This window comes from Vibrio scophthalmi LMG 19158, assembly GCF_000222585.1.
Classification (GTDB): Bacteria; Pseudomonadota; Gammaproteobacteria; order Enterobacterales; family Vibrionaceae; genus Vibrio; species Vibrio scophthalmi.
Genome location: NZ_AFWE01000223.1, coordinates 57,672 through 115,342, shown reverse-complemented (window position 1 = coordinate 115,342; position 57,671 = coordinate 57,672). Strand labels below are relative to the sequence as shown.

Here is a 57,671-nt window from a genome sequence, read left to right as displayed (position 1 = left end):
ATCACTAAATAATATCACTGCCTAAAACCCCGCCCTCTCAAATTTCACTGGCGGGGTTTTTACTCTCTACTTAGCGAAAATCATGCACGCCAACTTACCCTTATCAGAACGTTCCTTTCTTGCCTCTCTTTTTGTCGCTTTGCTCCCTCGTCAGGCTAAGCTAAACTAGCCGCTATCTATGTTCGCTTGTTTTATTCAGAGTCGATAATGTCAAAAATTAAAATCGTACTACTTGCGCTGGTGTTAATTGCCGCTGGCGTGGCTGCTTGGGTATTCATACCAACTCACACCTCTCTCGGCCCACAGGTTTCTTCAACGCCAATTGGCGAAGAGTTTAGTTTGGTCGGTTACAAAATCGTGTCTACCGATCGTAAACTCAATAAAATGAACCAATATTTTCTGATCGCCAACGGGTCAGAATTGGGTGATAACGAGCCTGTATTGACGACATCCGATCAATTCCTGCGCGTTGTTGCAGTTAAAAACAACACGTTTAAACTCAGCGTAAAAGGGCGTATTGAGCAATATCGTAATGATATCTGGGTGGAAAAAAGCGACGGCACGGCACACCATTGGTTGGCCAGCATGCAATCAGACTACGTGAAATAATCCTCACGACCTAGCGTCAGAACCACCACACCAAATATCCAATTACCCACCTTGCCTCCCCCTAAGGTAACGCAAGGTGGTATTCCTGCTCTAAACAGGTAAAATCGCGCCTCATCGTGTCGCTGATAGAAGTTTACCATGCACCAACCAGAGCAATTATTTACCCGCTTTAACGCCACTGTTGATCAGTTCGATCTACCAAGCGCGTTCACATTCCCGTTTTACTATCAGCCACATCCGCTTTGTGTGCTTGCGGCCAACGAGTTACAACAACACCTCGCGACTCAGACAGTATGGCAACATGATTTTGGTCTAACTGACGAGCAGCAACTTGCGACTGATGAGCCAACAACGGTGACGGGAAATGGCACCGGTAAAATGTTTGGCGTGTTATTAGTGCGCTCGCCTCAAGGCGAACTGGGTTATCTCAGTGCCTTCTCGGGTAAAATTGCTGAGCAAAACCTATTACCAAACTTTGTCCCTCCAGTATTTGATATGCTGGCTGAAGAGTGCTTTTTCCGCACAGAGCTGGAAGAAATCACCGCATTAAATAGCCAAGTTAAAGCACTGACGGCAAATCCATTGGTCGCAGAACTTACCCAGCAGTTAGCGCAATATAAAGCAGACTACCAAGCACAAGAAGCACAGCAGCGCCAAGCGATGATCGATGGTAGAGCAACTCGTAAGCTGCAACGCCAACAAGCTGAGCAGACGTTGGGTGGCCAAGAATTAGCCGCCGTTGTTGATGATCTTGCCAAGCAAAGTGTGGCGGAAAAAAACGTACTCAAGTACCTAAAATTAGAATGGGATGAGAAAATTAGCCTTGTAGAGGCTCAACTCTCAACATTGACTGATGCCATCACTCACGCAAAGCAGCAGCGAAAGCTCCTTTCCAATGCGCTGCAAAACAAATTGTTCGAACAATACCGCTTCCTTAATGCGCGCGGTGAAGAAAAATCGTTAAAAGCCATTTTTGCCCCAAATACTAACCCGGTACCGCCTGCGGGTGCGGGCGAATGTGCCGCTCCAAAAATGCTGCATTACGCCTATAAGCATGGCTTTATCCCATTAGCGATGGCGGAATTTTGGTGGGGCGTGTCGCCAAAGTCAGAAGTACGCCAACACGCCAAGTTCTATCCTTCTTGCCACGGTAAATGTAACCCGATCCTTGGCCACATGTTACAAGGGCTAGAAGTCGACCCAAACCCACTTGAAGATAACTGGGCCGCGGACAAAGCGTTAGAAGTCATCTATCAAGATGAAGCGATTGTGGTGGTCAACAAGCCCTCCGGTCTACTTTCCGTTCCGGGCAAAACCATCAAAGATTCCGCTTATACTCGCGTACAAGCGATGTTTAACGACAACGCAGAGGGACCATTTGTGTTGCACCGCCTCGATATGGCGACCTCCGGCTTACTGGTATTTGCCCTAACGCGCCGTGCGAATAAGAGCTTACAAAAGCAGTTTATTACTCGCGGCGTTGAGAAGCGTTATATCGCGATGGTAGAAGGGATCGTTGAGCAAACTGAAGGGGAAATTAACCTGCCAATGCGCGGCGATCCGGATGATCGTCCACGCCAATTGGTCTGTTTTGAGCACGGAAAGCCCGCCACCACCTATTGGCAATTAATAGCGTCTGAAGATGGTCGCAGTAAACTCTATATGCATCCTAAAACGGGCCGTACGCACCAACTTCGTGTCCATTGCGCCCACCATATGGGGCTAAACATGGCGATGGTCGGTGATGGTTTGTATGGCGAGAAAGATGCACGATTGCATCTGCATGCAGAGCAGCTTTCGTTTGATCACCCCTACGATCACCGTCGTATGGTCTTCAACGCCAAATGTGACTTTTAAATAGGCACGCGGCCGAAACATCTACTTGTCGGATATCAATACAAAAACGCCTAAGCTCGGCTTAGGCGTTTTAATTATCCTGACAACAGAGCGATTAGCGACGAGGGCGATCCGTCTCTTGAAGCGGACGTATCACTCGGCACGGATTACCTGCAGCGACCACATTGGCTGGAATGTCTTTTGTTACCACACTGCCAGCGCCAATCACCGAGTTGTCGCCAATCGTGATGCCCGGACAAACCACCACACTGCCGCCTAACCAAACATTATCACCAATCGTAATTGGCAAGCCAAACTCAATACCTTGCTCCACCCGCCCTTGAACATCCAAAGGATGACCAGCGGCATAAAGTTGGATATTAGGGCCAAATAAAACGTTGTCGCCAATCGTGACCTTCGCGACATCAAGCACCACGCAATTGAAGTTAGCAAAGAAGTTTTTGCCAATCTCTATATTGGTTCCGTAATCGCAACGAAATGGCGGTTCAACATACGCGCCCTGTGAGTTGGGGATCAGACGATCAATCGCGTCACGCCACTCGGCTGAATCTGGCAGCGCATTATTAAGTTGCTGTAGTGTTTTACGACACTCAATACGCTCGCTGTACAAGGTTTTGTCCCAAGCGTCGTAAGGCTCACCGGCTAACATCTTCTGTTTTTCAGTTTTCATTGTTCTTCTCTGTAGGGCAACGTATTCGCCCCTTTAGCATCCTTGCAACATGCAGAGGACTGACTATTTTCGTTTGTTATATACCACGCAGAAGTTACCGCGTTTGGTTCGACACTTAGAGCAGCGCTCACAGTCAACCTCATCGCGTTGTCCCTCTTTCCAACGTTTGATCAAATCAGGTTCAGCCAATAATGGGCGAGAAAGTGCAAAGTACCCGATGCCGGTATTTTCAGCCATCTCTTCAATGGCATGAATATCACTCAAGCCGCCAACGGTAATGATAGGTACGTTTACATCTTGGCTAATGGCATGTCCGTACTCGTGGAAGTAGCCTTCTTGCTGCAGGGTAAAACCATCAAAAGACTCACCCACTAAGCTACTCGCATTACCGTGAATGTTGCCTGAGACAATAATCGCATCAACACCAATCTGTTCGAGCTTTTTACAGATTACACGAGTCTCATCAAACGTTGCGCCACCCGCGAAAAACTCTGACGCGGTCAACTTAACCAAAATTGGGAAATCGTTACCGACAAGTGCACGACAAGCCTGATAGATTTCAATCAAAAAGCGCATACGATTTTCTAAGCTACCACCATATTGATCATCACGACGGTTATAGTACGGGCTTAAAAATTGGTTGATCAAATAGGTGTGTGCGGCATGGATCTCAACACCATCAAATCCAGAATCTTGAGCGCGTTTTGTGGCAAGAGCAAATGCTTCAACAATATAGTCAACCTCTTGCTGCGTCATCGCTTTACCGAGCGTTTGCGTGCCTCGCTCAGCGACCTCACTCGGAGCAAAGATCACTCGTTCGCCAACATTAAAGGTGGTTTTAGTGCCACCATAAGCCAACTGCATCACGATCTTGGCATCATATTGATGCACAATTGATGTCAGCTTTTGGTACTCGTCGATGAATGAGTCATTGTACATCCCCATCATGCCTGCATTGGGTTTCTCTTCTTCAACAATGTTGGCATAACCGGTCACAATCAGGCCCACTTCGCCTTCCGCTAACTCTCGGTAAACGTCGTACAACTTTTCGGTCATATGACCATCTTCAGTCGCCAAATTTTCCCATGTTGCACTACGGACAAAACGGTTTTTTAGTGTCATGCCGCCAATGCGGGATGGTGAAAACAAAATGCTCAAATCTTTTCCTCAATCAAATTCTATTTCCTTTCTTCCCCTTGCTCTCGATACCGATTCAGCTCGAAGCGCATAGTGAGAAATAAAGGAATTGGTTGCTTCATCGACACAACCAAAAAGAACAGCCCTACAAATTGCAGGGCTGTTCTTCATTAGTGACTATCACCAATATGAGTGGCATGGTAACGACTTCGACAGGTAAAAACCTTAATCTGGATTAAGGAATCTCACGCTTCAAGCTTGCAGCTAAGGAAAGTTACTTATCCAAACCTTGTTTTGGCTAAAAAGACTTTTATCAGTAATACTGACCTAGTCATCACGGCGCTAAACTATTTATCTAGTGACTATCTCAAAGTGTGACCGCCCGCATAACACCCTTAGTTCGAAACCCTTTATCTTGTTTGTAGAGGCAATAAGCCTTAAGAAAAAATAGAGGATTTTATGATTGTTTGGTCGATAGCAGGTTTACTTATCTTTTTTGCTACTCAGTTTTTTACGCCAGCGAAAGCTAACCCTTTAAAACAAGCAGCGTGCGCTCTCATGTCATGTCTACTTGGACCACTGATGATTGTGGCGTTTGTGGGATCACTCACTAACACCAATATTTGCCTCAAACATTCTATTTCAGCGTAATCAGCGATAGTAAAATCCGCTGGTTATCACCTAACCAGCGCGTTTTGTTCAATATTCCCCTGACAGCCCTCTAAGTTTGCTGCCTTAATGCCCCTTTCTAAATAGCCAATCCCAACCTGACACGGCACTCCTGAGCGAATTATTTGGTTTTACCGTGATCAACATTGACTGATTCTGCGACTTTTGACGTATACTCACCACTTAAAATACTATGGTGGATACCTCATGAGCCAAGCGCCAACTAAGATTACATTCTTTGAATTTCTAACCCCGTTGATCACCTCTGGTATGAAGACTATTACCATTCGTGATGAAGCTGAAAGCCACTATGTTCCGGGCACACAAGTCGAAGTATTTACTTTAGAAACTGATCAAAAAGTGTGTGATATTAAGATTTTGTCTGTTGAGCCACTCTTGTTCGATGACATCAATGAATTCCATGCGGAACAAGAAGCCCTGCCGTTAGATGAATTAAAGCGATTAATTGGGGAGATTTATCCTGATCTCGACCAACTTTATATGATCAGCTACGAGTTGGTTTAAGACTGAACCATCAGTCATTAAATGGTGATAAAAAAGAGGCTTAAAAGCCTCTTTTTTGTTGTCTGGCGCATCCATGAACTGCGTTATTCTAAATACCCAGCAACACTTTTTAAGAAAACGTTAATACCGTTTAATGAAACCATGACCGCTGAGCCGCTTGGGCAAGTTGACGACGTTTGATATTCGCGCTAATAAAAATCGCAATAACAAAAGGCAAATACCACACCAGCGCATCCACCAATGGTTGAGTGAGAACAGGATTAGGCACTGCACCTTTGCTCAGCACTCCGCTGGTAGCAAACGTGACTAAGACGGGGCTAACAAAATACATAAAGCCAATAAACACCCCCAAAATAGCAAAGTGCACATATCGAATTAGGCCATTAAACATCGCGAGTAATAAACTAAACACCATCGCAAGCACACCACTTAAAATCAGCGCTTGAATAAGGGTAAAGACCAACTGAATATCAATAAAGTCAGCATCAGAAATCCAAGATTCTACACTAGGGACTTGACCAAATAATATGATCAGCATTTCGCTAGAGTAGCGTAGGTACCACTCATTTGAGAACAGAGTAACGTAGCCAGCAAAGATCAGTAGGCCAACCGCCAAAGATGCCAATCCACCCAGTAATTTAGACATACTATCCCTCAGTTAGTTTGCTTCGACTTCACTAAATTCATCTCTAGCACTAAGCCTTAAAATAAAACGCAATCCAAGCCTGTTACGTTAAAGTTAGAATGAACGACCCAGTTTTTATTTATTATTAACTAAAGAATGAAACATTACCGTTCGGTTTATCCCGATTTCACCAACAAACTCCTGATCATGGCTAACCAAGATCAACGCCGCTGGATAGTTCTTTAACGCCTGGCTAAGCACCCGCTTAGAGTGTAGGTCAAGATGATTGTCTGGTTCATCTAATAATAACAATGGTGAATCTGCTTGGTGCCCGACAATGGTCATTGCTAGCTTCATCTTCTCGCCACCACTCAGGCTTCCACTCAAGCGATGAACCTCATCACGCCTAAAACCAATGCCCGCTAATAACGTTCTTGCTTCACTTTGATTGAGATGAGAGCAATAGTGAACAAGGTTCTCGAGCAGTGAATGCTCAGGCAGCAATAGTGAAAAGTGTTGGTCTAAATAGAACACCGCACAGTTACAGCGCAACTCGGGCGTACTCTGCCGATTGATAAGCTGTAACAATGTCGACTTTCCACAACCATTGTGACCCATTAACCAGACCTTATCACCACTGCTTAACTGCGCATTAAGCGGATAACATTGGCTAAATGGAACGGTAAAATTGATGATATTAAGCAGCGGTTTAGCTGTTAATAGTGGCGCTTTTAATCGCATCTTGATCACCTGCTGTTCTTGTTGCTGAGCTTGCAACGCATCTAGCCTTTGATTCAAACGATCACTTTGCCCTCGCTGACTGGTAGCACGACTCGCCGCACTGGCTTGCGCACTATTTCTCATCGCATTGAGCAGTATTTTAGGCTGTCCACCTTGTTTGCGAACTTTATTGCCTTGGGCGGCTCGTTTATCCGCTTTTTCTTGACTTTTTTGCTGCTCAAGCTTGGTTCGCCGTAACTGCGTTTTAACCACATTCATTTGACGATCCAATGCCTGCTGGTGGGCCGTTTTCTGGATTAAATAATCATCGTAATGACCACCATATTGCCGAAGTTCCCCGCCGTTTAACGCCCAAATAGTCGACATTTCACGCAACAAAATACGATCGTGACTGATCAACAAGATCGCACCTTGCCACGAGCGCATTTTTTCCACTAACCACTGCTTCGCCTGATAATCAAGATGGTTAGAAGGTTCATCGAGCACCAGTAATTCAGAATCACTCTCAAACAGTTGCCACAACTGTAACCGTGCCAGTTGTCCCCCTGAAAGATGACGAAGCGCCAGATCAAAATCTAACGGTAAACCCAATTGCCCAAGCAATTCTTCAAGTTGCTGTTTCAAATCCCAGCGCTCAGCAACGTCGTCAAACAAATGTACTGCACAATCCCCCTGCTCTATACGATCAAGTGCGGCTAACACCTTATCCACCTTCAGCATTTGAGCGATGGTTTGATCGGATTCGAGCCACTGTGACGTCAACTGTGAATAGTAACTAAGCGTGGTATTAATCGTGACCGCCCCCGACGTTGGCTGTCGCTGACCAGTCAATAATTCAACCAACAAGGATTTTCCGCAGCCATTACGGCCGACTAATCCCGTTCGCCGATTACTGAGAGAGCAACTGATTGATGAGAAAAGAATGCCGCCATCAGAAAATTGATAACAGACGTTACTTGCTTGAATTAGATTCTCGCGGCTTGAATGATGAGATGTATTTGGCATATCGCCTCCTAATATTTAGGGGCAAATAGACGCAGCGGTGCAACTCCAAGCCATCGCGAACACACCGCCTAAAGGCGATGTCGAACCAAGCAAAAGAGTTCAAAAGGTAAAGACGAAGCTACGCCCACTAACCCTGTAGTCCAAGAATATATTGAGCCTAAATAGGCTGATGATTTGGATGACAGGTATTAGCAATCCATCGTGGCGTAAACTCCTACAGAAATGATGGCGAGATTTTATCCATACATGATATTTTGGACAATCTATTCGTGATAATAATCGCTTAAATGTGATGAGAGCCAAACACAACGACCATGACGACGCCAACTTTATATATTTTTTCTGGCCTACCTGGCAGTGGTAAATCCACCTTAGCCCAAGCTTTAGCCAAGCAGACTGGCGCGATTTATTTACGAATTGATACTGTTGAGCAAGCGCTGCGAGATTTATGTCAATTGAAAGTCGAGGGAGAGGGTTATCGACTGAGCTACCGTATTGCCAGCGATAACCTAAAACTAGGTTTAAACGTTATCGCCGACTGTTGTAATCCCATTCAACTGACTCGAGATGAGTGGCAGTCGGTCGCGAATCGGGCTGGCGCAGACTATATCAATATTGAAATCGCCTGCTCTCATCGTGAAGAGCATCAACAGCGTATTGAAACGCGCCTCAATCCAATCGCCAATCTCATTTTACCCACATGGCAACAAGTGGTTGAGCGTCATTACGAGTCATGGAGCAACACGGCAGAATCCAGCAACGTGGTTCGCATCGATACCGCAGGTCAATCGATTGAAGCCTCTTCTGCTGCGCTTTTTCATCAACTTAAACTCACTCAGTAACCGCATTAAGGGTATTTATACCGAGGCAATACCACCCCAACGTTTCATCGCCTCTTTACCTGCTTCTATTCCAAGTTGGTAGCCATGCTCTAAAGAGGCGGTTTCTCGACTCAAACGTTGCAACTTGAACTCTTCTGGTGGACAAATTGAAATAATCTCCACGCCTTGCGGTGGATTGGCAATCAGTTCCAATGCTTGATTGTAACGCTGATAACGAGTCAACATCGGTTCAACCAATGCTGGAGTTTGACGCAGCATGCGTTTAATCAACAGCGAAAATCGGTCTTTAGTTTTACGGTAGCTTTCCGGGCGACTACGTAGCACCATAATCTGCTTGGCTCCACGACGAATGGCTTCTGCAACTGGAATGGCATCCGCAACTCCGCCATCCACGTAGCGCCTCCCCTCCAGTTCAACACCGTGGCGATATAAAATCGGCAAAGCACTTGAGGCTTTCATCGTTTCAACCAAGCTGTCTACATGAGGAGTCAAATACTCTGCCTGGCCGGTATCTTGCCGTGTTACGACCATGAAAAAAGGACGCTTATCCGCTTGTAGGACGGCGGTATCGATACCGAGCTCTTTTAGGGTTATCGCCCACATCCAATCGAGATCCATCATGTCTCCACCGCGTAGAAACTGAGGAAGATTAAAGAACTCGCGGCGAAGGCTGTAATCAAGGTAAATTTTATGATTTCTTCCCGGCATCTGCGCCAAATACGCCGCTAAATTACTGGTACCGGCTGATACGCCCCAAAAACTATCAAAAGGAGAAAACTCTTGCGCCATAAAATGATCTAAAATGCCGCATGAGAATATACCTCGCATCGCGCCACCTTCTACAATGAGCGCTCTTTCTCCCACCAGCTCAATATGCCCTTTCAATTCGTCCTTACTCATACTGCGATGCCCTTCCGAGAACATTTGAATACATGTCTACTGCGATAATGACAGACAATAACAGAATTTTCCTCGGCCATTCACGATTGGTTATCACAATTAATCATCATGGTAATAATGACTCCCATCAACAAGCCTGATATTGTCTAATTCTTCATCACCTTTTGGCACAATGGAATGTTTCAACAAGTTGTCGGGATCCTCTTTCCTGTCTTCGCGTTAGTTTTGACTGGCTACTCTGTTGGGCGTTGGATTCGTCCCGATTTTGCTGCAATTAACCGCATTAATATGGATGCCTTTACTCCGGCACTGGTCTTTTCCTCTCTGGTCGCGATGCCCTTAGATACCGAGCAGATCCCACTGCTTAGTGCGGCATTAATCGCCGTACTCGTTCCCGGATTGGTGATGATCCCAATTTGTAAGATCATGAAGTTAGATTTTAAGGCATGGGCTCCTCCGCATATGTTTCGTAATAGCGGTAACTTAGCCATTCCCCTTTTTACTTACACATTTGGTGAATCGGCGCTCGCCTCAGCAGTACTGTTATTTGTTGTGTCCGCCTGCACGCATGTCAGTATCGGTTTAGCGGTACTCAGTGGGGGTAATCCATTTAAGCAAGTGATCAAGATGCCCGTCTTTCTTGCAGCAGCAAGCGCACTTGTTCTTAACCTTTGTGGCATTTCGATTTGGATGCCCTTGTATGAAGCCACTAAGCTCCTCGGTCAAGCAGCCGTGCCAGTGATGTTATTATCTCTGGGTGCACAGATGTGTAATATGCGTTTAAGCGGATTGAAAATAGGTCTGATATGTAGCATCCAGTCACTGGCCACTGGCGCGATCGCTTTTGCAATCATTTATTGGTTGATTCCACTGCCAACGATGCAATTACAAATGATGGTGTTATTTGCCATGCTGCCGCCCGCCGTAATGAATTTTCTCTTTGCTGAACGCTTTCAAATATCACCGTCAGAAGTGGCTTCTATGGTGCTGTATGGTAACTTCTTCAGCGTATTAACCTTGCCAATTTTGCTCACTTTTGCTCACTTTTGCTCTGTCACTATAGCCCCGCATTATAGAGCCGCGAGTCTACAGCGAGATTAGATATTAGGCTGTCGCGCTATATCTAGATACCGTGATTAAAACTGGTCTTCTGGATTAGTTAGTAATGACTCGCCACTATGATCAGTTGCACGACTATCTTCTGGATTACGTAGATTGCAGCTATCAAGGGATAAACAACCACAGCCAATACACCCATTAAGATCGCGTTGCAATGCTTGCAACTGCAAAATACGATGCTCAAGATCGGCATGCCATTGAGTAGCCATCGCTTCCCATTGTGCTTTAGTTGGCGCTTTGTGTTTAGGTAAAATCGCAAACGCTTGGCCGATTTCTTCCAAAGACATCCCCACTTGTTGCGCCGCTTTAATTACCGCGACACGACGAATCACGCTGCGCTCATAGCGGCGCTGATTACCCGAATTTCGCCAGCTGCTAATCAACCCTTTCTGCTCATAAAAATGCAACGCCGACACTGCAACTCCTGCCCGTTCTGCCACTTGCCCTACTGACATCGTCATACTTGCTACCACCAAATGTTTACTGTTTATCTCACTAAAGCTTAATTTAAGTTAACTTGAGGTTCGAGGACCAGCCTGCTGAGTGAGCGACGAGTTCGCAAAATCAGGATTCAAGCCCACAATTTTCGCCAAAATATCTTAACTTCCCTCGCAACCTCCGCGAATGTAAGAGTTCACTTACAAAAATAACTTCTTAAATAGCAATAAATTAACTCGCTTCAATTGAGATAATCACCTGTAATGGCATCATAGTGGCTCTATTCAAAGAGATGAGAAAGTGAATGAGCGGCAAACAAATCTTAGTCGTCGATGACAATCGTGATCTACGCGAAGCATTAAGCGATTACCTTGGGAAAGCCGGCTTTGATGTTATCGGTGCTGAAAATGGCCAAGCCATGTGGCGAGTGCTAGAAACGCATCAAACTGATCTCATCATTCTTGACATCATGATGCCCGGCGATGATGGTTTTTGCTTATGCCAACAACTTCGCCGAACCTCGAACATACCGATTATTATGCTCACCGCTGTAACTGAAGAAGCTGATCGCGTCGCTGGGCTTGAAATGGGCGCGGATGATTACATAACCAAATCCTTTAGCCCTCGTGAACTGCTAGCCCGGATCAAAACGATTCTCCGTCGCAGCATCACCAGCCAAAGCGCCAAGTTAGCACGCCGAGTACGTTTCGAAAATTGGTTACTCGATACGGTCACTCGCCAGTTGACTCACTTGCCAACACAAACCACCAAGCAACTTAGCGGCGCCGACCTTTCGTTACTCGGGTTGTTTATCTCCCATGCCGAATCGATTCTGTCACGCGATGACATTGCCCGTGAAATCTGGGGGCGAGACAGCGATCCATTTGAGCGGGGTATCGACGTGCAAATTAGCCGCCTACGTCATCACCTTGATGACAAAGATCGTTCACTGATTCTGACCGTACGTAACAAGGGTTACATGCTTACCGCTGGCGTACAGTATGAAAGTTAAAGCGTGGAGCAACTCCTTGGCAATGCGCACCAGCTTATTCTTGCTGTGCGTCATTATTTTAGCTCAGTTTTTAGCCGGATTAATTTGGTATCAACACAGCAGCGAAAAGGATCAGCAAGGCCTAACGACGACGGTCAACAGCTTAGCGCTCAGTGCTGCTTCAACCATCTCTTTTTTCCAAACATTGCCACCGGAATATCGCCATCTGGTCCTTAACCAATTGCGAAGCATGGGTGGTACACGCTTTTTTGTTTCACTCAACAACCACCAAATACCTGTCGCTCCCCTGCCTGATAGCAAACGCAAAACCATGGTGATCAACGAAGTGGAGTCGGTATTGCGCCAAGAACTGCACAATGCCCCGACAATTCAGGTCGAGTTTACTCGCCGCGACAAACTGAAAGTATTTAACAAAGAGCTGCCCATAGATGAGTTGCCCTTGCTATGGGGGCATTACTCACTCTCTTATGGCGATCTCAACCCACCGATTTTAGTGATTCAAGTCAAAGTCGATCAACACGCGTGGTTCTATTTAGCCGCGGTACTACCTGCGCCTTATATCAACTTAGAGACCAACTATTTCGAAATTCGTGAGTGGTTTACCCTGCTGCTTTCGGCGTTGGTGTTGCTGATCTGTACTTGGGTGGTCGTGCAGCGCGAAATCCGGCCCATCCGTCGTTTAGCCAAGGCCGCAACACTCATGTCAAGCCGCTTGAAAGTACCCGAATTAAAAGAGGAAGGCAGCGCAGAGCTCAAAGCGGCAGTGCATGCGTTTAATAAAATGAATCGTCGCATCGACAGCCATATGAAAGATCGTGAGATGTTGTTTGGCGCTATATCTCACGATTTAAAAACCCCCATTGCTTGTCTAAAACTTAGAGCCGAGATGCTTGATGATGAGATTGAACGGGAACGCTTTTCACGCATAGCCAACGATCTCGATTTGATGGTTAAAGGCGCATTGCAATGCATTAAAGAAACCGACATCCACGAGGATATTGAGCCGATCGATTTACGCCAATTAGTGATGCATATCGCGGCTATCATCGATCCCAATGGCGAACGAATTTTCATCCATGGCGGACCAGTGCAAGCTTATGCAGGCAAGCCTTTAGCAATTAAGCGCTGTATGCAAAACTTGATTGATAACGCCGTCAAATACGGTCATAAGGCGGAAATTACGCTTGCGGAAACGGCCGATGCCATCACCATAATGATCGAAGATCATGGCACCTCGTTAGACAGTCAATATCTCGAAGCCAATCAACTCGAGAAACTCTTCCAACCCTATTTTCGAGGTCACACCGAAAAAGAGGGTAATGGTCTTGGCCTCACTATTTCGCAAAGCATTGCCAAAGCGCATGGAGGTCATTTATCACTCAGTGTGACAGAACGTGGCGGCCTATGCGCGACGCTCGCATTTCCAAGAGATTAAGCATGAAGAAAACACTACTCACTATGATCATCACCAGCTTTTCCGCCAACAGTTTTGCTGAGGTCGAGTTTCTCCATTGGTGGACTTCAAAAGGCGAAATCAAAGCGTTAGAAGCTCTCGAAAATCAGTTACAACACCATGATATCCAATTGCGGCACTCAGCGATTCTGGGTGGCGGCGGCGACAGTGCTATGACGGTATTACAGGCTCGTGCATTGGCAGGTAACACACCCGATGTTGCACAGATCGAAGGACCAAGTATCAAAGCATGGGACGATGTGGGTATTGTGCATACCATCAACGAAACCGCGCTCAAGCATCAATGGGATAAAAACCTACATCCGCTGACCATCAGTATCAATAAATCGGCTAACGGTTATGTTGCGCTACCAATCACCCTACATCGACTAAATTGGATGTGGGTCAACCATCGCTTACTCGACCAACTTGAACTGCAAGTACCGACCACTTGGCCAGAAATGTTTCAGGCGATGGAAAAAGCCCAGCAAGCCAATTTACTCCCCTTAGCCGTTGGTGAACAAAGTTGGCAAATCGCGTCACTCTTTGAAAGCTTAGTGATCGCCTCTGGGGGAGTCGACTTTTACCATAAAGCGTTAGTCGAGCTTAAACGCGATCACATTGATAGTGAGCAAATGCGCTTAGCGCTACGCCAATTACGCAAAATTGCTAGCTTTGTTGAACCGCTACAGCCCAATCAAAACTGGGATACCGCAACACAATCCTTAATCGGCAATAAAGCGCTATTTCAATTGGGCGGCGACTGGATCTTAGGCGATCTGCTGGCTTCCGATGTTAAAGTTCCGCAGCAAATAGGTTGCTATCCAGCACCTCAATCACACGGTGCATTTTTGTATAACATGGACAGTTTTATCTTTATGGACGCTCCTGACTTTAGTCAACAACAAGCCGTTGAAGTGGCCAACGCGCTGGCAGACAAAACGTTTCAAGCGCGATTCAATCAAATTAAAGGCTCAGTTCCGGTGCGAACCGATATCGACCTTTCTGCTTTCAATCCCTGCCAGAGACAATCCGCCCAAGACTTTATCCAAGCCAGCCAGAACGGACTAGCGATACCTAGCATGAGTGACTCAATGGCGGTCAATCCCATTGCCCAACAAGCCATCAATTCAGAAATCTTCAACTACTATCGAAACCCGAATGTCACCGAAGAAGCCGTTTTGCGCCGTATTATCGCCATCGCACAAAGCACCTAGTACTTGGTCGCCGTCATCCGGCTAATGTTTACGTTATTCATACTCCGCAAAAAAGAACAGGCGACCCGTTACTGGTCGCCTGTTACCGATTCATTCGTCCGCTATCTAGCGATCCAAAGACATTCCCACATTGGCTAATTTCTGCTTAAACGATTCAACGCTCTCCGCCTGATAGGTCGGTGAACCATTGAAATAACGCGGTTTCTCTGGTGCTAGCGCATTTTTTACGGCTTTTTCCTGCTCAAGGTCATCATGGTAGATAGTGACACGATTAGGAATGTCCTGTTTGAATGTCGCCATTTCGCTCTCCTTTTCTTTGACGTTTTTATTAAGCGTAGAGAGTTGCGGCAAACTGTCAAAGTAAGGGGCGAAATTCATTCCTTCTCACCGTCAAAAAATAAGAATAAAAAAACTAAAATTCAATCACTTATGAAACCAATATCAATGTAAAATAAATGTTAGCATTTGTGAGTTCACAACATTTATGCCAGAAGTATGACTCAAGCGATAAGCACTAGTGGCCAAACGCAGGAAGAATAAACTCTTTCATGAGTCTTGTATGAGGTAACAGCAATTCAAAATTACTCGCTGTGCGCACAATCACCAAATTGAGATCATCAACAACCGCAATCATTTGCCCACCATAACCAAGCGCATAATTAACTTGATAGGTTTTACCACCACTAAAGATATGGTCAATCCACCAATAATAACCATAGCCAGAGCTATAGATTGGCGTCGCAAGATAAGGCGTAGTCATCTGGTTTATCCAACTCGGTGAGATAATCTTGTTACCTTGCCACTTTCCTTGATTATCGAGTAACAGCCCTAATTTGAGCATATCTCGCGAACGCAAAAATGCCCCACCAGCGGTATTAGAGTGGTTTCCCGCTTGCTTACTAATATAGGCATGTTCTAAACACAAACTTTGCAAAGGACTGCTCTTCATGAACTCCGCAAAATTGTCATGCTGGGTTTGCTCCGCCAAAAGTTGACCAACAATCGTCACCAAACCACCATTGTAGTTAAATCGTGCCCCTGGCTTATCGACCATTGAACGACTGAGTACAAAGCGAGCTGGGTCATTCTCAATCATTTCTTGATAACGAATATTGCCGGGTTCAGAATAAGGCGTACCCCATTCATCCCACTCAAGCCCAGCGCCCATTGAGAGAAAATCATGTAAGGTTAAACTGGCTTTTTCACCTTGCAGCAGCGATTCATATTGCGGCATCAGTTCGCTTAGTTTTTGTTGAGTATCACCCAATTTTCCTTGTTGCTGTGCGACGCCAACCATCATCGCCGTTAAGCTTTTGGTAATGGATTGAACACTATGCGGGTAAGCAGATTGCCAGCCATTCAGATACTTTTCATAGACAATCTCGCCATTTTTAGCGATCAAAAAGCTATTCGTTTTAGCAAAAGGGCCAGACTCCTTTTCGCCAAGTTGCGTTAGTTCATCAATCAAATCTCGATCAAACTTTGCGTCAGGATTTTCACTCCAGGACGAAAATTGACAGCTTTGATGCTGACCTACCGATGTAAACCACTCTGGTGAGTCATACAATTTGTCCAATAGTTGATATTGAGGCAAGGCGTGATGGCGTTTCGCTTGATAGCTTTGGCCATTTTCAGAAAATTGCGCTTGTTGATATTCTCCCTGCTGAGCATGGGTAAACTGCCCCGAGATTGAGACTCGACTGTCGTGGATTTTTATCGCTCCTTGAGTGCTTACATCAATAGCGAGGACACCCCAAGCTGAGCGCAGATAATCTTGCCCATTTTGGTGATAAATTTGTATCAGAGGTAAATTGGCTTGATCGGTTGTGTAGACCCCATGGTATTTAATTCCCTGCTCCTGCTGATCAAAGCAACCGCCAATTAAGCTCGTCACAATAACAACCAATACTGCGAAAAAAGTGCGAGACATCCTAGTCTTCCCGTTCACTGGATATTTGCTCCATTGTATTAAAAACATTACCTCGACGTAGATACCCCTAATCAATATGCGGTCAATACTGCAACTATCTTTCCTTCTATTTCGCAGCAAGAAAATAGTGAGTCTAATTTAGACAACCGCGAACAATAAACACACTATTTGTAGCCATTGTGGAGGCATATCTCCACAAACCACTTATTGTTTCTAGCAACCGATTGGGAAACAAGAGCGTTAATATTGGTTCTAAGAGCTTAGAGGCTGGAGATCGATCACATTTGACGATAAAAAACAGTCAAAGTTAGACAACATTCTGTAATACAAAATGCAATATAGTTCACTATTTAGAAAAAGAGATAACAGTATGCTAATTCAAGCGAGCATCTCTGCTCTAAAATTGGATGGTATTTTAAGTACTTAACCAAGTGATAAATCCACTTACAGAAGACACATAATAAAATCAATGACAGTGACTAATTCAAGCCCATATCCGCTCGGTGCCACTCTAACTCAACAAGGGTGTAACTTTGCGATTCATTCGCCGGACTGCCCTGACATTCAACTGGCGTTGTTTGACGATTCTGGCAGTTATACTACTCATCCATTAGAGCATGAATATGCGGGCGTGAAACACACTTACATTACCGATATTCAAGCAGGTCAAAAATACGGATACATCACAACAATCAACGGCCAATTACATTACCTCGCTGATCCCTATGCCAAAGCTCTAGAGCGTGAACTGAGTTACACCTTACCGTTTAACGCTGAAAAAAGTTTTAAGCTGGCTAAATGTGTCGTGACTAATGATAAATTTGACTGGCAAGACGTAATCAAACCCAACCGACCTCGCGATGAAATGGTGTTGTTTGAAACTCACGTAAAGGGCGTCACTAAGTGCAACCCTAACGTTTCAACTAGCCAGCAAGGTCGCTATCTTGGCTTGATCAGTGAAGCGATGTTGACCTTCTACCGTGAACAAAACATCAACACGATTCAACTAATGCCGATCACAGCCTGTATGCATGAACCTCACCTACTCTCAATGCGCAAGGTGAACTATTGGGGATACAATCCTTATCTCTTCATGGTTCCTGATCCACGTTACGCAGAATACGATGCGGTCTTTGAGCTCAAAACCACCATTCGAGAACTGCACCGTCATGGCATTGAAGTCATTCTAGATGTAGTCTACAACCACACAGCAGAAGGGGGCAGCGATGGACCAGCGTTTAACCTCAGAGCACTCGACAAGCATCACTACCTAACTCATGGCCACCATTTTGCCAACTACACTGGTTGTGGTAACACCGTCAACTTAGCGTATCAACCATCACTTAACTTAATTATGGATACCCTTCGTTACTGGGTTAACGAATTCCATATTGATGGTTTCCGTTTCGATCTCGCAGCCACTCTTGGTCGTGAAGGTGATCAATTCAATCCAAACAGTGGTTTTTTCAAAGCTGTTGCGCAAGATCCCGTCCTCAAGCAAACCAAACTCATTGCAGAGCCTTGGGATATCGGACCAAATGGTTATCAAGTCGGTAATTTCCCGCAAGGTTGGAATGAATGTAATGATCGCTTACGCGATATTAGCCGGAGCTTTTGGCGCGGTGACAATGGCTATCTAAAAGAGCTCGCGACACGCTTAATGGGATCACGAGATCTCTATAGCGCCGCCAACTGGCCTTATCGCCTCACGGTCAATTACATTACTTACCATGACGGCTTCTGCCTGCAAGATCTGGTCTCCTATAAGTCTAAACATAACGAAGCTAACGGAGAGCAAAACCGTGACGGACACGGTGACAACCGTTCGGCAAACTATGGCATTGAGGGGCCATCAGATCGTCAATCTGTGACCAGTCTGCGTGAAAAACAAAAACGCAATTTTATGGCCACACTGCTGTTCTCATTTGGTATTCCACACATTTTAACCGCTGATGTGTTGTCACATACACAAAAAGGCAATAACAACGCGTATTGCCAAGACAACGAAATCAGTTGGCTAAATTGGCAATTAGATCAGCATCAGCAGGACTTTAAACAATGGTTAGCAGAGATGGTTGCAGCACGACAATGCTACATGCTCCCCTTTATTCGCGCATTCAGTGGCGAGAGTCGTAATCACAATCGGATTTTTTGGCGCCGTCTCGATGGTAAAGATCTCTCCCATGATGATTGGAATCAGCTCACCGCGGTCGCCTTACACCTTGGAATCGACGAACATGGCGATGAACTATTTTATTGCATCAACCAAACCAACGCACCGGCGCGGTTCAGCTTGCCGAGTGAAGATCAGCAGCAGTGGAATATGATCTGTAATACTGGCGGGTTAGATTTGCATCAAACGATTGATGGTAAGCAAATCCTACTTGAACCGGTTTCAATCGCAATTTTTCATTTCTCACCTAGTTAGAATTCCGGAACCAATCAGAAAGTTCTGTACACACTGTTTATCTTCACATCAACAGGGGCGCAAAGTGACGCGCCCCCGAATTCTACTTAATAAAAGCGACGAGTTGTTGTCAAAAGTGCATTGATGTGCATACAAAATCCGTTTATTATACGACACAAATCACAATAATTTTAAACATGTTGGCAAAAATCAGTTATGGCTTTACCTAAGTTAGTTATCCACACGCTCAGGCCGTACGTTATACTATTATCACTCGGTATGATTTACTTGGCTTATCAGCAGTTCAAAACATCCGAACAAGATGCTGATATGCAGTCACTTGCTAACCTTAATACCGCCTCTAGCTTAGTTGCTACTCAAATCGAAGCCGCCTCCAGCAAGCTGTTCCTGTTAGATAACACGACATCTCTGACGCAATTCAACAACACGGCAAAACGCATTCTCAAGCACTCTCCTTTGTATGCCGATGTGATCCATGTAAACCAAGAAACTGGCCAATATCGTTCGGTGTCACTGCAATCGACCGATGCTGAGCGCAACGCAGACATTATTTGGACACCATTGGTCAAATTGTCCGCCAAATTAGCGGTTTCTTCTCTTTATGAGAAAAAGCCCGGCTATTGGGTATTTGCAGTTAAATACACTCCGGATAGTGACAATCAAATCTGGCTTGAGTTCGATCTTATGCATACTACTCAAAGTCTAAGAGGTTTACGAACGCTCAGCGATGGCTATGTGTTTGTGATTGATCGTCATACTGAACGCTTAATCTTTCATCCAGATCCAAGCCGTATTGGCTCCCCTTCTGTGAGCTATCATGGCGGCATTAGCGCCTTGATTGATTCCGGGCAACAATTTGGCCATTACGAATACTATTATCGTGACCAATTTAAAATCACCGTATTCGATACCGACAATGCCTTTAACTGGGTCTTCATCTCCGGAACAGATCGATCTGATATTCTTGCCTCTTCTTACCAGTTTGGTTTGACGGCCATCTTTATCGCTTCGTTACTGTTAATCTCAGGTTCGATTGCCTATTTGATTCGCCAGCTTAATCAGTCTTTGTCGACACTAAACCGCCAAACAGATTTAGCCCAATTCAAGCAGCAATTCCGCCATATTCTTGATCGTTTCGTCTCTCATCAAGGTGTGCAATTTTGTCTGTATGATCGCGATAACAACCAATTTAGTACTGTCGACTTTCACGGTAACAGCCGCGTGGTCATGTGTGACACCCCACTGGCACAACACTTTTCTCCGGGCGTCATCGACTACCAAAGCAAAGCGCATACTGATCCGTTGGCCAAAAAACTGATGATTCAAGCCCGTCACTACCGCTTACCTCTGTTTAGCAAAGATGAATTGATCGCGGTGGTATACATACAAGCAATGATGCCAACGTATCGCACTGTCGTACGTATGATCTGTGATTACTCAGAAGTGGCCTTAGCGAACTTATTACTACACAAGAAATTGCTTAGTAAAGATGTCATGACGCAGTTGGATAACAAGCACATCATGCGTGAAGCAATTGACCACAACATCGATAACCAGCACGTCTTTTTTGCTTTGATTGATATCGACCGCTTCAAGTTGATCAACGACAATCATGGGCACAAATGTGGCGACAAGATCATCCTCGCCACTGCAGAATTGATGCAAACCTGCTTTGCCAAGCCGAAAGCAATTAGTCATGCGCGTTATGGGGGGGATGAATTCTGCGTCTTGTTCCATGCCAATGATGAAAATGACGCCTATGACCAATGTGATTTATTTAGGCAGTTGATCGAAAAGCACGCCTATTGCTATAACGGTGAGAACATCCATTACACCATCAGTATGGGCGTCACTCGGGTACGTGACAGCCAACATATCACCGTCGGTAATGCCGACAAGGCGATTTCTCAAGCCAAAGGGCTTGGTCGAAATCAGGTGGTATTAAACACATTCTAGTGTGAATTGACTAAGGAGGCTTCGCCTCCTTTTTTATCGCGTGAGTTTGGCCTAAGAGTGCGATACAAACATAGATTATCACCGTTATTACTGCCAAAATAGACCTAACTCGTAGCGCAAAGGAGCCATGCGTGACCCAACCTAAAATATCCACTTCTCAGCTGGCCAAACAGCGCAGTATTGATGTTAAACAACTGTTCAATGACCTAAAACACGCCGGTTATATTAATCGCAGTGAAGAGAGTTGGGTGCTGACCGAACTGGGCCGTAGATTCGGCGGAGAATACCTCCAACATCCCAAGTTTGGTCAATACATTATTTGGCCCGAGAACCTGTTGATCGACGATGCACTGACGGATGGAAAACAGCTCACCGCAACGCAGATCGGTGAACGCTTTCAACTCAATGCTAAAAAAATTAATCAACTACTCAGTGAGCTGGGTTGGATCAACAAAACAGACAGTGGCTGGCATGTCACCGCATCCGGCTTAACGCACGGCGGTCAGCAACGTGTTGATAGCCAAAGCGAGCAACACTATGCCCTGTGGCACGATACCATCGTACACAATCAGCGCTTAAAACAGACGGTAATAGAATTTTTAGGCCAAGATGCGCAAGCCAATGCGACCGATAAGTCATTTTCTAATTTCCAGCAAAAATTTGCCGCCAAACATCGCACCTTAGATGGCCATTATGTTCGCTCTCGCGGTGAGTTAATCATTGATAACTGGCTCTATATGAATGGCATTGTTCACGCTTATGATCGCCCATTACCGATTGAACAAGAACAGTTGTGTGATTTTTATCTCCCGACAGGGAAGGTGTATCTGCAATATTGGGGCGATGATCAAGGGCCGACTGACGAGGTGAGTAAACAGGCAATCAAAACGCTCTACCAGCAGCACCAGTTCGCTTTAATTGAAGTTTGTGTCGATGAGATCGATAGACTCGATGAGGTGTTACCCAACCAGTTACGTGCGTTTGGTATTAGAGCTTACTAAGCAGACTTTTAGCTATAAAAACGTTTAGCAATAAAAACGCCGCTATTCAGCGGCGTTCTGTTTGTTACGGTTCTTGTCTATCAATAATGTCACAATAGACTCAGCGACGAATTGAGTAACGAGCTGCAGCCGCTTCTTCTTTCGATACCACTGTTTTACCAATCGGCGCGAGTGAAATCACCGCCAGTTTCAAATGCTGTAAAGCAAATGGAATACCGATAATGGTCACAAAACATGCGACGGCTGACAAAATATGACCAATCGCCAACCACACGCCAGCCAATAGGAACCAAATCACGTTACCGACAACACCCAACGGGCTGGTACCAATATCCATTTCATTGGTTAATTCATCACGAGAGATCGCCTCTTTACCAAATGGGAAAAACGAGAAATTCCCCATCACAAAGCAGGCTCTACCCCATGGAATACCGATAATACTGATGAATGCAAGCAGACCGAACATCCACCACATTAGCCCCATAAAGACACCACCGAATAAAAACCAAATGATGTTACCGAGTGTTCGCATATTTTTACCCTCTTTTAAAAAATGATAATAAAAAACATAGAGAGTGAACGGAATTCATCTAATGCCCAGAGCTTATGGTCTATCGCCCAGATGATCAACCAAACAGATACTACTAGTATTCATAAAATACATGAACCTAATATGAATTATAATGCCATTATCCCTTGCCACACCGCCGTTGCCCCACTAAGTGAACATAACACCAACGCGCCAATTCGAATTTTTCCTTCGGTAACGAGCCTGTTGTGGCTCGCGCTAAGCGATAGCCCAAATAAGCCGCTGGCAGCAATGGAATAGTGATCCAAAGATGATGCGTATTTAAAAAGCCAACCGGCATTTGCACACACAATGAAATAATCGAGCTGAAAACAAAGAACGCCGATAGATTGCCACGCAGCTGATTCGCTTCTTGATGTTGCAGCAACAGTGCCATTGGTGGACCGCCAATGGCGCTACTGGTACCAAAAAAGCCTGAAAAAAATCCGGCAATACCCATACGCATTGGGGTCGGTTCAATTCGCACGGGCAATAGGCTGACTAATACAGCGAACAGCACCAAGATACCCAACCATAAGGCCAGCGCATTACCAGACACCATCACAAGTAAAGCCCCACCAGCAATAGAACCAGGAACGCGACCAATCAGCGCCATTTTTAGGCCACCAATTTCAATACTTGAGCGGTATTTCAAGGCATTTAACAATGAGATGAACAATGCCACCAAGCAGATCGGCGCTGGCACATAGTCAGGAGAAACCAAAAATAACAGCGGTGATGCGACGATAGCCAAACCAAAGCCAATCGAGGTTTGCACAAATGAGCCAACAAAGATCAAAAATGCCGCAATCAGAGCCTCAGAGGTAAGCCATTCTGAGAACATGGGTAACCACAAACGATAGATAGAAAGAGAGCTGAGTATAACCCAGCTCTCTAAAATATCGGTAATATTACGCTTAATGATTATGCCGTTGCTAATCGCGTGACTGGCTTGTCATTAATGGGAATATGAAGTAGTGCCGCGATAAAGGCTAATACGACTGTCGACCACCAAATTGGCTCATAGCTACCATAGTAATCATAAATACGGCCACCCGCCCATGCACCAAGGAAGCTACCGACTTGGTGAGTAAAGAACACCAAACCGTACAGGGTTGATAGATAACGAGCACCGAAGATCTGACGCACTAGACCTGAGGTCAGCGGCACTGTGCCCAACCAACAAAAACCAATCGCGGCACCAAAAATAGCCGCCGTGTTTTCTGTGATCGGCAAAGTAACAAAACCCGCGATCACCACAGTTCGCATCAAATACAGCGCAGACATCACATAGCGCTTATTAAAGCGATCACCCATCACACCCCAGAAGTACGAACCAAAGATATTGAAAATACCGACGTATGCCAAAGCCATTGCCGCACTTGATGCTGGCAAGTGTTTATCGGCTAAGTAACTTGGTAAATGAGTGGCGATAAACATAACGTGAAAACCACACACAAAGAAACCCGCATGAATCAACCAGTAACCACGGTGATGAAATGCTTCTTTGATTGCCTGACTCAGCGTAAGATCATCCTGGCCATTTTGATTGTTCGCCACATTATTACTTTGTGCTGTTTTCATAAATAAGCTCAACGCCATGATCACAGTACATAGCACCGCGAACACCTGCATCGCTTGCTGCCAGCCAAAATCCATCAGTAACCATTGGGCACCAGGTATGACCGCAAACATACCAAATGAACCCGCCGCAGTGGTTAAACCAAACGCTTTTGCCGCATGTTCAGCGGGTACCACTTTAGCCACCGCCCCCAAAACAATCACATAGCTGGTGCAGCTTAGACCAAGGCCAACTAACGCTCCCAAAGAAACATATAACATGCTCGCTTCAGAGGTAATTGAAGTTAAATAAAGACCCAACGCATAAGAAAGTGCACCTAAAAAGATAATGCGTTTTGAACCAAATTTGTCTGCTGCCATACCAATAAATGGCTGAAAAGCACCAAACAGTAAGTTTTGCAAAGCGATAGCAAAACTAAAAAACTCTCGCCCCGTTTGAAAGTGTTCAGAAATGGGCATCATAAAAATGCCAAATGACTGACGAATACCAAGGCTAGTGATCAAAATGCCGATCCCTAGCCAAACCAATAATGGAAAGCGGAAAATACTCATAATATGTCTTAATAACTTATCGAAATGATCTGGCCATCAGTACGCGAATTGGCCAGTAAATTAATGGTGATGCGAATGGGCATCTGACTCAGGAGTGCCACTTTGTTGATGGCATCCCATGTCTACGGCTTGCTGAGCAAGCAACTCAAGTAACGGCTCGCTATGATGAACTGCAACGAGCGTCAAACCCAGCAACAGCACCATTCTGGTTAACTGAGCTTTCAGCGATTGTGAGAACATACAAAGTCCATGAGGTAAAAAATGAGCGCGGAGTTTAGTGGCCAAGGCACTAAGTTACTAATGATATTTCGTCAGCTAGTCTATGCATAATTTGCATAGACTATTGAAAATTAAAACATAGAGCGCATATAAAACCACCAACCAATGCAAGTTATCAGCAGAATGACTTTATTATGAGCCTATTAGGTCGAACCCTTCATCGAGCCATCCCGTCACACCACCAATCATTTTCTTCACCGGACGCCCAAGCTTAGCTAAGCGAATCGCGGCTTTCTCCGTACCGTTGCAGTGCGGCCCAGCACAATAGACAACGAACAGGCAATCTAGAGGGTAATCAACAAGTGCTTTCTCATTTAAACGGCTATGAGGAATATTCACCGCGCCAGCAATATGCCCTTGAGCGAATAATTCATTGCCCCGCACATCGACCAAAATAAAGTCTTGTCTTTGATTGGTAAGCGCATGATGCACATCCCAACAATCGGTTTCGAACTCTAATTGAGCACTAAAATGACGCAATGCTCTCTCGCTCTGTGCGGCAGGAACCCTTGATACGGCACTCGACATAACTTCTCCTTGTGTCTCGTCTATCGATTATCGTTTAGCTTAATTACCTGCCACCATTATTCATCTTTGAACACATCATCACCATTGGCTTTCAAGTCAAGGTTCGTTAATATCAAGCCAAGTTAATGACATGTTAAGGATGACAATCATGCGCGTGGCGATACTTTCACACCCCGACATCTCCTTCTTCGAACTGGGTTGCGCGGTTGAGATGTTTGCGCTATCTCGACCTGAATTTGAACATTGGTATGAGGCAGAGGTCATCAATCTCGTTGACCAAGCCATCACGACGACAGGTGATATCGTGATGAAAACCAAGCATGTGACTGATCTTACTGATTACGATATGTTAGTGATTCCCAGTTGGCCAACCCACACCGCTGACATTGATCCAAAAACAAAAACCGAAGTACTGCGGTTTGCGCAGCAAAATAAACGCATCATTTCATTTTGTTCTGGGGCATTTTTACTCGGTGAACTGGGTCTTCTTGATGGTAAACAAGCGACCACGCACTGGGCGTTTGAAGCGCGATTTCGTGAACGATTTCCAGAAGTTAACTACGCCAGTAATGTACTGTATGTGTTTGATGGTCAATATGGCTGCTCAGCGGGCAGCGCGGCAGGGTTAGATCTCGGTCTTGCTGTGGTAAGACAAGACTTTGGCTATACCATTGCCAACCAAGTAGCAAAACGTTTAGTGGTCTCAGCTCATCGAAATGGTGGCCAAGCGCAATTTGTCGATACGCCAATGCTACAAGTGCCCAACCAGTTTTCAGAGTCACTACAGTGGGCGAGAACCAATCTGGACCAGTTCATCAGCATTGATTTGATGGCAGAAAAAGCCAATATGTCACGCAGGACCTTTGATCGAAAATTTCGCGCCAGTATGGATTTGACGCCGCAAGAGTGGCTAATCATACAGCGCACTGAGTTAGCCAAAGGGCTACTGGAGAGTGATAACGGCAGTATTGAACAACTTGCCGTGCAATCGGGCTTCAATAATGCCGAGAGCATGCGCCATCATTTTCGCCGCGTGGTGGGCATCTCTCCCAAGCAATATCGCGCCCAGTTCAATCGCTCAGCATAAACGATCACCGACACTCAGGCCCAAGGAGAACCATCAAGTGGAACACCGGCTGATTATCAAATTTTATTTGAAACTGGTTTAAGCGAAGGCACGTTTTCTATTGGCCCATCAAAGATTATGCTTAGTACCGAAAACAGAGCGTCGGCCAGCCGTTATCGCTTTGACAGTTTGAGCAGAAAGATAAATTGAGGAGTAGTCGATGACCAAATTAACCATCGTGGCCAATATCGTCGCACATGCAGATAAAATTGAATTAGTAAAAAATGAATTACTGAAATTGATTGAGCCGACACGCAAAGAAGCAGGTTGCATCAATTACGATTTACATCAGGACAATCAAAACCCTGCGCATTTTGTCTTTTACGAAAACTGGACGTCAGAAGCACATTTACAAACGCACCTAGCCACAGAACATATCGCTCAATACGTCCAAGCGACGCAAGATGCGATTGTTAGCTTTACGCTAAACAAGATGACCCACATCGGTTAGATTATTGCGAATACAACAATCCCTGCCAATAAGCAGGGATTGATTTCAACATCAAAAAGCGTGGCTACGCCTGATTCAGCACCGTGTTTTTGAGCACTTGCATCACACCCGCTTCAATGTTGCTCGGCGCTCGGAAACGAGCTAGTTTTTTCACTTCTGGATGGGCATTTTCGACGGCATAAGAGTGGTAACTCGCCTTCAACATCTCTACATCGTTAAAGTAGTCGCCAAAGCTCATGGTTTGTTCATGAGTAAAACCAAGCGTCTTTTGCAGATGTTCTATTGCCGCGCCTTTCGAAGCCTCAGCATGCATAATATCAAGCCAAATTCGGCCACTGACTACCACTTGGTTGGTTGCGCCAAATTTTGCATTCATCGCTGGGAAGACAAATTGTTCAGTACTATCAAAATGACAAATCGCGACTTTAATAAACTCATCGTCAACGTCCAACAAGTCTTCCACATACTGACAAGCATGGTAGTACTTACTCAACTCTGCTAACGCAATCGGATCTTGGGTTTCAATATAGGCAGAATTTTTTCCACACAACACCGTATAAGCGCCTTTTATCTCACGCGCCGCGATCACGACTTCACGCGCAGTACGGGTATCTAATGGGCAACTATACAGCTCTACCCCATTATGCATTACAAAAGTGCCATTTTCCGCGATGAACATCATCTCATCTTGAATGGGTAAAAATGTTTGTTTCAAACTCGCGTATTGGCGACCGGACGCGGCGGCAAAGATGATACCTTGCTCGGTGAGTTGGCGATAAAGATCAAAAAACTGAGGATCGAGCTGAGACGATTCATCAAGCAGTGTGCCATCCATATCAGAGGCAATAAATTTGATGTTATGTGAAGACAATTCTGGAGACATTGATGCAAACTCTTGTAAAAGCGAAGCATTGAGATTGCGATATCTACCTAGAATTGTAAACCCCTAAACACGGCAAAGTTCCCCTCCGAATTTATCCGCTTTTAGCTAGTGCCCATTGCACAATCGGTTTGTGACAACAAATGGTAATCGTTCAATGACTCGACTGAAAATTGAAAGCGGATCTGCTTACACACTGTCTTCTGATCATCAACATATTCGATTCTCGCATCTGCATACGCTACACCATCAAATGCGCTGTTGATGGTTAATGTCGTGTGATAAACCGGATTATCTTCACTATGACTAAGTGGATTGAACCAATTCTCACCATACGCAATCTGCAACACCATTCCTTTGGCGCGCTGCTCGATATACTGTGGTTTAACCACCCAATGCTGATAACTAAAATAACCGATAATCAACAGTAGCAGCGTTACTACAGGCACACTTTTACTCATCGCTCCCTCTCCTTCAATCCATACGATAAACAAAACGTCGTAATGTTAAGTAAATTATTGATACAACTCTAACTTGTCGGTTGTTTCTGCGAAATAGCCCGGGTTAATCAACATAATTACGCTTAACGTGAACATCAAAAGAGAGCTGACGGGGGAGAAATTAGACCATGGTCAGCAAGGGGCTCTGACTGAATCGGCGAGCCGTCAGAAAACTCGGCACACAAACACCTGATAAAAAAATAAGGCTAGGAACAAAACCTAGCCTTATAGATCAAACGTTGAGTACATAATTGAAGCCTGACGACAATCGCAAAGCCATCAATTCATGTTTAAATCACTAGCAACTTAACGTTTCACGCATCTGCATGTGCTCTGTTTCAGACAAGTTATAGAATTTTAAAATTAGGCCTGCAGCAATACAGAATGCCAGTGGAATGTAGCCAAAAAGCACCACAACGCCAGTCACGGCCTCTTGAGTGATCCCTACTTCTGGCGCATAACCAAACCAGCCCAACACTAAACCAGTGACAATGCCTGACAATGCCATACCCAATTTTTGACAGAAGCTAAAACTTGAGTAAACCAAACCCTCGGCACGAATACCGGTTTTGTATTCGCCGTATTCAATTGTGTCTGGCAGCATTGCCCAACCCATCGCCCAAGTGTAAGCGTTGACAATACCTTTGATCGCGATGATCACGAAGTAGACTTCCACCGAGTTAATGGTGTAAAAGTTAGCCACAAACAACAGGTGAATGAATCCATACACCATGATAGCGGCCATTGCGGTCGGCTTTTTGCCAAAGCGTTTTGTCGTATGAGGAACAATAAACGTCCCCAAGAAGGTCGTTACGGTACCGACCATAATCGACGCACCAATCAAATCAGGGCGCTGCATCGCATGTTCTAAGAAATAGATATTGACTGAGAAAGAGATAAAGCCCGCGGTCAAAATCAACAAGAACACGATAGAAAGCACAATTAAAGGTCTATTCTGAGCAATAGCCGCCAATCCTTCTTTCACTGTATGGTTCGCTTTCTCACTGACCACGACATGACGCTCTTTGGTTGTCGCAAATGTAACCCAAAGCAGTACCGTAGAAAGTAGGGCTGCGAAGCCGATTGCATAGCGGTAGCCCAACAACTTGTCACCTTCACCGAAGAACTCAACCAATCCGCCAATTTGAGCAACAACAAGCCCAGAAATCACGGCGAACATGACGCGAACTGCAGTGATCTTAGTTCTTTCTTCGGGATCATTCGACATTGCAGAGGTCAGTGCTGAATACGGTATATTCACCAACGTATACGCCAAGCTAAGCATGATATAGGTAACCGCTGCATAAGCGATTTTACCATTCATGGTCATGTCGGCAGGAATCGTAAAACAAGCAAAAGCCGAGATACCTAAGACAACAGAACCAAATAGTAAGTAAGGCTTGAAACGACCATATTTAGTATTCGTTCTATCGACGATCATACCCATAACAGGATCTGATACGGCATCGATAATACGAGCAACTAAAAATATCACACCGACTGTCGCAGCATCGATAAATACGATATCGGTATAGTAGAACATCAAATAGGCCATGACGGTTTGAAATATAATATTACACGCTAAATCACCAACCCCATAACCCACTTTTTCTTTAAGTGAAACTGCCATTACACACCTCGATAAATTGAATAACCAAATGGTTCAATTGAATCTGTAATATCTTGACCTAATATATTTTCGAAAAGACTAAAGTCATAATTCACTGCGTGAGATTCATTACTCAAATTTATTACCACAATGAATTTTTCGCTTTCATTACTTCGCTCAAACATAATCACCTTGTCATGAGAAGGTAATAACGTTGTTTGACCAAACTTCAAACAGCTTGACTCTTTTCTTAATGCCAATAGGTTGCGATAGAAATTCAATATTGAGGATGAATTGCCTTGTTGTTCTGCTACGTTTATTTCACCTTTATTATTATTTACATCTAACCATGGTTGAACATGACTAAAACCAGCATATTGTTCATTAGTCCATTGCATTGGTGTTCGAGCATTATCTCGACTGGCTAACTTAACTGTTGCTAGCGCTTCGCAGTTAGTATGTCCTTTCGCGATAAGTTCGTTATATTTGTTAACCGTGTCAATATCATTGTATTTTTCGATAGTGTCGAAATAGCAATTGGTCATGCCAATTTCTTCACCTTGATATAAAAATGGCGTGCCATATTGCGTTAGGTTTAATACGGCAAGGGCTTTCGCTGATTGCTGCCAATACTCACCATCATCACCAAAAAGGGAAACTTGGCGTGGCTTATCGTGATTTGAAAGGAATACCGCGTCCCAAACACCCTGTTCTTGTAGTTGAATTCGTCTTTCGATTTGCTGCTTGTAGTAGCCAATCAAATCGCTGTGAAACACCTCAACTTCCGGTGGCACAAAGACGATACTCATTTGAAACTCACCCCTTTCAGGTAAGGTATAGCGAAGCACTTCTGCGGTATCGACTGCGTTGATCTCTCCTACAGAGAATGCCCCCCTTTGATGGATTTGCTCCATAAATGAACGGATGTATTCATGGCCAATCTTCTCGTTATTACACGGCAACGTGGCAAACACATCTTGATCAGGGAGAGCAGCGAAATCCTGTGGTTTTTCTAAGAAGGAAATAGCATCAACTCTGAAACCATCAACACCCTTATCCAACCACCACTTGATCATGGCATTAATATCATCACGCAATGCCTTATTCGACCAATTAAGATCCGGCTGTTTTTTGCTAAAAATATGCAAATAGTATTGTTTGCGCTCTTCGCTCCATTCCCATGCTGAACCACCAAAGACTGACTTCCAATTATTAGGTTCATCAACCCAATGAAAATAATCTGAATATGGGTTATCACGGGACTTCTTAGATTCAATAAACCAATTATGCTCATCAGAGCAATGATTTATAACTAAATCCATAACCAATTTAATATCACGACGATGACATTCTGCAAGGAGTTGGTCAAAATCCTCCATGGTGCCAAAGTCTTTCAATATGCTTTGATAGTTACTAATATCGTAACCATTATCATCGCAAGGTGATTCATAAATAGGACTTAACCAGATGGTATTGATGCCAAGTTCTAATAAATAGTCTAACTTACAAATAATTCCTTGTAAGTCACCTATTCCATCAGAATTAGAATCATTAAAACTACGAGGGTAGATTTGATAAACAACAGATTGTTTAACCCACGGATGCATACACGAACTCCAAATAAATATTTAAAGAACGAGCGATAATCTTAGATTTGCCTCAAGGATGAGTGATAATCGAATGACTTGTCTCGATTTAGACGTATAGGATTAGCGATTTTTCCATTTTTGAATGTTAACTAAATCACACCAATGTTACTGAGTAAATAATTAGTAAGGAACTTGATCTTACATCACAAATATTGCGCATAAGATTAACCAACGACATGATCACGCTTATTAAACCTGAACCTTGACTATTTCCTATGCAGTAAAAATAGAAAGATCGACAGTAAGTAATAAGTTGATATCTATTTTCTCCCCGCATGACAAAATCGCATCTGTATTGATGTTAGCCATAGGGTTACAAACATTCGCTCTGAGCACCCTGAATGCAGAACCATCGTCGCTAAGGCTCATTCTTCAACTTCTCTGCATTTATCAACGATTACGCTAACTTTCACTGCATGTTTTTACTTGATTGTGCAATTCAAAGTGATCCTTTGTGAATTTTGGTGACACTTCAGATGTCGTTTTGAACAAAATTTGCTAGATATTTCATCCATTCATCAGCTTTGTATTACATCCATGAGCGAACTAGGGTATAACGACGCCATGAAAATACCGAAACGAATACAGCCCCTAGTTGACGATGGTTTGGTCGATGAAGTGACCAGCCAGTTAATGAGCGGCAAAGAAGCCTCAGTGTACATAGTACGCTGCGGTGAGACGATCCGCTGTGCCAAGGTTTATAAGGAAGCAACTCAGCGCAGCTTTAAAAAAGCCGTGGCCTACCGAGAAGGCCGCAAAGTCCGTAATAGCCGTCGCGCTCGTGCGATGGAAAAAGGATCTGGCTTTGGTCGCGAACAGCAAGAGAAGATGTGGCAAAGTGCGGAAGTGGATGCTTTATACAAGCTGGCCGCTGCCGGTGTACGTGTCCCTGTGCCTTATGGCTGTTTTGATGGCGTCTTACTGATGGAGCTAGTCACCGATGAGGAAGGCTATGTTGCCCCACGTCTGAACGATGTCGAGCTATCCGCCGAGCAAGCACTCCGCGACCATAAAACCATGATGGGCTATGTGGTCAAAATGCTGTGTGCGGGTTTGATCCACGGTGACTTATCTGAATTTAACGTGCTGGTTGATGAACAAGGTCCGGTGATTATCGACCTACCACAAGCGGTCGATGCGGCAGCGAATAATAATGCAGAGTGGATGTTAACCCGTGATATCAACAATATTCGCGACTATTACAGCCAGTTTGCGCCAGAACTAAAAACCACCGAATATGCCAAAGAAATGTGGGCTATATTCGAGAAAGGTGATTTAACACCTGAAACTGAATTAACCGGTCAATTTACCGAAGTTGATACCGTGGCCGATCTCGCCACCATCATGCAAGAAATTGATGCCGCGCGTGATGAAGAGCGCTACCGACGCGAACGCATCAAAGAAGCCAAAGATGGCATTGATGAAAGCAAATTTAACTGGGCAGAAGACTAAATGACATTGTCGCTAGAGTAGATTTAGCGACAATTTCTCCTCACAATACGCACCTCATCACTGCAAGCACAAAAAATCGCACACTGACTAAAGTACACCGTAAACACACGTTATTTTCCTTCTTTGAACCTTCCGTTTTCATCCTACACTGCTAAGACAATATTTGCTCATTAGCCCCTCAGCATGTTATCAAATAACTCGGCGTTACCTACATCACGGCTCTGGGATCTCCCTATTTCATCTTGCTTCACGGTTTTCAGGGCGACAACAACAAGGATTGATATGACTGCCACACAATTTCTCAACGATCTCAATGCACGCTATTTGGTCATCCATCGCACCAAAGAGGACTGGTTTTGGGATACCTACATGGGGCTAAGCGACGATCACCCCGCGGCGGCCAAAGCGCAGACGCAATGGAGCCAATTTCTCAGCAGCGCTGACAACCTCAAGCAAGTAAAACAGCAACTTGAGCTCGCGCAAAACATCGAAAATGCTGATGAACGATCCACCACCACCCATGGTCTGACGGGTTGGCTAGCGGTATTTGAATCACATGCGATTGAAGAGCCTCAAACCGCACAACAACAAGCCGATTTAATCCAATTCGAAGCTGAGTTGTTTAAAGCAAAACAAGCGCACGTGATGCATTACATCAATGACAATGGCGAGCAAGTCGAAGGATCTCTACCGGTGCTTGCCGCGGCTGTACGCACCAGTAATAACGAAGCAGTACGTCAATCCGCTCATTCAGCTTTTATTGAGTTAGAACAATGGCTACTGCAAAACGGCTTTATTGATTTGGTTAAGCGTCGTAACCAATTTGCACGCGCACAAGGTTTTGCCAACTACTTCGATTATTCGGTGCGAAAAACGGAACATATGAGCAGTGATGAACTGTTTGTCATTTTGGATGATTTTGAACAGCGCACCCGCCAAAGCAACCTTGATGCCCTACAGGCACTAAGCGAACAAAAAGGCCGCCAAGCGCTGCTGGGGCATAACTTCGTCTACGCCTATTCCGGTGATGCGATGCGCGATCTCGATCCTTATGTGCCTTTCTCTCAATCGCTTCGCCGTTGGGTCGACTCGTTCGGTCGTTTGAATATTGATTACTCGGGCGCTGAACTAACGCTAGATTTACTCGACCGTAAAGGAAAGTATCAAAACGGTTTTTGCCATGGCCCTGTGCCCTCATTTTACGACCAAGGCGAATGGATTGCGGCGAAAGTTAACTTCACCAGCAATGCAAAACCAGACCAAGTTGGCAGCGGCTACAGCGGGATTAATACCTTATTCCATGAAGGAGGTCATGCAGCACACTTTGCTAATATGAAGCAAAACGCGCCTTGTTTCTCAATTGAATTCGCCCCAACCTCAATGGCGTACGCCGAAACACAATCAATGTTCTGCGATAGCTTGTTAAACGATGCAGATTGGCTAAAACGTTACGCCTTTAACCATCAAGGGGAAGTCGTACCCGACTCTGTAATTGAAGCCATGACCAAAAGCCGCCAGCCTTTTAAAGCGTATGAAGAACGCTCTATTTTGGTTGTGCCCTATTTTGAACGTGCGTTATATCAGTTAAGTGACGATGAATTAACCGCCGAGAACATTACAACACTTGCCCGCGAAACAGAGCAGCGCATTCTAGGTTTAGCATGCAGTCCTCGACCACTGTTGGCGATCCCTCATTTGTTGTCGGATGAATCCGCCTGCTCTTATCAAGGCTATTTGCTGGCACACATGGCGGTCTACCAAACTCGCGCATACTTGCTAGCAGAGTACGGTTATCTCACTGACAATCCGGCTATTGGGCCATTACTCAATCAACATTACTGGCGTCCAGGCAACAGCCTTACGCACAATGAGACCATTGAAAGCCTAACCGGCGAAGGGTTCAACGCTAAGTATCTGGCGGATGTTTGTAACTTATCCGCGGAAGAAGCTTGGCAGGTTCAGCAACAAAAAATGGCACACGCCAGTCCCCGACCTCAAGGCGTTCCAGCGGATCTCAATGCGAAAATTACCGTGATTGATGGCGCGCAAACCTTAGCCAGCAATCAACAGTCGAGTGAAATGATGTGTCAACAATTTGAGCAATACATCAAACATCATTACGGCTGCTAAGATGAGAGTAAAACCGCTTTAATGCAACACTCATGATTAAGACCGCCTTAGGGCGGTTTTTGTTTATAACGTCAGTTTTATGCAAGATTCAGCAAGGCATTACCGTAAGATAATACCCATAGATGAAATAAAGCCGCCACTAATCTGCGTTTATACAACCCATAGCAACAATGATTTAACCACTTAAATATCAATACCTTAACCAAAACTCATTACAATTAACGCCCGCATTCATCAACAATATATTGAGAAATTTTACCCATTTAGCGCATTCACTGCTTGTCGATTTTGAAACTCAGGCTTATGATGAGCGCGAATCATAGTGTGAGTTATTGTATGCGTGAGCAGTGGATTAAACGGTGTCGGATGTTGAGCGTTATGCTTAGCTTGCTGCTCGCCTGTTTTTCAGCTAGCGCAGCATTAGCCGCTGGTGACGCCAATGCGCCAATCACCAAACCGCTATTGACCCAACCGATTCAAGTTATCATTCACCACGATAGCGCCGAGCATCACGCTACCTCAAGCCCAGTTCACAAACTGCATATTGAGCATCGTGCGCCAGCTAAATCACTCTCTCCTAGTCTTGCTTCTATTTTACGCAATGGCTCATTTATCCCAGAGCGCCTGCACGAAGCAGAACCTAGCTATGAGCTTGTATTCGAATTTAGTGATACTCATGCACAAACATTGCGCTGGAGCGTTTATTTCGCGCTCGACCAATGGCATGACTGGACACTGCACCCACCTGCAACGTCACATCGTATTGCTGGCTGGAAAGAATCCAACCTCCTCTATCGGTTTATAAGCCAAGCCGACGCTTAACTTTTTCTCTCTTGCCCTTTTTTGGGTTCAATTTGTCACACCTCTTGTTTCGCGCGCACTGTTTTAGCGCCGTGGTTATGTTCGGTAAATTTCGAGCAAACTGCACAAAAAACGCTATAAGCGACTGCGATCGATGACGATTCATCTCTCATCATACTAGGTGCGACACTTTTTCACTCCTATCGGCCTTGCCGAAGAGAAAAATGTTATGCATAAAAAGAAAACTTCCCGAACTGTGCTGAACCACTACTCAGCATGGAAATACGTTGTGCTAATCACAACGGTCATCATCATGTTGTTCAGCGCCTTACCCTCTTGGTTTGGTGAAAACGCCGCCGTGATCATGAATCACAAAGCAGCACCAATTTCTGTTGTGACAGCGCAGCAACAACTGGATGCTCACAATATTGCAGTGAAGCGTATCAGCCAACAAGACAACGAAACCACGGTTGTACTTGAACACGCGAACGACCAAAACAAAGCCAAAAACATCTTGGCTGACTTTGCGCCAAAAGAAGATATCGTCACACTGGCCATGGTACCAGCCGCACCCACTTGGTTACTCGACATGGGCTTCAAGCCGATTAAACTTGGCCTAGATCTACGCGGTGGCGTGCAATTCTTACTTGATGTGGATATGAAAGAAGTCTTCCGCTCTCATGCTGAGCAAGCGCAAGATTCTATTAAAGATTACGCTCGTGAAGAACGCATTCGTGGTGTTCGCGTCGAAGCCGATCGCGATGCCGATATCAGCATAAAAGCACCGAATGAAGAGTCGGTTGCCACCCTGCGTAAATACATCAACCAACAATTCCCTCAATGGGTGGTGAAAGGTGAAGGTGATAACGGTTTGACGATGGCACTAGCGGATTCTGAAAAACAGACGCTAACCAGTCTAACCGTGCAACAGAACTTGCAAACCATGCGTAGCCGTATCGAAGAGCTTGGTATCACTGAAGCGGCAGTACAACGCCAAGGTGAACATCGTATTCGTATCGAACTACCGGGTGTACAAGATCCAGCGGCAGCGAAAAACGTTATCGGGGCGACTGCTAGTCTTGCGTTCTATGAAGTGAAGCCAGAGCGTATGGCTGGCACTGAAATGATCATGGATAAAGATGGTCGCCCAGTACATGTGACTCGTAAACCAGTCCTAACCGGTGAACACATCGTCGACGCACGTGCAGGAATGGGCGAGATGGGTATGCCGGAAGTTAACATCAGCCTCGATTCAGCGGGCGGTAAAATGATGTCTGACTTCTCAGGTAAGCACATCGGTAAACCAATGGCGACGGGTTACAGTGAATACAGCCGTGATGCCAATGGCAACGTTGAGCAATCAAACACCATTATCAGCGTTGCAACCATCCAATCTCAGCTGGGTAACCGTTTTAGAATTACCGGTGTTGGCCAGCTCAATGATGCACAAGATCTCGCGCTATTACTGCGTGCAGGTTCGCTAACCGCGCCAGTCACCATCGTTGAAGAACGCACTATCGGCCCATCTTTAGGCGCTGAAAACATCCAAAATGGTTTTGCCGCTCTTGCGCTTGGTATGGGGCTCACTCTGTTATTTATGGCAGTTTGGTACCGTAAACTGGGTTGGGTGGCAAACGGTGCTTTGCTGATCAACATGGTGATGCTACTTGGCCTCATTGCCCTCTTACCTGGTGCGGTATTAACACTACCGGGTATCGCAGGTTTGGTATTAACCATTGGTATGGCGGTAGATACCAACGTACTTATTTTTGAACGAATTAAAGAAAAACTTCGTGAAGGTCGCAGCCTTGCTCAATCCATTGATCTTGGTTTTAGCAGCGCGTTTGCCACCATCCTTGACTCCAACATCACGACGCTGATTTCAGCCGCTACGCTCTACATGATTGGTAATGGCCCAATTCAAGGCTTTGCCTTAACGCTTGGCTTAGGTTTGTTAACCAGCATGTTCACCGGCATTTTCGCGTCTCGCGCGATGATCAATTTAATTTGGGGTAAAGATTCACGTCGCGGAGTGAGAATTTAATTATGATTACCAATAAAACACTAACCAAATGGCGTCACGCTGGCAGCTTGATTTCTTGCCTGCTGATCATCGTATCGATTTTTTCTTTGGCAACTAAAGGCCTGAATTTCGGTCTCGATTTTACTGGCGGTATGATCAGCGAAGTGCGTTTAGATAACACCTTAACCGCAGCGCAAATCCAAACCAATCTTGAAGCTGCGTTACACCAGCCAGTATCGGTTGTTTCAACGGGTGATGATGGCCAGTGGATGCTGCGTTACGCCGCCACAGAAGATATTCAACAACAACCTGAAATTAGACAATTGTTGGCAAGCTTCTCAGACAATGTGGAAATGATTAACGTCAGCTTAGTTGGCCCACAAGTGGGACAAGAGCTGGCAGAACAAGGCGGCCTAGCGGTAATGATTACCTTGATGGTGATCCTCGCCTATCTAAGCTTCCGCTTTGAATGGCGCTTAGCATCGGGGGCTCTACTTGCGCTGATGCACGATGTGTTTATTCTGCTCGGTTTCTTCTCACTGACTGGAATGGAATTCAACCTTACGGTACTAGCGGCGCTGTTAGCAGTGTTGGGTTACTCACTCAATGACTCAATCATCATCTCTGACCGTATTCGTGAACTACTAAGAGCGAATGTGAAATTACCAATCGCAGAGTTAAACAACCAAGCGATCTTAAATACACTGTCACGTACCTTAATTACATCTGGTACCACGCTGATTTCGGTTGCGTCACTGTGGTTATTGGGCGGAGAGCCACTATTCGGCTTCTCTATCACCATGTTCATCGGCATTGTGGCGGGCACATGGTCAACCATGACCATCGCAACCATCATTCCTGAACTGACTCATCTAGGCCCTCAGCATTACGCGCCAGAGCCTATCTCTGAAGCGCCATAACCCCTAGGGTAAAGCGTGATAACTTAGATAGTCGTTAATCGGTATAATATAAAGTGCAATAATCAAATCAGACCCTCTGGGTCTGATTTTTTTTACTTGATGAACATCGCTGCCATGACTTTCTTCATCCACTTCCGGTGCTGAATAATCCAGCGAGCACGCGGTAACCAACTTGGCGTCGTCAAGACTGTCTTCGCTTTCGACAAACTGCGAAACCCTTCCACACCGTGATAATGCCCCATACCGGAAGCCCCTATCCCACCAAACGGCGCATCATGTGCTGAAACGTGCAATAAGGTATCATTGATACACAGACCACCGCTGTGTGTCTGGTGGCTAACCTGTTCAATTAACGTTTTATCGTTACTCATTAAATAGAGAGCTAATGGCCGCGGGCGATTTTCGATATATTCGATTGCTTGGTCAACATGGTGATAACCGATAATCGGTAAAATAGGGCCAAAAATCTCTTCCTCGGTCACCAACATATCATCACTGAGAGTGGTGATCAGATGTGGCAGCATCTCACGCTCACCGAGAGGCACATCTTCGATAGTGTAAACCTTGCCGCCTTTTAGTTTGGCATCTTCGATATAACGGATTAAACGCTCAAACTGCGCTTGATTGATGATGCGTGTCATCGCCAACTGATGATTCTGATTAAGGTATGCTTGGCGATATTGGCGAAAGTAACTTTCTATAAAGGCTTGTTGCTGATCTTCTGGCAGCAAAACATAATCTGGGGCAACACAGATCTGTCCAGCATTGAGTGATTTACCCATTAATATGGCCGACACCGCTTTATCAATATCAGCATCCGGTGCAATAATAACCGGTGATTTTCCACCCAATTCGAGTATGACTGGGGTTAGGTTTTTCGCCGCTTGCTCTGCCACCATACGGCCAACTTGAGTTGAGCCAGTAAAGAGTAAATGGTCAAAAGGCAATTGAGAAAAATACTCCGCGATCTCAACCTCTCCTTCCACCGCGCAAACATAGCCATCAAGGTGGGCGAGAATCTTACTCAATATTTGATTGGTATTCGGGGTATGCTCACTGAGTTTCACCATCACTCGATTTCCCGCAGCTAATGCAGTAACGACTGGCGCAATACTAAGGAAAATGGGGAAATTCCAAGGAACGATAACCCCCACAACACCTAGGGGTTGATAGATAACTTTAATCCGAGAAGGGGCTAATAATAAGCCCGAGCGACGTTTTGATGGTTTAGCCCACTTACGCAAATTTTTACAGGTGTAATGGATATGTTCAATCGCCGGAAGTAAATCGCAAATCGTACTATCAAATTCGCTACGGTAACCATAATCTTCATCCAGCGCACTAATCAGATCGGCTTGGTGCTCAATTAATGCCTGCTTAAGCTGCATTAAGATCTGCAAACGATGCGACAGCTCTGGGTATGACTGTGCTTGAAAATTCCCGCTTAACTCTTCAAATAACACCTGTAATTCTTCCTGAGATTTTACATGCGCTTTTTGCCAACGATTTAGATCGACGATCTTCTCCATAACCTTAATACACTCTTACGATTCATCGACTTAAGAATAGCCAGTTTTAACTCAGAAATCACGGGTGTTCGATAGCCTCCTTGTAACCCACTTCTCTGGGTAGTAAACACCCCCATACCGAATAACATCAGCAGTAACATTATCTAAAAATGTGCTAAATAGTGATTCCCCACTACAAATTATAGTGATATGTTCTCGCCATCAGCATAAGACACTAAAGACTGTGCTGTTACTACTATATTTACTTGTTAATGGAAAGTAACATGGATAATGAAATCCGATTACGTGCTCTCGAGCAAACAGACCTTCGCTTTATTCACCAGCTAAACAACAACCGTTCGATCATGTCATATTGGTTTGAAGAACCGTATGAATCGTACTACGAACTGGAAGACCTCTACCGTAAACACATTCACGACAGTAATGAACGCCGTTTTATCGCGGAAAACTCTGAGAATCAAGCCATTGGCCTTGTCGAGTTAGTTGAAATTAACTCCATTCACCGCAACGCTGAATTCCAAATCATTATTGCACCAAACTATCAAGGTTGCGGCTACGCTCGCGGTTTGATCAATAAAGCGTTGAATTACGCTTTTACCATTTTAAACCTGCACAAAGTGTATTTGCATGTGGCCGTCAACAACGAGAAGGCGATTCATCTGTATGAAAAAAGCGGCTTTGTTGAGGAAGGGCATTTAGTCAAAGAGATCTTCGTTAACGGCGAATACTGCGATATCAAGCGCATGTATATTCTTCAAGATAACTACCTAGCGAATCGCAATAAGCAATAGCACATTACTGATATCACAGATATATACGGCAATTGATGCAAAGGGCTTCTCACAGAGAAGCCCTTTTCTATTTAAGCCTGAGGGAAATTATCCAAGATATGTATGCTGTAAAACCACAAAATACAATCAGCACCACATAAATTATTGAATAGAGGAGTTAAAGTACGGCCTTCTATTTTCATGGTTCACTCCTCTTCAGTGAGCAAGTATTTCTCTTATATAAAAAATAAGGCTATTTGTTGTATCGTTATGGCTAAAAATAAACGCAAAAATTCGGCTAAAAAAGAAAAAAAACACTCCAACGTACCACCTAAAAAACAAAATCGACTCTGGCAAAACCCAATCCTAATCGCCTTGGCCATTATCATTATTGCCCCGTTTACCTCTCTGATACTGGTCGGTAAAGACAGCATGATTAACGCAAAGCTTGAACATATCTGCTCGGCACTCGCGGCAAAAACCTACCCTAACGGCAAAATCGACTACATCGACCATCAAACGCAGATCTTCGATGATTTTGAGTATGCGCTAGCTCTGGAAAACCCAAACAGAGAAGAGATGGATGGAATCAGCTATAGAGGACAATATAATTCACTCGACATCGCTTACAGCTATGGTGAACGCTTTCAAACCCGAGACGTGAAGATCAAGATTCAAGAACTGATCGATGGCACAAAACTCTCTTCGACTGTGTCATGTCATTTTAAGAGTGAACTTGGATACCTTGAAGAAAGGTTGAGATTTGATCGATTTACTTATAAATCTGTCGAATATCCGAGCGGCAACGCATGGTTTGTCTATGATGGCAGCGTCGATTACATTGAGGTTGGCGATCATGGTTACTATGTCTCAATGGATTCGAGCGTACTAAGCCGATGGGTGTTTCTCTACAAACAAGTAAAAGCGCTGTTTGTTTAATGGCCCCCACCAAACAGGATATGTAACACTTTAAAGTAGCATGGCCAAATCAATCGCTTCTTGGCATGCTGCTTACCTCGTTTGTATACAAAGTCACTGAATATTATCGTCAGGCGCGATCAAATACGCCTGAGCCTTTTTCCAGAATCAAGAGGAAGTCATGAATAATTCCAACCGCCAAGCTCATACTCTGACATTAGCAGACGTTGAATTTGACCAAAGCTCGGGAATGATTACCGAATACACGGCAAGCTACACCGAGATTATTATTCCTGAAACATTCAATCATATTCCCGTCGTCGCCATTGATGAAGAAGCGTTTAGCCGCTGTGACTTAACCCATGTCACTATCGCCGATTCAATCACTTATATCGGTGAATATGCGTTTCTCAATAATGAACTGACCAGTGTAACGTTGCCTAACGCTCTAAGCACTATTGAAGATGGTGTGTTCATGGGGAATGAGCTTGGTCAGGTCACTATTCCAAATTCCGTCACCTCGATTGGAGAGAGAGCTTTCTCTAATAATCAATTGACTGATGTGACGATTCCAAATTCGGTGATTCGCATCAATAAAGGCGCTTTTGCCGACAACCAACTCAGCGCGATTTCACTACCTGACTCGATACTAACGATTGGTCACAATGCATTTGATGGTGATCTACTGGAATCAACCCCTTTTTCTGCATCTGCTTTAGAGCAGGAGCATACCCTCACGTCAATCGACGTCGATTTTAATCCAGAGACAGGCCGAATCCTCCAATACTATTCCAGTTACACCAACATCATTATTCCAGACAATTTTGATGGTATGCGCGTAACCGAGATTGAGTATTGCGCCTTTCGCCACTGCCACTTAACACGAGTAGTGCTACCTCACTCATTAACCTTGATTGGCAACGGCGCCTTTGAACATAATGCGCTAAGTGAAATAGAGATTCCTCATCAAGTAGAATCCATCGAACGTGACGCCTTTGCCAATAATCAAATCACTCATGTCGATATTCCCAACTCCGTGAAAGAGATCGGCTATCGCGCCTTCGCTGAAAATGGCTTAACCAGCGTGATCTTACCTGAAGGCATTGTCACCATTGGTAATAGTGCCTTTATTGAAAATTCGCTGGCACATGTCACCATCCCTGACTCCGTCACCTCGATTGAGTATCGGGCTTTTGCTGAAAACGCCTTAACCAGTGTGACTCTGTCAAATAATTTAGTCACGATTGGAGAAATGGCGTTCGAAGAAAACCAGTTGATGAAAATAACAATTCCAGACTCCGTCACTCAAATTGGCGAATATGCCTTCAATGATAATGAACTTGAAAAAGTGACGCTATCTCAGTCACTCGAGAGCATTGGCGAACATGCTTTTGATGGTAACAACCTAGACGAATTGGTCGTGCCAAACTCTGTCACCAGCATTGGTCGTTTTGCCTTCTTCGATAATGAACTCACCAAGGTGACACTCTCTGACTCATTACGAGAAATCCACGACTACGCTTTTTCCGTCAATCAGATCGCCAGTATCACTTTGCCTGATTCTCTCACCTTTATTGGCGAGCGGGCCTTAGCCGAAAACGCCTTAACTCATGTATCCATTCCACCATCAGTGCAAGTTATCGCTAAAGATGCCTTTGACTTCAACCCATTAACCAGTATCGCAATACACAGCCCGACGGTTTCGATTGCCCCTAACACTTTTCCAGAACACTTACTCGATGCGACGCCATTTTCTCAGCATCAACTTACCTCGCCTCATACGTTAACCCTGAAAGACGTTAATTTTGAGGAAGAAACGGGCACTATTTTGGAGTACTTTGCCCGTTATACCGAGATTGTAATTCCGAATCAGTTTAATGATGTCGCGGTTGAGGCTATCGGCTCCGATGCCTTTCGCAGAAGCAAGTTAACTAAGGTGACCTTGCCTGATTCGCTCAAATTAATCGGCCATGCAGCCTTTACCGACAATAAGCTGCTTGAATTAGAGATCCCAGCCTCTGTGACAAGGATTGAAGAGTATGCGTTTTGGAATAATGAAGCCATCAAAGTGATCGCTTGTAACCGTGATACTCAGGTGGACTACGCGGCTTTTGCGTCAGAATCAAGCGACGAAGAAGATGACTACTATGGCTATCCTGAGGATGTCGTCTACCGTTGATGCAGCACTGACACGATAACCCAATCCGCTTATGAGTACGCGATAGATAAAGAGTGAGTTAAGATAAGTTCGCTGAGATAAAAACAAAAACGCAGAGCTCTGATTGAGACTCTGCGTTTTTACTTGTGTTCGATTTATGAGGATAGAAGGCAAACCAAAGCGATCGGTCTAATTATTCGATCTCTTTCATCGCAGACACAACCGAAGGCTCATTGATCAGGTTAAATAGTAGACTTTTCGCAGATGAACGCTGTGCATCAGAAAGAACCTTATTCGGGTTCTCTCTCGATTGAGTAAGAATATTTTTCACAAAACGGCTATTAGTACCCGACAGTTCATAAACAAAGCGCAGCGTATCAAGCAGCTCGCTCTGTGGGAAACTGTACACCGCCATTTCACAACTCAGTTTATCCATCGCCAATAAGTTGTTTACTACCGCTTTACGTTCAGAATTGAACTTCTCTTTAGCTTCATGAGCATCAATCAGCGCTTGCACCCTGTCGGCAATCGCGACAGGGACTTCCATTGTTTTTGTTTTATGAGTCATTACTGATTCTCCTGCTCTAACTGATTCTATTATAAGCTTAAGTTTACGCGCTCGCGTATGCCTCGGCATCAACTTTAACTTTTATATGCGGCAATGAATGGAGAATTAACCGCACCATATTGCTACAGCTTGCCTCATTTCAAGCCTAATGCCCACCTTTGTCAAAACGATTGGACAAAATTACAGCGGTTGAATACAGAAACAGGAGTCTCAATACCTCTATTGATGTCAATCGCTTACGCGACATCACTAGTCGATTTAATCACAAGCTTATTTTTATTATCTCGGCTGCTGCGGATCAGCTCATCACCTTGAATCATGTTTTCAGACTTAGCCAAACGATCATAAAGCAGTACATTCACCGAAGCGGCAAGATTCATACAGCCAATCGTTGGTACGTAAACGACGTGATCCGCTCTATCAGCAACCTGTTGAGGAATCGAGCCATCTTCAGGCCCAAACACATAAATCGCTTTGTCTGGATGCTGAAAATACGGCAGTGGTGTTGCCCCTTCTGCCAATTCAACACAGACAATCTTTACATCTTCCGCTAAACCATCAAGCACGCAATCAGCACCCGTCAATGGAATACTCTGAATCATACTCTTGGTATCAGTCGCAAACTTCACTGCACGATCGTAGCGTTCACCCGTATAGGTCACCGCATTCGCTTGATAACAGCCAGCCGCTCTCATTACTGCGCCGACGTTTTCAGGGCTTTTCGGGTTGATTAATCCAATGATGGTGTGAGTGTTATTCATGTTATGCGTCTCTGATCTTGCATTATCAGGCACCGTAGCCTGCGAAGGGCGGCATTCTAGCAAATGCAGGCCTAGATTCAAAAAAACATCGTTAATAGACGCGCAGCAACCCTGAGTGCAAGGAGAAGGGTTAGCGAAGAAAACAGCAGAGGTGACGAGATTAATCAGCGATCATGGCTGAATGATGTGAGCCTCTGAAGAGAGGTGGGTGATCAGGTTATTGGCAATGCTCATGATACTTGAGCACTGCCAATGTCAACTTAGGCTAGCGTTTATCCGCCAGCTTAGATCAGATAGAGCCGCGTTAGATTAGCGACGCTCACGCTTGATCATTTCAAATTCAAACTCATCAGGGTAAAGCACTAAGCCTTCGCCTTCCGCGTCAGGGAATACCACAAGAGAAAGATCATCTTGTTCTAGACCACGAGTCCAGCGGCTTTTCCATTTCGCTAAAGAGATTGGCTCTGCCGTAAAGCCTTCCCACTCATCGGTTGCCCATTGCAACGCGTGCTCTTCTGATGGCCATACTGGCACACACTCTTCATCATCCGTGTTCAGCAGCACACTGCCGTGCTCATCAATCAATAGCCAGATTTTTTTGCTTTCAACAATCGCTTTAAAAAACGCATCGAAACGTGCCATTGGGTCACGTGGTACAGTTACAGCAGATGAATCACTCATAGGTAGCCTTTTAATCATAGATACCTCGCCAGTATATCCTGCTTTTCTATTCGGATGTACTGGCTAATATAGAATTAAACGCGCGCACTGAAATAGAATCGCCAAAACAAATACAATACTTCTCACGCAGCCACGAACCAATAGCATTCTGTGGCTGATTGAAGCACGACAATACTAGGTTGATGGCACCAACGAATTTGGCTCTTCGCACTCCGATTCTTGTTCCACCTCCGGCTCAACCCTTTTGGCGTCCTCATTAGATTGATTGGTGTGAATCGCTTGGCTACGTCCATTATCTTTGGCTTGATAGAGCGCAGTATCGGCGGCTTTGACCAAATCTTGGGTTGAAGCATTCAAGTCTGGGTAGGTGGTCACCCCAATAGAGACACCTAGTTGGCCTAACGATAGGCCTTTCATATCAAGATGCAACTCTCGCACCGCTTGAACAATCGCATTGGCCAGCAACATCGATTGTTCAATATTACAATTCGGGCTAAGCACCGCAAGTTCCTCCCCGCCTAATCGGCAGGCAACGTGCTCTTCACCAATGGTACGCTTGAGCAGATTCGACACTTCTTTAAGTACATAGTCGCCCGCGTCATGACCGAAATTGTCATTGAAGCGCTTAAAATGATCCAAATCGAGCATCAGTAAGGAAAGCGGCGCTTGAGTTTGACCTGACTTCACCCACTCACTCTCTATCGCTTCTTCAAAGAAACGGCGATTGTATAGGCCCGTCAGTGGATCACTTAATGCTTGTGAACGTAACTTCTCTTGTAAACTTAAGTTGGCTAATGCAAGGCCAAGATGTTCGGCAATAGTGAAAGCAAGTTGCTTGGTTTCCTCATTAATCGGCTCAACTTGCGAATCGAAATATAAATGGAACATCCCCACGGTATTGCCATGTGCCGTTAACGGCACACACAAGGTGAGGCCACTCGTTTCACAGTGATCCATATGAGTACAAGGCAAGTTGTGATGCTCATCTTGAGACAGATGATGCTTACCTTTGCGCAGCGCCCAGCAATCTGAAGGCGCGTACACTTTATTAGCCGGCCACTCGCCCCCCCAATCAAGCTTCACTTCAAGTTGGTTACGTGACTCACGCATAATCGACACGCAGCCATTTATGTTGCCTAAGATGCGCGGAATGATGTCAGCAACGACACTCTGCGCTTCACTGATGGTATTACAAGCAGCCAGCATATTCGCCAACCGATGCAACAATTCGATTTCTTGGGTGCTTTTTCGAATCCGCTCTTCTTGCTTATCTCTTTCCTTATTCACCACATAGAAGATTTTGCGGTTGCTGTACCACAACGACGAGATCAGCACGATAAGCGAACAACCCAGCAGCGCAAATACAATCAGTTCCAGATCGATCGCCATGGCATAAAGCGTTGTCATCGGCATCGCTAGCCGCAACACATAGGTTGTGTCGTGGCCATGTTCGTCATCCATCATCTCAAGTTTCTTCGCTACATACAGCAGTTCTTGGTTGAGTGTCGGGCTATAGCGTTTAGCGATACCCGGGTCACCCGAAAGCGCGGAAATGATTTCACCACGATTGCTGTGGTCATCAAGTAATGAGACTTCATGCTCAGTCAGTTGGGAATCACCCAAGACTTTTCCAGAGCTGTGGACGATGGTAAAGCGACGGCCAAAATTCGCTTGCGGGATCTCGCTGAGGAATTGGTCAATCTCTGCCGCTTCCATGTCATACAAGTCCAATTGTGAGCGTTGCATTTCAAACGAGACATCTTCGATAAGACCAAACATATAGCCACTGACAATTTTAGTCAGCCACTCATCCAAGGTGCGATTGTAAAGATAGCCGCCAACCACCATCGAAATGGCAAGGGCGATAATGGGGAAATATTGGAACTGACTAAATGACTTCTTCATTGTTTCTCCATAAACAACGTGGGAATCGTGAAATATTTAGGCGAATGTCAGTCAATAAAAACCGTAAATTGAATAGGTTAGCCGACACAGCTCATCCATAAGTTTAGTCTTGAAATCGAATAGAATGGCTCTGGATAGCAACCAATATTTATTTATGTGCACTGGGTTCAATTCCGCACTAGCAACGCATTAAGAACAGCAAATCAATGTGATGCTTCTCGCCGAACATAACTTTCCGATATAAAAAAACCAGTCAGAAAACTGACTGGTTTTTACGTGGTGTATATTCTCGCGATGATGACGCTATTTATCACCCACTCTCGGCTACAGCCGCGTAACACTAGTGGATAAACGCGATACAGCCTTGCAGGATCATTAAGTTGACGATGTCGATAAAGAATGCGCCCACGATCGGCACCACCATAAACGCTTGTGGTGACGGGCCGTGACGGCTCACGATTGAGCCCATATTCATCACTGCTGTCGGTGTCGCTCCAAGGCCAAAGCCGCAATGCCCACTCGCAATCACCGCTGCATCGTAGTTGCTGCCCATTACACGGAATGTAACGTGATAAGCAAAGACCGCCAAAATCATTGACTGCACGCCTAAAATAATCAGGAATGGAATCGCTAGATCAAAGATATTCCATAGTTTTAGACTCATCAATGCCATCGCTAGAAATAGGGACAATGATACCGTGCCAAGAATATCAACGGTCTCTAAATCCAATTTACGAACTTTAGTCACTTCAAGAATGTTGGTGATCACCACACCAATGAACAATGCATAAACAAAATCTGGGATCATTAACCATTTGATACCAAATGAGCTTACCCACTCTTCTACATAGCCAGCCCCCGTCACACAGAACAAGATCAGGGCTAAGCTCTCAACCACCTTCTTCGCCGTGACACGATCTTCCTCATGCTCGTTGTAAGTGACCAATTCAGGAAACTCTTGGTGCGTTTGGTTGGTGTGGCCGTAATCTGACTCTAACTTGCGCTTTTCAATCAAGCGTTGAGCAACCGGGCTACCAATAATCCCCCCCATCACCAAACCAAATGTGGCTGATGCCATCGCAATCTCGAGCACATTATCTAAGCCATAAACATCTTGGAAGGTTTGCGACCATGCTGCACCTGTGCCATGACCACCGGATAACGTAATGGAACCGGCAATAAGACCCATAAGTGGATCTAAGCCCAGCATACTCGCCAAAGAAACGCCTACAGCATTTTGGATAAGAATGTAAACCGATGCGACCGCAAGGAAAAGAAAGACCTTCGCGCCACCTTTGACTAACTGAGTGTAATTCGCCGCTAAACCGACCGTAGCAAAAAACATCAACATGAATGTGTTTTGTAATGGCAAGTCAAAAACCAGATCGATACCTTGGAAATGCAGCGTGGTGATCGCACACGCGACAATCAAGCCACCTACGATGGGTTCAGGGATGTTGAATTTCTTTAAGGTCGGTAATTTTGCGTTAATAAACTGGCCTAAAAATAGCACGAAAATCGCGACTAAAAATGACTCCTGTGGACCGACAGATATAACCTGATTCATACAACCTCTTTATTCCTTTTTCTCATTCCTTGAGTTACCGCTTCATTGTGTGAGCTATAGCTCGCGAATCAGGTTGCCTGTTGATAGGTTACATTACTAGACTGCAGACCAACTCAATTCTCATTATTTAAGAATTAAATGCGAATTAAACGTTATTTATTCTCTCCTGATAAGAATAAACAAATAGAACGCCGTTCGTAACTAGTGAATATCCTGTTGAATTTAGTCAAATTCAACAAAATCATCTAATGAGAAAAGCACATCAATACCATGATTGAGTCATGAAAATAATCTGGATGGTCGGAGAGAAAATTGGGCAGTGGAAGAAGGAATGGAGAACAATAAAAAAGCCAAACAATCGTGTTTGGCTTTCGGTATAAAGCGAGATCGTTAACTATCGACGATGATGGAAACGCGAACGATCTGCACGCTGTCTGGATGCGCGTTCTTTGTGCGCTGAAGCGGCTTTAGCTTGAGAGGCTAAAATCGATTCAACTGTCAGTTCCATTGGTTCACGTGGCTCTAAACCATGTGGGAAAGTACGTGAACGCGGTGGTAAGTTGTATTCGTATTCCGATGCTTTTGGCATGCGTTTAAAGCGATATAAATAAAAGTTCTCTACACGCTCACGCGCCCACTCGGTCTTTTTCAGGTATTTAACACTGCTCGCAATACTTGGTTTCGTGTTGAAGCAGTTCATACGCATTGCCGTATCAAGAATGACCCAGCCGTAATGATCAACAAGCTGCTGCAGCATGTCTTCTAATTTAAGGCCGTGCAGTGGGTTATTCTGCTGTAGTTCGATGCGTTCTTCGTCGGTCATAAATTCATGGCTCATGAACGGCTCCTTTATTATCAATGGCGCGCTTTCAGCGCCCCACCATACCTTTCTAAGGGTATAAATTAATTCATTACAGCGAATAACCTACATCGATTTGAATTACGGTTATTCGCCATTCTAAGGCTTAGTGCGCTAGATTACGCGGCGTTAAGAACTTTTTTCTGATGTGCCATGTACTCATCAAACGTACCTTGGAAGCTCACCAATTTTTTCTCTTTCACGTCAATAATAGACGTCGCCAGTGATGAAACAAACTCACGGTCGTGACTGACAAAAATCAACGTGCCAGTATAAACCTTTAATGCGCTATTCAGTGCTTCAATCGCTTCCATATCCATGTGGTTGGTTGGCTCATCCATTACCAGTACATTGATATCTTGCATCATCAGTTTACCAAATAGTAGGCGGTTCTTCTCACCACCTGAACAGTTTTTGGCTTTTTTATTGGCATCATCCGCCGTAAACAACAGACGACCCAAAATACCACGCACCATCAAGTCATTGTGCTTCACTGTACGCCATTGCGATATCCACTCAAAAATGGTCAGATCGTTATCAAAATCTGCAGTGCTGTCTTGCGGGCAGTAACCAATCGAGGCATTTTCAGACCATTTCACTACGCCTTGTGTCTGCTCTAGTTCATTGACTAGGCAACGTAGTAAGGTGGTTTTACCCACACCGTTTTCGCCGATAACCGCTAAACGCGTGCCCGCTTCAAGCAACAAATTGCCTTTTTCAAACAACAGTTCGTCACCAAAAGCGTGGCCAAGATCTTGCAGTTCAAGCGCTAGACGGTGCAGTTTTTTACCTTCACCGAAGTCGATTGACGGGCTAACACGGCTACTTGATTTCACTTCGTCTAATTGGATCTTATCCATTTTTTTAGCACGTGAGCTTGCTTGCTTCGCTTTAGAAGCATTAGCACCAAAACGGTTTACGAAATCTTGTAGTTCGTTAATTTCTGCCGTTTTCTTTGCATTCGAAGCCAATAGTTGCTCACGAATCAAACCCGAAGCTTCAAGGAAGTACTCATAGTTACCAGGGTAAATGCGTAGCTCACCGTAATCGATATCCGCCATGTGTGTACACACAGAGTTTAGGAAGTGACGGTCGTGCGAGATGATGATCATCGTACACTTACGTTGGTTCAACTCTTCCGCCAACCAGTTGATGGTATGAATATCCAAGTTGTTGGTTGGTTCGTCGAGTAGCAAAATATCAGGGTTGGCGAACAGCGCCTGTGCCAATAGCACACGTAGTTTCCAACCCGGTGCCACTTGCTGCATCAGGCCAAAATGAAACTCTTCCTCAATACCTGCTTGTAGCAAAATATCACCCGCGCGGCTTTCTGCGGTATAACCGTCCATTTCGGCAAACTCGCTTTCAAGCTCTGCCACTTTCATGCCGTCTTCTTCACTCATCTCCGGCAATGAATAGATACGCTCACGCTCTTGCTTCACTTCCCACAGTTTACGGTCGCCCATGATCACAACATCGATAACATTGTGTTGTTCAAAAGCAAACTGATCTTGGCTCAATACGCCCAGTTTAAGCCCTGGAGTAATCGAAACATTACCTGAACTTGGTGTTAGCGCACCGCTCAAGATTTTCATGAATGTTGACTTACCACAGCCGTTCGCACCAATTAGGCCGTAACGGTTACCATTACCGAACTTAGCTGAAATGTTTTCAAACAGTGGCTCGGCACCAAATTGCATGGTGATATTATTTGTACTTATGATAGCAGTGCCCTCGAAGTAAATTTCTTTTAATAACAAGCTCTTAATTCACTTTCGAGATACTGTTAAAAAAGGTCATATTGGATGTGGCCGCTATTCTAGCTGATTCATTCATAAGGTGATATAGGTCACGTTAATATTGAGTGTAATTTTCACAAAAAAAAGCGCATAAATGGCTATTCTAGGCGGATGATAGATAGCAAAAACAGACCTTAACCAATCAAATTACCTCCAAAGCGCTTAATCTAAATACTGGTGCTGCAATATCGTTCAATACTCCATTTTTACTTCACGCTATATTGTGGGTCGTACAGAAAGGATTGCACAATGAATAGTCTTGTTTTCGCCATGGTCGTTTTTGCTTTTGTTGGTTCAACGACACCCGGCCCGGTAAACCTCCTCGCCACCAGCACAGCCATCAACCATGGCAAACGCGCCGCCGCTAGATTTGTCACCGGTGCATCCGTCGCCTACGCGATGGTGGTTTTTTTAACCGGTGGTATGATGCAAACCGTTGCCGCACTCATCCCTAAACTCACCACGGTGATGCAATTTAGCGGAAGTGTGTTTATTTTGTATTTGGCCTACAGAATTTTTACCGCTCCCGTCGCCTCACTTGAGTCATCTAAAGAAAAAAAATCGGGCTTTTGGACGGGATCGCTCACACAGATCCTTAATCCCAAAGCGTGGTTAGTTGCCATGTCTGGCGTCAGCCTTTATGTTATAGGGCAAGAGAATGAGTATTTTTCATTGCTACTATTCACCGCGGTATCGCTTGTTTTATGCCTGATCGGGGTGGGCATTTGGGCTGTGATTGGCCGTGTACTGGCCAAATATCTCAATAACGCCCAACGATTTGTATTGTTTAATCGCATAATGGCGGTGCTGTTGGCTCTCTCGGTCGGGGCAATATGGATATAATGCCGCCAAAGCCAACTTTATAAAAAGCCTATCACAATGGCTATCATTCAGGGATCGTGACGAAAGATGAAAAAAGATGACAGTGTCAGTTTTACACAAAGTACATTGTTGCCTTGGATTGAGTTAAGAACAGCCAATCAAAGCTCGGCCTGTTATCAAGCCCATTCCCATGATGAGTTCTCTTTTGGCATTATCGATAGCGGTATTGCAGACTACCACAATCGCGACAAGCACTACCGCATTAGCCAAGGCGATCTCGTCACCATTAATCCGTTTGATGTGCATTCTTGCAATCCTGAAACCAGCACTTCCGGTCACGGAGCATGGTCTTATCGGATGTTGTTTGTCGACACGATCAAAATGGGCGAAGTGCAACAAGATGTGCTGCACAATCGCACCTCAAGCTATACACGCTTTGCTCGCGATTTAGAACGAAGTGAATCATTACAGCGGCGGTTTAACTTGCTATTTGATGCTCTCGCGCAAAACGCAAGCCGTCTGCAAGCTGAAGTTTTGTTGTTTGAATTTGTCGCCGAGTGCTTTATTGAACAAGGCGAACAGATAAACTGCTCCACTCAAAGTGCTCACCATTCCTCGCAGGCTCAACCTTGTCTTGCTCATGTGCGCGACAAGTTACTTGACCAAGTCAGTCACAATCATCATTTGCAGTCATTAGCCGATACTGTCGGAATTAGCCGCTATCAATTAGTACGGGCATTTAAAAACCAGTTTGGTCTTCCTCCCCACGCTTATTTGATGGATGAGAAAATTAAGCGTGCGAAACAGATGCTTAAATCTGGCCAACCTATCTCTGATGTAGCTTTGCAGCTCGGATTTTCCGATCAAGCACACTTTCAGCGCCAATTTAAAAGAAAGCTTGCGGTCACACCGAAATTCTACCAATCGCATTTTGTAGATTAACAATTAAAATTAATTCACTTTTAAGCACTAAAGAATCGAAAACACATTAACAAAATTATTAAAGAACATTAGCTTTGTAAATTTATACTAAAACATTAAAACTCTAAAAAATATTAGTTAAAATATAAAAAGCCAGGTCGTTAGCCTGGCTTTTTATGAACACTATTTTAAATACTGGCTGAATAAAACCAAAAAACCTTCAATATCAGCATCATTCTGACCAACATCATAACTTGGGAGGCGACAATAACCACTGCTTATTATGCCGCGCCGAGCTAATATCTGTTTTTCAACTTTAATAATATACTCACAATGACTCATCCAACGCTGGATATATCTCAATAAGTCAGCATGGACTTTTTTTGCTTTTTCAGTTTCACCTTGCTGATACAAATCATATATAGCAACATATATTTCAGTAAAGGAACAACCCGGCATCACTCCTTTACCGCCAATATCCAACATGTCCAACATATACAGGCCAGCATAACCATTTAAAATTACAGTATCTGGTTTGTATTGTAGTAGCTCTCGGCAATATTCTACTGGAGGATTACATTCAATTTTAAACACCGCGTGAGGATAACGTCGACTTATGTCAGCCATCGCTTCAGGGGGTATATCCAGACCTGTCTCACCTGGAGCATATTGAACCAATACAGGAATGCTCACCACCTCTAACACAGAACAAATGTGGTAAACAATTTGTTCTGTCGTGGGTTTAAGAAAAAATGGTGGTAGTAACATCAAGCAATTACTGCCTAGTTGTTGATAGAACTTAGCCCTTTCGACTGCAATTTCAGTAGCATGATCGGTCACTGATATACAACTATAAACCTCGCTACTTGACAAAATTTGGACGAAAATTGTTGCAAGTTGTTCCTTCTCTTTCTCCGTCAACTTATAGAATTCGCTTGCGATACCAAATAAGGTAATTCCATTACATCCCGTATTTTTCAAATGTTCTATCATGCTAATGAAAGACACTATGTCCACCTTACCTTCAGAAGTAAAAGGCATAGCAGCAATCGGATTAACACCCACTAATTCGTCAGGTAAATATAATTTATTCATCGTAACACAGCTCCTTCTGCTGCTGATGCCGCACGTTCACGATAAAGATTAAGAAAACCTGCTGGTACTTCTTTTAACAACGGTTTCCAATTTGCATAACGAGCAGTAAGTTCAACGTCACTGACAGACAGCATCAATGTACGATTAGCAATATCTATCTCTATTTGGTCACCGTCTTGTATTAGTGCGATCACTCCGCCATCAGCCGCTTCCGGTGATATATGCCCAACAAATAGACCTCTATTTGAACCAGAAAAACGACCATCGGTAATCAGAGCACAGTCATTTGATAGAGCCATCCCTTCAAGAAATTTCATCGGTTTATACATTTCTGGCATGCCTGGGCCACCTTTAGGGCCCTCATAGCGTAAAACCAACACACTACCCTTCGGGATACCACCATTTTGGATACGGTCAATTGCTTCTTGCTCAGAATCAAATACGATTGCTGGCCCTTGAAACTGATACATATGATCAGGTACTGCCGCTGGTTTAATTACCGCACCCAAAGGTGAAATATTACCATTTAGAACTGCAACCCCCGCGTCGGGTTTGATCGGAGAAGAAAGACTGCTGATCACAGGGTTATCATCAATCAACGAGACTCGTTCAAGAACTTGCTCTTTTGTCCCAGCTACTGTTAATGCATCAAGTTTTAGCTCACATGTGAGCTGCTTTTCTACTGCTGCAATCCCTCCTGATTGATGAAAATCGATCATATCGTGCTCTGATGCCGGATAGATCGCAGCTAAAAGAGGGATTCTCCGACTAAGTTGATCAAATTCACTCAAGGATAAATCACCAAGACCAGCTTCATAATGAATAGCCTGAAGATGCAAAATAGCATTGGTAGAACCACCTGTTGCTAACAATGCACACATGGCGTTGTGAATGGATTGCCTAGTCAAAATTTGACGAGCAGTAATACCATCATGAACTAATTGGACAATACGCTTACCCGCAGCAAAACCGACCTCAAATCTTGCTGGATCGATAGCTGGTATCGTTGAGGTTTGCGGTAAACTCATGCCTAATGACTCAGCAAGACATGACATCGTATTTGCCGTCCCGTACATAGTACAAGATCCTGGTCCTGGCTCCGCTAAATCTTCAATTTGACGGAATTCTTCTTCTGAAATCTCCCCTCGCTGTTTCCAGCCAATCGCTTCCGTGACAATATTACCATCCCAGTGTTTGCCTTGATATTCCGCTGGATACATGGGCCCGCCATTGACCAAAATAGCTGGAATGTCTAAGCGTGCAGCAGCCATCAGCATGCCAGGTACAATTTTGTCACATGAACCGAGCAACACCATACCGTCAAATCTATGAGCTCTAACCATGATCTCAATTGATGCGGTAATCACTTCACGAGCAGCTAGAATGTAACGCATGCCAAGATGTCCTTCAGCGATGCCATCGCAAGGTGCAATGGTACCAAACATCATTGGTACGCCACCCGCTTCACGTATTCCATCCATCGTTCTGGTCGCGACGTCATTCAAATTGACATGACCTGGCGTAGCATTGGTATAGCTATTTACAACAGCAATAACAGGTTTTCGAAGGTCACTATCCGTATGACCCATCGATTTATACAGTGCGCGTTTAAGCGCACCGTCGTCACCCTGTAGATTAGTGCTAAAGTGAGAGCCACAATCACCGCAGTTTCCACAGTTAGCCATAGTTACCACTCCGCAAATGAGCCATCTTTGTGACGCCAAACCGGATTACGCCAGCGATGGCCAATCTTAGTCATCTCACGCAAGAATTCCTCATCAATATCAACACCAAGGCCAGGGCCAGTTGGAAGTTCGCAATACCCATCTTTAAAACTAAACACGTCTTTGTTTTTTAAATAATCCAGTACATCGCAGCCTTGATTGTAATGAATACCAATACTTTGCTCTTGAATGACAGCATTGAGCGCTACCGCATCGACTTGAATACATGACGATAATGCAACAGGCCCAAGTGGACAATGCGGCGCCAATGCAACATCAAACGCCTCTGCCATTGCGGCAATCTTTCTGACTTCTGTAATGCCTCCAGCATGTGAAAGATCTGGTTGGATAATATCAATACCACCACGTTGTAGAAGAGTTTTAAACTCCCAACGCGTGAACATACGCTCA

50 protein-coding genes and 1 pseudogene (1 of these 51 only partly in view) are annotated in these 57,671 nt (G+C 44.7%); 23 read left to right on the top strand and 28 right to left on the bottom strand.

Features of this window, described 5'->3' with window-relative positions; genetic code table 11:
* Positions 1-207 precede the first annotated feature (207 nt).
* Together RH88_RS21280 and RH88_RS21275 are read left to right on the top strand one after the other, a co-directional pair.
* On the top strand, positions 208-609 hold the full coding sequence (locus RH88_RS21280) for a hypothetical protein (protein WP_005599935.1): 402 nt from the start codon (positions 208-210) through the stop codon (positions 607-609).
* Positions 610-747: 138 nt separating this feature from the next.
* Entirely contained in the window at positions 748-2,466 is a 1,719-nt protein-coding gene (locus RH88_RS21275; protein ID WP_005599933.1) for an RluA family pseudouridine synthase, read from the top strand.
* Between the two features lie 94 nt (positions 2,467-2,560).
* Here RH88_RS21275 and RH88_RS21270 read toward each other — a convergent pair whose 3' ends face one another.
* Both RH88_RS21270 and RH88_RS21265 read right to left on the bottom strand, forming a co-directional pair.
* A complete protein-coding gene (locus RH88_RS21270; RefSeq protein ID WP_005599932.1) occupies positions 2,561-3,136 on the bottom strand; it encodes a sugar O-acetyltransferase in 576 nt (191 codons plus the stop codon).
* Between the two features lie 63 nt (positions 3,137-3,199).
* On the bottom strand, positions 3,200-4,294 hold the full coding sequence (locus tag RH88_RS21265; RefSeq protein ID WP_005599931.1) for an NADH:flavin oxidoreductase: 1,095 nt from the start codon (positions 4,292-4,294) through the stop codon (positions 3,200-3,202).
* Positions 4,295-5,149: 855 nt separating this feature from the next.
* Between RH88_RS21265 and yqfB the strand changes: the two genes are divergently transcribed.
* Entirely contained in the window at positions 5,150-5,467 is a 318-nt protein-coding gene (gene yqfB / locus RH88_RS21255) for a N(4)-acetylcytidine aminohydrolase (RefSeq protein WP_005599929.1), read from the top strand.
* A 130-nt stretch (positions 5,468-5,597) separates the two neighbouring features.
* Here yqfB and RH88_RS21250 read toward each other — a convergent pair whose 3' ends face one another.
* Together RH88_RS21250 and RH88_RS21245 are read right to left on the bottom strand one after the other, a co-directional pair.
* Positions 5,598-6,113 carry a hypothetical protein gene (locus RH88_RS21250; RefSeq protein WP_005599928.1) on the bottom strand — a complete coding sequence of 172 codons (516 nt, stop codon included), beginning with the start codon at positions 6,111-6,113 and terminating at the stop codon, positions 5,598-5,600.
* A gap of 114 nt (positions 6,114-6,227) precedes the next feature.
* The gene (locus RH88_RS21245) at positions 6,228-7,838 is read right to left on the bottom strand and encodes an ATP-binding cassette domain-containing protein (protein ID WP_005599927.1); all 1,611 of its coding nucleotides are present in this window, start codon (positions 7,836-7,838) and stop codon (positions 6,228-6,230) included.
* Between the two features lie 314 nt (positions 7,839-8,152).
* Between RH88_RS21245 and RH88_RS21240 the strand changes: the two genes are divergently transcribed.
* Positions 8,153-8,680: a P-loop nucleotide/nucleoside kinase family protein gene (locus RH88_RS21240; protein ID WP_005599926.1), complete on the top strand. Its 528-nt coding sequence runs from the start codon at positions 8,153-8,155 to the stop codon at positions 8,678-8,680.
* A gap of 15 nt (positions 8,681-8,695) precedes the next feature.
* Here the strand turns inward: RH88_RS21240 and RH88_RS21235 are convergent, their stop codons facing one another.
* On the bottom strand, positions 8,696-9,580 hold the full coding sequence (locus tag RH88_RS21235) for a patatin-like phospholipase family protein (RefSeq protein WP_005599924.1): 885 nt from the start codon (positions 9,578-9,580) through the stop codon (positions 8,696-8,698).
* Between the two features lie 177 nt (positions 9,581-9,757).
* Between RH88_RS21235 and RH88_RS21230 the strand changes: the two genes are divergently transcribed.
* Positions 9,758-10,681 (top strand): AEC family transporter, encoded by a 924-nt coding sequence (locus tag RH88_RS21230; protein ID WP_005599923.1) that lies wholly within the window; start codon positions 9,758-9,760, stop codon positions 10,679-10,681.
* Positions 10,682-10,716: 35 nt separating this feature from the next.
* Here RH88_RS21230 and soxR read toward each other — a convergent pair whose 3' ends face one another.
* Positions 10,717-11,160: a redox-sensitive transcriptional activator SoxR gene (gene soxR, locus RH88_RS21225; protein WP_005599922.1), complete on the bottom strand. Its 444-nt coding sequence runs from the start codon at positions 11,158-11,160 to the stop codon at positions 10,717-10,719.
* 281 nt (positions 11,161-11,441) lie between these two features.
* Between soxR and RH88_RS21220 the strand changes: the two genes are divergently transcribed.
* From RH88_RS21220 to RH88_RS21210, 3 genes are read left to right on the top strand one after another with little or no spacing between them, the layout of a single operon-like run.
* Positions 11,442-12,149 carry a response regulator transcription factor gene (locus tag RH88_RS21220; RefSeq protein ID WP_005599921.1) on the top strand — a complete coding sequence of 236 codons (708 nt, stop codon included), beginning with the start codon at positions 11,442-11,444 and terminating at the stop codon, positions 12,147-12,149.
* Positions 12,139-13,584, top strand: coding sequence for an ATP-binding protein (locus RH88_RS21215; RefSeq protein WP_005599920.1), 1,446 nt, complete (start codon positions 12,139-12,141; stop codon positions 13,582-13,584). The genes RH88_RS21220 and RH88_RS21215 overlap by 11 nt, the downstream gene beginning before the upstream one ends.
* A 2-nt stretch (positions 13,585-13,586) precedes the next feature.
* Positions 13,587-14,819: an ABC transporter substrate-binding protein gene (locus tag RH88_RS21210; protein ID WP_005599919.1), complete on the top strand. Its 1,233-nt coding sequence runs from the start codon at positions 13,587-13,589 to the stop codon at positions 14,817-14,819.
* 105 nt (positions 14,820-14,924) lie between these two features.
* On the opposite strand, the gene RH88_RS21205 is transcribed toward RH88_RS21210, so the two are convergent.
* Positions 14,925-15,119 carry a hypothetical protein gene (locus tag RH88_RS21205; RefSeq protein ID WP_040758058.1) on the bottom strand — a complete coding sequence of 65 codons (195 nt, stop codon included), beginning with the start codon at positions 15,117-15,119 and terminating at the stop codon, positions 14,925-14,927.
* Between the two features lie 214 nt (positions 15,120-15,333).
* Positions 15,334-16,749: a serine hydrolase domain-containing protein gene (locus RH88_RS21200; protein ID WP_005599915.1), complete on the bottom strand. Its 1,416-nt coding sequence runs from the start codon at positions 16,747-16,749 to the stop codon at positions 15,334-15,336.
* Between the two features lie 469 nt (positions 16,750-17,218).
* On the opposite strand from RH88_RS21200, the gene glgX reads away from it, so the two are divergent.
* The 3 genes from glgX (at position 17,219) to RH88_RS21185 (ending at position 22,134) form a co-directional block, all read left to right on the top strand.
* Positions 17,219-19,177, top strand: coding sequence for a glycogen debranching protein GlgX (glgX, locus tag RH88_RS21195; protein ID WP_005599913.1), 1,959 nt, complete (start codon positions 17,219-17,221; stop codon positions 19,175-19,177).
* 258 nt (positions 19,178-19,435) lie between these two features.
* Positions 19,436-21,133, top strand: a complete 1,698-nt coding sequence (locus tag RH88_RS21190) for a sensor domain-containing diguanylate cyclase (RefSeq protein ID WP_005599911.1) — start codon at positions 19,436-19,438, stop codon at positions 21,131-21,133.
* A gap of 131 nt (positions 21,134-21,264) precedes the next feature.
* Positions 21,265-22,134: a hypothetical protein gene (locus RH88_RS21185; protein ID WP_005599909.1), complete on the top strand. Its 870-nt coding sequence runs from the start codon at positions 21,265-21,267 to the stop codon at positions 22,132-22,134.
* 100 nt (positions 22,135-22,234) lie between these two features.
* Here the strand turns inward: RH88_RS21185 and RH88_RS21180 are convergent, their stop codons facing one another.
* The 5 genes and pseudogenes from RH88_RS21180 to RH88_RS21160 all read right to left on the bottom strand — a co-directional run bounded on the left by RH88_RS21180 (position 22,235) and on the right by RH88_RS21160 (position 25,642).
* Positions 22,235-22,666 (bottom strand): YccF domain-containing protein, encoded by a 432-nt coding sequence (locus tag RH88_RS21180; RefSeq protein ID WP_005599907.1) that lies wholly within the window; start codon positions 22,664-22,666, stop codon positions 22,235-22,237.
* Positions 22,667-22,812: 146 nt separating this feature from the next.
* A pseudogene (locus RH88_RS21175) lies at positions 22,813-23,546 on the bottom strand (sulfite exporter TauE/SafE family protein).
* Positions 23,547-23,626: 80 nt separating this feature from the next.
* Positions 23,627-24,835, bottom strand: a complete 1,209-nt coding sequence (locus RH88_RS21170; RefSeq protein ID WP_005599903.1) for an MFS transporter — start codon at positions 24,833-24,835, stop codon at positions 23,627-23,629.
* Between the two features lie 60 nt (positions 24,836-24,895).
* Positions 24,896-25,075, bottom strand: a complete 180-nt coding sequence (locus tag RH88_RS21165) for a hypothetical protein (RefSeq protein ID WP_005599902.1) — start codon at positions 25,073-25,075, stop codon at positions 24,896-24,898.
* Between the two features lie 171 nt (positions 25,076-25,246).
* Positions 25,247-25,642: a rhodanese-like domain-containing protein gene (locus RH88_RS21160; protein WP_005599899.1), complete on the bottom strand. Its 396-nt coding sequence runs from the start codon at positions 25,640-25,642 to the stop codon at positions 25,247-25,249.
* Between the two features lie 148 nt (positions 25,643-25,790).
* On the opposite strand from RH88_RS21160, the gene RH88_RS21155 reads away from it, so the two are divergent.
* Positions 25,791-26,729 carry a helix-turn-helix domain-containing protein gene (locus tag RH88_RS21155; RefSeq protein ID WP_005599898.1) on the top strand — a complete coding sequence of 313 codons (939 nt, stop codon included), beginning with the start codon at positions 25,791-25,793 and terminating at the stop codon, positions 26,727-26,729.
* A gap of 199 nt (positions 26,730-26,928) precedes the next feature.
* Positions 26,929-27,219, top strand: coding sequence for a putative quinol monooxygenase (locus RH88_RS21150; RefSeq protein ID WP_005599896.1), 291 nt, complete (start codon positions 26,929-26,931; stop codon positions 27,217-27,219).
* Between the two features lie 64 nt (positions 27,220-27,283).
* Here the strand turns inward: RH88_RS21150 and RH88_RS21145 are convergent, their stop codons facing one another.
* The 4 genes from RH88_RS21145 to RH88_RS21130 form a co-directional block, all read right to left on the bottom strand.
* Positions 27,284-28,090 carry a Cof-type HAD-IIB family hydrolase gene (locus RH88_RS21145; protein ID WP_005599894.1) on the bottom strand — a complete coding sequence of 269 codons (807 nt, stop codon included), beginning with the start codon at positions 28,088-28,090 and terminating at the stop codon, positions 27,284-27,286.
* 113 nt (positions 28,091-28,203) lie between these two features.
* Positions 28,204-28,560, bottom strand: coding sequence for a hypothetical protein (locus RH88_RS21140; protein WP_005599892.1), 357 nt, complete (start codon positions 28,558-28,560; stop codon positions 28,204-28,206).
* A 337-nt stretch (positions 28,561-28,897) separates the two neighbouring features.
* On the bottom strand, positions 28,898-30,229 hold the full coding sequence (locus RH88_RS21135) for an MFS transporter (RefSeq protein WP_005599891.1): 1,332 nt from the start codon (positions 30,227-30,229) through the stop codon (positions 28,898-28,900).
* The gene (locus RH88_RS21130) at positions 30,229-31,815 is read right to left on the bottom strand and encodes a glycoside hydrolase family 13 protein (RefSeq protein WP_005599890.1); all 1,587 of its coding nucleotides are present in this window, start codon (positions 31,813-31,815) and stop codon (positions 30,229-30,231) included. Before RH88_RS21130 ends, RH88_RS21135 begins: the two co-directional genes overlap by 1 nt.
* A gap of 606 nt (positions 31,816-32,421) precedes the next feature.
* Here RH88_RS21130 and RH88_RS21125 point away from each other — a divergent pair.
* The 5 genes from RH88_RS21125 (at position 32,422) to secF (ending at position 39,183) form a co-directional block, all read left to right on the top strand.
* Positions 32,422-33,309 (top strand): PA4780 family RIO1-like protein kinase, encoded by an 888-nt coding sequence (locus RH88_RS21125; protein WP_005599889.1) that lies wholly within the window; start codon positions 32,422-32,424, stop codon positions 33,307-33,309.
* Between the two features lie 282 nt (positions 33,310-33,591).
* Positions 33,592-35,439 (top strand): M3 family metallopeptidase, encoded by a 1,848-nt coding sequence (locus RH88_RS21120; RefSeq protein ID WP_005599888.1) that lies wholly within the window; start codon positions 33,592-33,594, stop codon positions 35,437-35,439.
* Positions 35,440-35,775: 336 nt separating this feature from the next.
* Positions 35,776-36,261, top strand: a complete 486-nt coding sequence (locus tag RH88_RS21115; RefSeq protein ID WP_241212213.1) for a hypothetical protein — start codon at positions 35,776-35,778, stop codon at positions 36,259-36,261.
* A 208-nt stretch (positions 36,262-36,469) separates the two neighbouring features.
* Positions 36,470-38,284 carry a protein translocase subunit SecD gene (secD, locus tag RH88_RS21110; RefSeq protein WP_005599885.1) on the top strand — a complete coding sequence of 605 codons (1,815 nt, stop codon included), beginning with the start codon at positions 36,470-36,472 and terminating at the stop codon, positions 38,282-38,284.
* 2 nt (positions 38,285-38,286) lie between these two features.
* The gene (gene secF / locus RH88_RS21105) at positions 38,287-39,183 is read left to right on the top strand and encodes a protein translocase subunit SecF (protein ID WP_005599884.1); all 897 of its coding nucleotides are present in this window, start codon (positions 38,287-38,289) and stop codon (positions 39,181-39,183) included.
* Positions 39,184-39,275: 92 nt separating this feature from the next.
* On the opposite strand, the gene RH88_RS21100 is transcribed toward secF, so the two are convergent.
* Positions 39,276-40,712 (bottom strand): coniferyl aldehyde dehydrogenase, encoded by a 1,437-nt coding sequence (locus RH88_RS21100; protein ID WP_005599883.1) that lies wholly within the window; start codon positions 40,710-40,712, stop codon positions 39,276-39,278.
* Positions 40,713-40,975: 263 nt separating this feature from the next.
* Between RH88_RS21100 and speG the strand changes: the two genes are divergently transcribed.
* From speG to RH88_RS21085, 3 genes are all read left to right on the top strand, one after another.
* A complete protein-coding gene (speG, locus tag RH88_RS21095) occupies positions 40,976-41,503 on the top strand; it encodes a spermidine N1-acetyltransferase (protein WP_005599882.1) in 528 nt (175 codons plus the stop codon).
* A gap of 249 nt (positions 41,504-41,752) precedes the next feature.
* Entirely contained in the window at positions 41,753-42,421 is a 669-nt protein-coding gene (locus RH88_RS21090) for a hypothetical protein (protein WP_005599881.1), read from the top strand.
* A gap of 160 nt (positions 42,422-42,581) precedes the next feature.
* Positions 42,582-44,579, top strand: a complete 1,998-nt coding sequence (locus tag RH88_RS21085) for a leucine-rich repeat domain-containing protein (protein WP_005599880.1) — start codon at positions 42,582-42,584, stop codon at positions 44,577-44,579.
* Positions 44,580-44,751: 172 nt separating this feature from the next.
* Here RH88_RS21085 and RH88_RS21080 read toward each other — a convergent pair whose 3' ends face one another.
* The 7 genes from RH88_RS21080 to RH88_RS21050 all read right to left on the bottom strand — a co-directional run bounded on the left by RH88_RS21080 (position 44,752) and on the right by RH88_RS21050 (position 52,623).
* The gene (locus RH88_RS21080; protein ID WP_005599879.1) at positions 44,752-45,126 is read right to left on the bottom strand and encodes a hypothetical protein; all 375 of its coding nucleotides are present in this window, start codon (positions 45,124-45,126) and stop codon (positions 44,752-44,754) included.
* Between the two features lie 236 nt (positions 45,127-45,362).
* On the bottom strand, positions 45,363-45,887 hold the full coding sequence (locus tag RH88_RS21075) for an RNA methyltransferase (protein ID WP_005599877.1): 525 nt from the start codon (positions 45,885-45,887) through the stop codon (positions 45,363-45,365).
* Positions 45,888-46,196: 309 nt separating this feature from the next.
* Positions 46,197-46,568 carry a DUF2750 domain-containing protein gene (locus RH88_RS21070; protein ID WP_005599875.1) on the bottom strand — a complete coding sequence of 124 codons (372 nt, stop codon included), beginning with the start codon at positions 46,566-46,568 and terminating at the stop codon, positions 46,197-46,199.
* Positions 46,569-46,742: 174 nt separating this feature from the next.
* Positions 46,743-48,473, bottom strand: coding sequence for a sensor domain-containing diguanylate cyclase (locus RH88_RS21065; RefSeq protein ID WP_005599873.1), 1,731 nt, complete (start codon positions 48,471-48,473; stop codon positions 46,743-46,745).
* Positions 48,474-48,813: 340 nt separating this feature from the next.
* Positions 48,814-50,040 carry a sodium/glutamate symporter gene (gene gltS, locus RH88_RS21060; protein WP_005599871.1) on the bottom strand — a complete coding sequence of 409 codons (1,227 nt, stop codon included), beginning with the start codon at positions 50,038-50,040 and terminating at the stop codon, positions 48,814-48,816.
* Between the two features lie 394 nt (positions 50,041-50,434).
* Entirely contained in the window at positions 50,435-50,863 is a 429-nt protein-coding gene (locus RH88_RS21055) for a VF530 family protein (protein WP_038219336.1), read from the bottom strand.
* Between the two features lie 155 nt (positions 50,864-51,018).
* A complete protein-coding gene (locus RH88_RS21050; RefSeq protein WP_081467401.1) occupies positions 51,019-52,623 on the bottom strand; it encodes an ABC-F family ATPase in 1,605 nt (534 codons plus the stop codon).
* A 324-nt stretch (positions 52,624-52,947) separates the two neighbouring features.
* Between RH88_RS21050 and RH88_RS21045 the strand changes: the two genes are divergently transcribed.
* Together RH88_RS21045 and RH88_RS21040 are read left to right on the top strand one after the other, a co-directional pair.
* Entirely contained in the window at positions 52,948-53,541 is a 594-nt protein-coding gene (locus RH88_RS21045) for a LysE family translocator (RefSeq protein ID WP_005599865.1), read from the top strand.
* A gap of 66 nt (positions 53,542-53,607) precedes the next feature.
* Positions 53,608-54,462, top strand: coding sequence for an AraC family transcriptional regulator (locus tag RH88_RS21040; RefSeq protein WP_005599863.1), 855 nt, complete (start codon positions 53,608-53,610; stop codon positions 54,460-54,462).
* A gap of 162 nt (positions 54,463-54,624) precedes the next feature.
* Here RH88_RS21040 and RH88_RS21035 read toward each other — a convergent pair whose 3' ends face one another.
* The 3 genes in view from RH88_RS21035 to dgoD are tightly spaced (at most 2 nt apart) and all read right to left on the bottom strand, a layout consistent with a single transcriptional unit that may run on beyond the window.
* Positions 54,625-55,536 (bottom strand): dihydrodipicolinate synthase family protein, encoded by a 912-nt coding sequence (locus tag RH88_RS21035; protein ID WP_005599861.1) that lies wholly within the window; start codon positions 55,534-55,536, stop codon positions 54,625-54,627.
* Positions 55,533-57,221: a dihydroxy-acid dehydratase gene (gene ilvD / locus RH88_RS21030; protein ID WP_005599859.1), complete on the bottom strand. Its 1,689-nt coding sequence runs from the start codon at positions 57,219-57,221 to the stop codon at positions 55,533-55,535. Before ilvD ends, RH88_RS21035 begins: the two co-directional genes overlap by 4 nt.
* A 2-nt stretch (positions 57,222-57,223) precedes the next feature.
* A protein-coding gene (dgoD, locus tag RH88_RS21025; RefSeq protein ID WP_005599857.1) for a galactonate dehydratase crosses the window boundary here: on the bottom strand, positions 57,224-57,671 show its final stretch. 701 nt of this gene lie beyond the right edge of the window; 448 of the gene's 1,149 nt are visible here — the last part of the coding sequence; its start codon lies off the right edge, out of view — the gene reads right to left on this strand; the stop codon is at positions 57,224-57,226.

Coding starts and splice junctions, on each gene's coding strand:
- RH88_RS21280 (WP_005599935.1), top strand. CDS start 208: ATGTCAAAAATTAAAATCGTACTACTTGCGCTGGTGTTAATTGCCGCT.
- RH88_RS21275 (WP_005599933.1), top strand. CDS start 748: ATGCACCAACCAGAGCAATTATTTACCCGCTTTAACGCCACTGTTGAT.
- RH88_RS21270 (WP_005599932.1), bottom strand. CDS start 3,136: ATGAAAACTGAAAAACAGAAGATGTTAGCCGGTGAGCCTTACGACGCT.
- yqfB (WP_005599929.1), top strand. CDS start 5,150: ATGAGCCAAGCGCCAACTAAGATTACATTCTTTGAATTTCTAACCCCG.
- RH88_RS21250 (WP_005599928.1), bottom strand. CDS start 6,113: ATGTCTAAATTACTGGGTGGATTGGCATCTTTGGCGGTTGGCCTACTG.
- RH88_RS21245 (WP_005599927.1), bottom strand. CDS start 7,838: ATGCCAAATACATCTCATCATTCAAGCCGCGAGAATCTAATTCAAGCA.
- RH88_RS21240 (WP_005599926.1), top strand. CDS start 8,153: ATGACGACGCCAACTTTATATATTTTTTCTGGCCTACCTGGCAGTGGT.
- RH88_RS21235 (WP_005599924.1), bottom strand. CDS start 9,580: ATGAGTAAGGACGAATTGAAAGGGCATATTGAGCTGGTGGGAGAAAGA.
- RH88_RS21230 (WP_005599923.1), top strand. CDS start 9,758: ATGTTTCAACAAGTTGTCGGGATCCTCTTTCCTGTCTTCGCGTTAGTT.
- soxR (WP_005599922.1), bottom strand. CDS start 11,160: ATGACGATGTCAGTAGGGCAAGTGGCAGAACGGGCAGGAGTTGCAGTG.
- RH88_RS21220 (WP_005599921.1), top strand. CDS start 11,442: ATGAGCGGCAAACAAATCTTAGTCGTCGATGACAATCGTGATCTACGC.
- RH88_RS21215 (WP_005599920.1), top strand. CDS start 12,139: ATGAAAGTTAAAGCGTGGAGCAACTCCTTGGCAATGCGCACCAGCTTA.
- RH88_RS21210 (WP_005599919.1), top strand. CDS start 13,587: ATGAAGAAAACACTACTCACTATGATCATCACCAGCTTTTCCGCCAAC.
- RH88_RS21205 (WP_040758058.1), bottom strand. CDS start 15,119: ATGGCGACATTCAAACAGGACATTCCTAATCGTGTCACTATCTACCAT.
- RH88_RS21200 (WP_005599915.1), bottom strand. CDS start 16,749: ATGTCTCGCACTTTTTTCGCAGTATTGGTTGTTATTGTGACGAGCTTA.
- glgX (WP_005599913.1), top strand. CDS start 17,219: ATGACAGTGACTAATTCAAGCCCATATCCGCTCGGTGCCACTCTAACT.
- RH88_RS21190 (WP_005599911.1), top strand. CDS start 19,436: ATGATTTACTTGGCTTATCAGCAGTTCAAAACATCCGAACAAGATGCT.
- RH88_RS21180 (WP_005599907.1), bottom strand. CDS start 22,666: ATGCGAACACTCGGTAACATCATTTGGTTTTTATTCGGTGGTGTCTTT.
- RH88_RS21170 (WP_005599903.1), bottom strand. CDS start 24,835: ATGAGTATTTTCCGCTTTCCATTATTGGTTTGGCTAGGGATCGGCATT.
- RH88_RS21165 (WP_005599902.1), bottom strand. CDS start 25,075: ATGTTCTCACAATCGCTGAAAGCTCAGTTAACCAGAATGGTGCTGTTG.
- RH88_RS21160 (WP_005599899.1), bottom strand. CDS start 25,642: ATGTCGAGTGCCGTATCAAGGGTTCCTGCCGCACAGAGCGAGAGAGCA.
- RH88_RS21155 (WP_005599898.1), top strand. CDS start 25,791: ATGCGCGTGGCGATACTTTCACACCCCGACATCTCCTTCTTCGAACTG.
- RH88_RS21150 (WP_005599896.1), top strand. CDS start 26,929: ATGACCAAATTAACCATCGTGGCCAATATCGTCGCACATGCAGATAAA.
- RH88_RS21140 (WP_005599892.1), bottom strand. CDS start 28,560: ATGAGTAAAAGTGTGCCTGTAGTAACGCTGCTACTGTTGATTATCGGT.
- RH88_RS21135 (WP_005599891.1), bottom strand. CDS start 30,229: ATGGCAGTTTCACTTAAAGAAAAAGTGGGTTATGGGGTTGGTGATTTA.
- RH88_RS21130 (WP_005599890.1), bottom strand. CDS start 31,815: ATGCATCCGTGGGTTAAACAATCTGTTGTTTATCAAATCTACCCTCGT.
- RH88_RS21125 (WP_005599889.1), top strand. CDS start 32,422: ATGAAAATACCGAAACGAATACAGCCCCTAGTTGACGATGGTTTGGTC.
- RH88_RS21120 (WP_005599888.1), top strand. CDS start 33,592: ATGACTGCCACACAATTTCTCAACGATCTCAATGCACGCTATTTGGTC.
- RH88_RS21115 (WP_241212213.1), top strand. CDS start 35,776: ATGCGTGAGCAGTGGATTAAACGGTGTCGGATGTTGAGCGTTATGCTT.
- secD (WP_005599885.1), top strand. CDS start 36,470: ATGCATAAAAAGAAAACTTCCCGAACTGTGCTGAACCACTACTCAGCA.
- secF (WP_005599884.1), top strand. CDS start 38,287: ATGATTACCAATAAAACACTAACCAAATGGCGTCACGCTGGCAGCTTG.
- RH88_RS21100 (WP_005599883.1), bottom strand. CDS start 40,712: ATGGAGAAGATCGTCGATCTAAATCGTTGGCAAAAAGCGCATGTAAAA.
- speG (WP_005599882.1), top strand. CDS start 40,976: ATGGATAATGAAATCCGATTACGTGCTCTCGAGCAAACAGACCTTCGC.
- RH88_RS21090 (WP_005599881.1), top strand. CDS start 41,753: ATGGCTAAAAATAAACGCAAAAATTCGGCTAAAAAAGAAAAAAAACAC.
- RH88_RS21085 (WP_005599880.1), top strand. CDS start 42,582: ATGAATAATTCCAACCGCCAAGCTCATACTCTGACATTAGCAGACGTT.
- RH88_RS21080 (WP_005599879.1), bottom strand. CDS start 45,126: ATGACTCATAAAACAAAAACAATGGAAGTCCCTGTCGCGATTGCCGAC.
- RH88_RS21075 (WP_005599877.1), bottom strand. CDS start 45,887: ATGAATAACACTCACACCATCATTGGATTAATCAACCCGAAAAGCCCT.
- RH88_RS21070 (WP_005599875.1), bottom strand. CDS start 46,568: ATGAGTGATTCATCTGCTGTAACTGTACCACGTGACCCAATGGCACGT.
- RH88_RS21065 (WP_005599873.1), bottom strand. CDS start 48,473: ATGAAGAAGTCATTTAGTCAGTTCCAATATTTCCCCATTATCGCCCTT.
- gltS (WP_005599871.1), bottom strand. CDS start 50,040: ATGAATCAGGTTATATCTGTCGGTCCACAGGAGTCATTTTTAGTCGCG.
- RH88_RS21055 (WP_038219336.1), bottom strand. CDS start 50,863: ATGACCGACGAAGAACGCATCGAACTACAGCAGAATAACCCACTGCAC.
- RH88_RS21045 (WP_005599865.1), top strand. CDS start 52,948: ATGAATAGTCTTGTTTTCGCCATGGTCGTTTTTGCTTTTGTTGGTTCA.
- RH88_RS21040 (WP_005599863.1), top strand. CDS start 53,608: ATGAAAAAAGATGACAGTGTCAGTTTTACACAAAGTACATTGTTGCCT.
- RH88_RS21035 (WP_005599861.1), bottom strand. CDS start 55,536: ATGAATAAATTATATTTACCTGACGAATTAGTGGGTGTTAATCCGATT.
- ilvD (WP_005599859.1), bottom strand. CDS start 57,221: ATGGCTAACTGTGGAAACTGCGGTGATTGTGGCTCTCACTTTAGCACT.